This window comes from Streptomyces sp. NPDC025806 (assembly GCF_055558275.1).
Genome location: NZ_JBVHMU010000004.1, coordinates 224,672 through 280,650, shown reverse-complemented (window position 1 = coordinate 280,650; position 55,979 = coordinate 224,672). Strand labels below are relative to the sequence as shown.

General features: G+C 73.5%; 49 protein-coding genes and 1 riboswitch (2 of these 50 running past the window's edge). Of the genes, 27 read left to right on the top strand and 22 right to left on the bottom strand.

Annotated elements, in window-relative coordinates:
• The 4 genes from ACZ4E1_RS11255 to ACZ4E1_RS11240 all read right to left on the bottom strand — a co-directional run.
• Positions 1–1,964, bottom strand: partial view of a hypothetical protein gene (locus tag ACZ4E1_RS11255; protein WP_467538030.1) — the 5' portion only. It extends 76 nt beyond the left edge of the window; the window shows 1,964 of its 2,040 coding nt (coding positions 1–1,964); it begins with the start codon at positions 1,962–1,964; its stop codon lies off the left edge, out of view.
• Positions 1,965–2,069: 105 nt separating this feature from the next.
• Positions 2,070–2,855, bottom strand: coding sequence for a hypothetical protein (locus ACZ4E1_RS11250; RefSeq protein WP_467538029.1), 786 nt, complete (start codon positions 2,853–2,855; stop codon positions 2,070–2,072).
• 60 nt (positions 2,856–2,915) lie between these two features.
• Positions 2,916–4,265 carry a chloride channel protein gene (locus ACZ4E1_RS11245; protein WP_467538027.1) on the bottom strand — a complete coding sequence of 450 codons (1,350 nt, stop codon included), beginning with the start codon at positions 4,263–4,265 and terminating at the stop codon, positions 2,916–2,918.
• 107 nt (positions 4,266–4,372) lie between these two features.
• The gene (locus tag ACZ4E1_RS11240) at positions 4,373–5,218 is read right to left on the bottom strand and encodes a YhjD/YihY/BrkB family envelope integrity protein (RefSeq protein ID WP_467538025.1); all 846 of its coding nucleotides are present in this window, start codon (positions 5,216–5,218) and stop codon (positions 4,373–4,375) included.
• Positions 5,219–5,578: 360 nt separating this feature from the next.
• Between ACZ4E1_RS11240 and ACZ4E1_RS11235 the strand changes: the two genes are divergently transcribed.
• Positions 5,579–6,571 carry a S8 family serine peptidase gene (locus ACZ4E1_RS11235; RefSeq protein WP_467538022.1) on the top strand — a complete coding sequence of 331 codons (993 nt, stop codon included), beginning with the start codon at positions 5,579–5,581 and terminating at the stop codon, positions 6,569–6,571.
• 20 nt (positions 6,572–6,591) lie between these two features.
• Here the strand turns inward: ACZ4E1_RS11235 and ACZ4E1_RS11230 are convergent, their stop codons facing one another.
• Both ACZ4E1_RS11230 and ACZ4E1_RS11225 read right to left on the bottom strand, forming a co-directional pair.
• The gene (locus ACZ4E1_RS11230) at positions 6,592–8,238 is read right to left on the bottom strand and encodes an acyl-CoA dehydrogenase family protein (RefSeq protein WP_467538021.1); all 1,647 of its coding nucleotides are present in this window, start codon (positions 8,236–8,238) and stop codon (positions 6,592–6,594) included.
• 38 nt (positions 8,239–8,276) lie between these two features.
• Positions 8,277–8,885, bottom strand: a complete 609-nt coding sequence (locus ACZ4E1_RS11225) for a TetR/AcrR family transcriptional regulator (RefSeq protein ID WP_467538019.1) — start codon at positions 8,883–8,885, stop codon at positions 8,277–8,279.
• 192 nt (positions 8,886–9,077) lie between these two features.
• Here ACZ4E1_RS11225 and ACZ4E1_RS11220 point away from each other — a divergent pair, with 192 nt between their 5' ends.
• On the top strand, positions 9,078–9,332 hold the full coding sequence (locus ACZ4E1_RS11220; RefSeq protein WP_467538017.1) for a hypothetical protein: 255 nt from the start codon (positions 9,078–9,080) through the stop codon (positions 9,330–9,332).
• Positions 9,329–10,558: a glycosyltransferase gene (locus ACZ4E1_RS11215; RefSeq protein ID WP_467538015.1), complete on the top strand. Its 1,230-nt coding sequence runs from the start codon at positions 9,329–9,331 to the stop codon at positions 10,556–10,558. Before ACZ4E1_RS11220 ends, ACZ4E1_RS11215 begins: the two co-directional genes overlap by 4 nt.
• 21 nt (positions 10,559–10,579) lie before the next feature.
• On the opposite strand, the gene ACZ4E1_RS11210 is transcribed toward ACZ4E1_RS11215, so the two are convergent.
• The gene (locus ACZ4E1_RS11210; protein WP_467538013.1) at positions 10,580–11,797 is read right to left on the bottom strand and encodes a cation:proton antiporter; all 1,218 of its coding nucleotides are present in this window, start codon (positions 11,795–11,797) and stop codon (positions 10,580–10,582) included.
• A gap of 167 nt (positions 11,798–11,964) precedes the next feature.
• Here ACZ4E1_RS11210 and ACZ4E1_RS11205 point away from each other — a divergent pair, with 167 nt between their 5' ends.
• Both ACZ4E1_RS11205 and ACZ4E1_RS11200 read left to right on the top strand, forming a co-directional pair.
• Positions 11,965–12,753 (top strand): hypothetical protein, encoded by a 789-nt coding sequence (locus ACZ4E1_RS11205; protein ID WP_467538011.1) that lies wholly within the window; start codon positions 11,965–11,967, stop codon positions 12,751–12,753.
• 42 nt (positions 12,754–12,795) lie between these two features.
• The gene (locus ACZ4E1_RS11200; RefSeq protein WP_467538009.1) at positions 12,796–15,288 is read left to right on the top strand and encodes a polysaccharide lyase family 8 super-sandwich domain-containing protein; all 2,493 of its coding nucleotides are present in this window, start codon (positions 12,796–12,798) and stop codon (positions 15,286–15,288) included.
• Here the strand turns inward: ACZ4E1_RS11200 and ACZ4E1_RS11195 are convergent.
• A complete protein-coding gene (locus ACZ4E1_RS11195; protein WP_467538007.1) occupies positions 15,285–17,273 on the bottom strand; it encodes a WD40 repeat domain-containing protein in 1,989 nt (662 codons plus the stop codon). The genes ACZ4E1_RS11200 and ACZ4E1_RS11195 overlap by 4 nt on opposite strands.
• A 207-nt stretch (positions 17,274–17,480) precedes the next feature.
• Entirely contained in the window at positions 17,481–21,224 is a 3,744-nt protein-coding gene (cobN, locus tag ACZ4E1_RS11190) for a cobaltochelatase subunit CobN (protein ID WP_467538005.1), read from the bottom strand.
• A 54-nt stretch (positions 21,225–21,278) separates the two neighbouring features.
• Positions 21,279–21,348: riboswitch (cobalamin riboswitch) on the bottom strand.
• Positions 21,349–21,481: 133 nt separating this feature from the next.
• On the opposite strand from cobN, the gene ACZ4E1_RS11185 reads away from it, so the two are divergent.
• Genes ACZ4E1_RS11185 through ACZ4E1_RS11175 form a run of 3 tightly spaced genes read left to right on the top strand, consistent with a single transcriptional unit; the run spans position 21,482 to position 24,991 of the window.
• Positions 21,482–22,819, top strand: a complete 1,338-nt coding sequence (locus ACZ4E1_RS11185; protein ID WP_467538003.1) for a cobalamin biosynthesis protein CobG — start codon at positions 21,482–21,484, stop codon at positions 22,817–22,819.
• Positions 22,812–23,456, top strand: a complete 645-nt coding sequence (locus ACZ4E1_RS11180) for a precorrin-8X methylmutase (protein ID WP_467538001.1) — start codon at positions 22,812–22,814, stop codon at positions 23,454–23,456. Before ACZ4E1_RS11185 ends, ACZ4E1_RS11180 begins: the two co-directional genes overlap by 8 nt.
• Positions 23,453–24,991, top strand: a complete 1,539-nt coding sequence (locus ACZ4E1_RS11175; RefSeq protein WP_467537999.1) for a precorrin-2 C(20)-methyltransferase — start codon at positions 23,453–23,455, stop codon at positions 24,989–24,991. Before ACZ4E1_RS11180 ends, ACZ4E1_RS11175 begins: the two co-directional genes overlap by 4 nt.
• On the opposite strand, the gene ACZ4E1_RS11170 is transcribed toward ACZ4E1_RS11175, so the two are convergent.
• Positions 24,958–25,710 carry a cobalt-precorrin-6A reductase gene (locus ACZ4E1_RS11170; RefSeq protein ID WP_467537997.1) on the bottom strand — a complete coding sequence of 251 codons (753 nt, stop codon included), beginning with the start codon at positions 25,708–25,710 and terminating at the stop codon, positions 24,958–24,960. The genes ACZ4E1_RS11175 and ACZ4E1_RS11170 overlap by 34 nt on opposite strands.
• An 11-nt stretch (positions 25,711–25,721) precedes the next feature.
• On the opposite strand from ACZ4E1_RS11170, the gene ACZ4E1_RS11165 reads away from it, so the two are divergent.
• Positions 25,722–26,873 (top strand): cobalt-precorrin-5B (C(1))-methyltransferase, encoded by a 1,152-nt coding sequence (locus ACZ4E1_RS11165; protein ID WP_467537996.1) that lies wholly within the window; start codon positions 25,722–25,724, stop codon positions 26,871–26,873.
• On the opposite strand, the gene ACZ4E1_RS11160 is transcribed toward ACZ4E1_RS11165, so the two are convergent.
• Positions 26,864–27,595, bottom strand: coding sequence for a MerR family transcriptional regulator (locus ACZ4E1_RS11160; protein ID WP_467537994.1), 732 nt, complete (start codon positions 27,593–27,595; stop codon positions 26,864–26,866). The two genes, ACZ4E1_RS11165 and ACZ4E1_RS11160, sit on opposite strands and share 10 nt — an antisense overlap.
• 28 nt (positions 27,596–27,623) lie before the next feature.
• On the opposite strand from ACZ4E1_RS11160, the gene ACZ4E1_RS11155 reads away from it, so the two are divergent.
• Positions 27,624–28,082 carry a DUF6194 family protein gene (locus ACZ4E1_RS11155; protein ID WP_467537992.1) on the top strand — a complete coding sequence of 153 codons (459 nt, stop codon included), beginning with the start codon at positions 27,624–27,626 and terminating at the stop codon, positions 28,080–28,082.
• Between the two features lie 3 nt (positions 28,083–28,085).
• Here the strand turns inward: ACZ4E1_RS11155 and ACZ4E1_RS11150 are convergent, their stop codons facing one another.
• On the bottom strand, positions 28,086–28,553 hold the full coding sequence (locus tag ACZ4E1_RS11150; protein WP_467537990.1) for a flavodoxin family protein: 468 nt from the start codon (positions 28,551–28,553) through the stop codon (positions 28,086–28,088).
• A 190-nt stretch (positions 28,554–28,743) separates the two neighbouring features.
• Between ACZ4E1_RS11150 and ACZ4E1_RS11145 the strand changes: the two genes are divergently transcribed.
• The 4 genes from ACZ4E1_RS11145 to ACZ4E1_RS11130 all read left to right on the top strand — a co-directional run bounded on the left by ACZ4E1_RS11145 (position 28,744) and on the right by ACZ4E1_RS11130 (position 30,525).
• Complete coding sequence (locus ACZ4E1_RS11145; protein WP_467537989.1) at positions 28,744–29,400, top strand: ArsR/SmtB family transcription factor; 657 nt, start codon at positions 28,744–28,746, stop codon at positions 29,398–29,400.
• Positions 29,397–29,600, top strand: coding sequence for a hypothetical protein (locus ACZ4E1_RS11140; RefSeq protein ID WP_467537987.1), 204 nt, complete (start codon positions 29,397–29,399; stop codon positions 29,598–29,600). The genes ACZ4E1_RS11145 and ACZ4E1_RS11140 overlap by 4 nt, the downstream gene beginning before the upstream one ends.
• Positions 29,601–29,696: 96 nt before the next feature.
• Positions 29,697–30,185: a hypothetical protein gene (locus tag ACZ4E1_RS11135; RefSeq protein ID WP_467537985.1), complete on the top strand. Its 489-nt coding sequence runs from the start codon at positions 29,697–29,699 to the stop codon at positions 30,183–30,185.
• A 67-nt stretch (positions 30,186–30,252) separates the two neighbouring features.
• A complete protein-coding gene (locus ACZ4E1_RS11130) occupies positions 30,253–30,525 on the top strand; it encodes a hypothetical protein (RefSeq protein ID WP_467537983.1) in 273 nt (90 codons plus the stop codon).
• Positions 30,526–30,544: 19 nt separating this feature from the next.
• On the opposite strand, the gene cobM is transcribed toward ACZ4E1_RS11130, so the two are convergent.
• Both cobM and cbiE read right to left on the bottom strand, forming a co-directional pair.
• Positions 30,545–31,294, bottom strand: a complete 750-nt coding sequence (gene cobM / locus ACZ4E1_RS11125; protein ID WP_467537981.1) for a precorrin-4 C(11)-methyltransferase — start codon at positions 31,292–31,294, stop codon at positions 30,545–30,547.
• Positions 31,291–32,535, bottom strand: coding sequence for a precorrin-6y C5,15-methyltransferase (decarboxylating) subunit CbiE (gene cbiE / locus ACZ4E1_RS11120; protein WP_467537979.1), 1,245 nt, complete (start codon positions 32,533–32,535; stop codon positions 31,291–31,293). The genes cobM and cbiE overlap by 4 nt, the downstream gene beginning before the upstream one ends.
• Positions 32,536–32,671: 136 nt before the next feature.
• Here cbiE and ACZ4E1_RS11115 point away from each other — a divergent pair, with 136 nt between their 5' ends.
• Positions 32,672–33,082, top strand: coding sequence for a bleomycin resistance protein (locus tag ACZ4E1_RS11115; protein WP_467537978.1), 411 nt, complete (start codon positions 32,672–32,674; stop codon positions 33,080–33,082).
• 172 nt (positions 33,083–33,254) lie between these two features.
• Complete coding sequence (locus ACZ4E1_RS11110) at positions 33,255–35,099, top strand: DUF6049 family protein (protein ID WP_467537976.1); 1,845 nt, start codon at positions 33,255–33,257, stop codon at positions 35,097–35,099.
• A 3-nt stretch (positions 35,100–35,102) separates the two neighbouring features.
• Here ACZ4E1_RS11110 and ACZ4E1_RS11105 read toward each other — a convergent pair whose 3' ends face one another.
• Together ACZ4E1_RS11105 and ACZ4E1_RS11100 are read right to left on the bottom strand one after the other, a co-directional pair.
• Positions 35,103–35,630, bottom strand: a complete 528-nt coding sequence (locus ACZ4E1_RS11105; protein WP_467537974.1) for a hypothetical protein — start codon at positions 35,628–35,630, stop codon at positions 35,103–35,105.
• A gap of 110 nt (positions 35,631–35,740) precedes the next feature.
• Positions 35,741–36,667, bottom strand: a complete 927-nt coding sequence (locus ACZ4E1_RS11100) for a LysR family transcriptional regulator (RefSeq protein ID WP_467538547.1) — start codon at positions 36,665–36,667, stop codon at positions 35,741–35,743.
• A gap of 81 nt (positions 36,668–36,748) precedes the next feature.
• On the opposite strand from ACZ4E1_RS11100, the gene ACZ4E1_RS11095 reads away from it, so the two are divergent.
• The 4 genes from ACZ4E1_RS11095 (at position 36,749) to ACZ4E1_RS11080 (ending at position 40,789) form a co-directional block, all read left to right on the top strand.
• Positions 36,749–37,984, top strand: a complete 1,236-nt coding sequence (locus tag ACZ4E1_RS11095) for an MFS transporter (RefSeq protein WP_467537972.1) — start codon at positions 36,749–36,751, stop codon at positions 37,982–37,984.
• 89 nt (positions 37,985–38,073) lie between these two features.
• Positions 38,074–38,859 (top strand): DUF4389 domain-containing protein, encoded by a 786-nt coding sequence (locus tag ACZ4E1_RS11090; RefSeq protein ID WP_467537970.1) that lies wholly within the window; start codon positions 38,074–38,076, stop codon positions 38,857–38,859.
• A 101-nt stretch (positions 38,860–38,960) separates the two neighbouring features.
• Complete coding sequence (locus ACZ4E1_RS11085) at positions 38,961–39,959, top strand: ParA family protein (RefSeq protein ID WP_467537968.1); 999 nt, start codon at positions 38,961–38,963, stop codon at positions 39,957–39,959.
• Entirely contained in the window at positions 39,959–40,789 is an 831-nt protein-coding gene (locus tag ACZ4E1_RS11080; RefSeq protein ID WP_467537966.1) for a ParB/RepB/Spo0J family partition protein, read from the top strand. Before ACZ4E1_RS11085 ends, ACZ4E1_RS11080 begins: the two co-directional genes overlap by 1 nt.
• 20 nt (positions 40,790–40,809) lie before the next feature.
• Here the strand turns inward: ACZ4E1_RS11080 and ACZ4E1_RS11075 are convergent, their stop codons facing one another.
• A complete protein-coding gene (locus ACZ4E1_RS11075; protein WP_467537964.1) occupies positions 40,810–41,445 on the bottom strand; it encodes an NAD(P)-dependent oxidoreductase in 636 nt (211 codons plus the stop codon).
• 124 nt (positions 41,446–41,569) lie between these two features.
• On the opposite strand from ACZ4E1_RS11075, the gene ACZ4E1_RS11070 reads away from it, so the two are divergent.
• Positions 41,570–41,986 carry a hypothetical protein gene (locus ACZ4E1_RS11070; protein ID WP_467537962.1) on the top strand — a complete coding sequence of 139 codons (417 nt, stop codon included), beginning with the start codon at positions 41,570–41,572 and terminating at the stop codon, positions 41,984–41,986.
• Positions 41,987–42,074: 88 nt separating this feature from the next.
• Here ACZ4E1_RS11070 and ACZ4E1_RS11065 read toward each other — a convergent pair whose 3' ends face one another.
• Complete coding sequence (locus ACZ4E1_RS11065; protein ID WP_467537959.1) at positions 42,075–42,515, bottom strand: SH3 domain-containing protein; 441 nt, start codon at positions 42,513–42,515, stop codon at positions 42,075–42,077.
• 188 nt (positions 42,516–42,703) lie between these two features.
• Between ACZ4E1_RS11065 and ACZ4E1_RS11060 the strand changes: the two genes are divergently transcribed.
• From ACZ4E1_RS11060 to ACZ4E1_RS11050, 3 genes are read left to right on the top strand one after another with little or no spacing between them, the layout of a single operon-like run.
• Positions 42,704–43,666: a hypothetical protein gene (locus ACZ4E1_RS11060; RefSeq protein WP_467537957.1), complete on the top strand. Its 963-nt coding sequence runs from the start codon at positions 42,704–42,706 to the stop codon at positions 43,664–43,666.
• A gap of 53 nt (positions 43,667–43,719) precedes the next feature.
• A complete protein-coding gene (locus tag ACZ4E1_RS11055; protein WP_467537955.1) occupies positions 43,720–44,223 on the top strand; it encodes a DUF7144 family membrane protein in 504 nt (167 codons plus the stop codon).
• A gap of 60 nt (positions 44,224–44,283) precedes the next feature.
• On the top strand, positions 44,284–46,248 hold the full coding sequence (locus ACZ4E1_RS11050; protein ID WP_467537952.1) for an FUSC family protein: 1,965 nt from the start codon (positions 44,284–44,286) through the stop codon (positions 46,246–46,248).
• Between the two features lie 129 nt (positions 46,249–46,377).
• Here the strand turns inward: ACZ4E1_RS11050 and ACZ4E1_RS11045 are convergent, their stop codons facing one another.
• On the bottom strand, positions 46,378–48,471 hold the full coding sequence (locus ACZ4E1_RS11045) for a PhoX family protein (RefSeq protein WP_467537950.1): 2,094 nt from the start codon (positions 48,469–48,471) through the stop codon (positions 46,378–46,380).
• A gap of 245 nt (positions 48,472–48,716) precedes the next feature.
• On the opposite strand from ACZ4E1_RS11045, the gene ACZ4E1_RS11040 reads away from it, so the two are divergent.
• The gene (locus ACZ4E1_RS11040) at positions 48,717–50,201 is read left to right on the top strand and encodes an aldehyde dehydrogenase family protein (RefSeq protein WP_467537948.1); all 1,485 of its coding nucleotides are present in this window, start codon (positions 48,717–48,719) and stop codon (positions 50,199–50,201) included.
• A 75-nt stretch (positions 50,202–50,276) separates the two neighbouring features.
• Here the strand turns inward: ACZ4E1_RS11040 and ACZ4E1_RS11035 are convergent, their stop codons facing one another.
• From ACZ4E1_RS11035 to phnA, 3 genes are all read right to left on the bottom strand, one after another.
• Positions 50,277–51,416, bottom strand: a complete 1,140-nt coding sequence (locus ACZ4E1_RS11035) for a TIGR03364 family FAD-dependent oxidoreductase (protein ID WP_467537947.1) — start codon at positions 51,414–51,416, stop codon at positions 50,277–50,279.
• Positions 51,417–51,455: 39 nt separating this feature from the next.
• Complete coding sequence (locus tag ACZ4E1_RS11030) at positions 51,456–52,808, bottom strand: MFS transporter (protein WP_467537946.1); 1,353 nt, start codon at positions 52,806–52,808, stop codon at positions 51,456–51,458.
• 163 nt (positions 52,809–52,971) lie between these two features.
• Entirely contained in the window at positions 52,972–54,255 is a 1,284-nt protein-coding gene (phnA, locus tag ACZ4E1_RS11025; RefSeq protein WP_467537944.1) for a phosphonoacetate hydrolase, read from the bottom strand.
• Between the two features lie 198 nt (positions 54,256–54,453).
• On the opposite strand from phnA, the gene ACZ4E1_RS11020 reads away from it, so the two are divergent.
• Together ACZ4E1_RS11020 and ACZ4E1_RS11015 are read left to right on the top strand one after the other, a co-directional pair.
• Positions 54,454–55,449 (top strand): LysR family transcriptional regulator, encoded by a 996-nt coding sequence (locus ACZ4E1_RS11020; RefSeq protein ID WP_467537942.1) that lies wholly within the window; start codon positions 54,454–54,456, stop codon positions 55,447–55,449.
• A 67-nt stretch (positions 55,450–55,516) separates the two neighbouring features.
• Positions 55,517–55,979, top strand: the beginning of a protein-coding gene (locus tag ACZ4E1_RS11015) for a VWA domain-containing protein (protein WP_467537941.1). The gene runs 1,160 nt beyond the window's last position; the window shows 463 of its 1,623 coding nt (coding positions 1–463); its start codon is at positions 55,517–55,519; its stop codon lies off the right edge, out of view.

Below are 55,979 nucleotides of genomic sequence, written 5' to 3'. Positions count from 1 at the left end.
AGGGGGACGGGGTTGTCCAGGCAGCCGGTGCAGGAGCGGTCCACGCCGAGGAGTCGGGCCTTCCATGCCTCCATGGGGTGGTAGGGCTTGGCCGCGGGGATCCATTCGCCCGGGAGGAAGACGCCGCGGCCGGCGCGGGCTCGCTTGTCCTCGGTGACCAGGCCACGTTCGACGAGGGTGGCGGCCGCCTTCTGGTGGCGGGCGGGCTTCCAGGCGTTCCAGGTACAGATGTTGCGGTCCGTGGGGGCGGCCAGGGTCAGGAGCTGGAGGTAGAGGGCCGCCGCGTCCTCGTCCACTTCCAGGGCACCGGCCACCTCGGTCAGCAGGGCGGGGGCGGAGCAGGCCGGATTCGACTCGTACGCGCCGGGCGGGAGCGGGGCGTGCTCGATGCGGTCCATGAGGCGGGCGCAGACCTCGTCGCGCAGCCACTCCACGTACGGGAGCTCTTCGGCGTAACGGTGGTGCACGCGGGCCGAGTTCAGGACCTGGGTGCGCTCGTCGGCGCCCAGGAACGCCGGGCGGAAGTACAGCGAGGGCTGCATGCGGTCGCCTCTGCGCTCGGCGACGCCGTCCACGACCACGGTCAGGCCGTCGTCGAAGCTCTCCTCGCTGAGCGGCTCCGGGCCCTCGGTGTAGGCGTGCGGGCCGAAGCGGTCGCGGACGTCGGCCGCCCGGCGGCCCTGCGTGGCGCTGAGGATCCCGGCGTCGAGGAGCAGCCGGGGGTGGTTCAGGCGCTCGCGCAGGGCGCGGACGAGGCCGGGGGCTCCCGAGCGGACCGGGTCGCCGGCGGGCAGTTCGGCGTAGACGTGGAAGAGGTGCGGGACGACCGTGCACAGGGTGTCCCGGAAGTCGAACAGCTCCCCCTCCTCCCCCGTGGTCGGGAACGGCTGGTACTCGCTGTTGCGGATGTAGGTGTCCAGGTCGGTGCCGAGGCCGCGGATGTCGGCGTGGTCGGTGAACGCCGCGCAGAAGCGGGACGCGGACAGCCGGGGGGTGTGCAGGTCGAGGACCTTCTCGAAGGTGCGCCCGGGGACGACGGTCCGCCGGCCGTAGCGCTCCCGCCACGCATGCGCGAGCCGCTCCGCCACCGCGTGCGTGCCCTGCGGCTCCCACAGCTCGGCGGGGTCGTCGGGCAGGACGTCCGCGGCCAGGTCGAGCCGGCCCGGCGGGCCGGCCCGGTGGGGCTCGCGGGCGCCGTCCTCGATCTCGTTCACCTTGAGCCGCAGGGAGGTGCGCCGGGCGGCGTCGAAGTCGGTGAGCCGGCCGCCTTCGAGCATCCCCGCCAGCGCGAACGTGGCCGCCGCGCGGCTGATACCGGTGCCGTTCCGCAGCAGGGTGACGGCGTCGAGGTCCCACGGCACCGGGCCGCGCTCCCGGACGAGCCGCACCAGCCGGCGGACCTGCTCGGCGCTGCCCCAGCCGCCGGCCGGTACGTCGCTCACCTCGGTGATCGTCCCCAGCTCGGGCGGCGGCGCCTGACCCGTCCGCAGGTCGACGAAGGTCCGCAGCCGGTCGGCCCGCCAACCGGCCACGACGGCCGCGCCCCGGTCGTCGCGAACGGCCGGGGGCGCGCCCTTCTCCAGCCGCACCACGCCCGTGCGCAGGCGGGCCGCCGGGTCGGCGAAGGGGCTGTCGGCCCAGATCTCGAGGAGCGCCAGCAGCCGGAGGCGCCGGTCGTCCCGCATGGGCTCCGCGGCGGCGCGCAGTGCGACGGCGCCGATCCGGCCGATGAAGCGGATCCAGGACCCCTCGCCCGCGATCCCGGGTCCCTCGCCGGACGCGGCCGGCTGCCAGGTGCCGGCCAGATATCGCCCGGCCCGCTCGATGGGTGCCAGTCGCTCCCCGCCGGTGCCGCACCAGTACCCGCTGCCGCGTACGAGGCCGTCGAGCGCGACCCCCAGCTGGAAGTCGTCCAGTGCCCTGAAATCGTCCCGTGCACTCAGCAGTTCGTCGTCCGCCGTCATGTCGTCCCCCCGTCTCACCGCGCCACGCCGCCCCGTCGGCCCTTGCATCGATCATGGCGTACGGGTCTGACAGCGCGGGGAGTCGGTCCGGGGTCGGGCCCCGGATCAGTAGCGGTGGCCCGGCCAGTCCGGGTGGGTCCAGCGGGGTTCGTCGTGGAGGGCCAGGAGGTTGATGCGGCGGCGTAGTTCGTCGGGGGCGTGTGCCGATGCGAGGCGGGGGGACGCCTCGGTCAGGAGCCAGGTGGCCAGGGTCGTGCGGAGGGCGTCGCGGTCGGTGTCGTACCAGTTGCCCTGCCAGGGGAGGTCGTCGCCGAGGAGGTCGTACTCCCATTCCGTGGCCGCGAGGATCAGGTGCGCGTCGCTGACGGGGCCCGTGGTGCGGGCCCAGGTGGCCAGGTAGGGGTCCAGGGTGCCGGAGGCCTCGGCGCAGACGGACAGGACGTCGTGGGCGGGGGCGGGCGGGGCCGGGTCGGTGAGGGTGTGGGTCCACCAGGCGTCGAGGAAGTCCCGTACTGCCGCTGCCTGTTGGGCGGGCCACTGCTGCCAGCGACCTCGGGCCATGGAGCCGCCGGCTTCGGCGAGTCCGTAGACGGTCTCGCGGTCGATGCGGCCCGCGGCCAACTCCCTTGCGAACTGGGGGAGTATGCGGCGCAGTACCGCGCCGTGGTCGGTCCAGTCGATGGCCTGCCAGGTGCGGTGCAGGAGGTCCGGGTCCAGCTCGATGTCGGGGACCTTGAGGAGGGCCTGCTCCTCCTCGCTGCCCCAGTGGCAGGTGCAGTTCGCCTCTTCGGGGATCGCGGTCATGCCGCGGAAGGTGACGGCGAGGGTGTGCAGGGCCTCGTCGAGACGGCGGCGGGTGAGGGTGAGAGGGGTGGTCGGGTCCGTGTCCATGTGAGGGCGGCCTTCCGGGGACTCCGGCGGGGGCGCTGGCCCGGGCCGAAGAGAGACACCCTAGTCGGTCCGGGGGGTGCGGGGGCGAGCCGTTTTCTGGTTCAGGAAGGTGACCGTCAGGTGGGCGGTGACGGCCGTGATGACGATCAGGGGCATCTGGTCGTGGGCGTCCTTGCCGAGGAGGAGGACGCTCAGGACGGTGCTGCACAGGGGCAGGCCCATGACGGCGGTGCCCGCGGCGGTCATGCCGAGGGCGAGCGCCGGGGTCGGGCCGAGGCCGGGGAGCGCGGCGCAGGCCACGGCCGCCGCCGCGCCGATGAGCAGGGCGGGGAAGATCGGGCCGCCGCGCAGGCCGCCGAGGCTGATGGCCCAGGCGAGGCCCTTGCAGGCGACGAGGGCGAACAGGGCGCCCACCGACCAGGCGCCGGGGTGCGCGGCGAGTTCGCCGAGCATGGCCTGCCCGGAGAGCGCGGCCTCCTCGGGCGAACGCCCGGTGATCAGGGCGTACGCGGAGAGGCAGACGCCGACCGCCAGAGCGCAGGCCACCGTACGGGTCGCCGTGTGGGAGCGGGCGGTCCAGTGGCCGGTGCCGTGGCCGAGGCGGCGGGCCAGGGTGATGGCGGCGGCGATGAGGACGGCGAGGGGGATGCCCCAGAGGAAGTCGGCGGCGTCGGGGTTGGCGTTCGGCGGGACGCTGGGCAGGGACAGGCCGCCGATGGTCAGGCCGGTCCACTGGCCGAACCCGGTGAAGACGAGCGCGCCGGACGCGCTCGCGGCGAGGCAGGGCAGCAGGAGGACGACGAGTTGGGCACCGCCGAGCCCGGCGGCCTCCAGGAGCAGGATCGCGGCGACGATGGGGCCGCCGAGGATCGTGGAGATCGCGGCGGTGGAACCGGCGGTCGCGACGACGCCGAGCGCCTGCGGGTTCTGGGCGCCCTTGATCCGGCGTACGGCGAGCAGGGCGAGGGCGCTGCCCACGGCCATCAGCGGTGCCTCGGGGCCGAGGACGCCGCCGAGGGGCAGGACGGTGAGGGCGGCGAGGACGACGCCGGGGAGTTCGCGGGGGCCGATGGGGTCGCCCGCGCCGAGTCCGTCGGCGGGGAGGTGGCCGCCGCCGCCCGGGAAGCGGGTGACGATCGGGGCGAGGATCAGGCCGGCGAGCGCGAGTGCGGGCAGCGGCCACCACCAGGGGGCTTCCGCGTAGCCGACGGCGTCGGGGAGCGCGGTCCAGATCTCGTGCTGGAGCCAGTGCTGAAGGCTCACGAAGAAGAACGCGGCGAGGGCGATCGGGACGCCGAGGAGGACGGAGAGGAGGAGCAGGCGAAGGTAGGCAGGGGTCAGCAGGAGCCGGGCGGGGGACGCGGGCGGGCCGTCGCCGCGGGGCGCGGCGGTGTCCTCGGCTGCCGTCATGCGGGCCCCCTCGTCGTTCGCCCCCGGCCGCCCACCGGGCCGGACCTCTTGCCGTCATCCAAGTCCGGGCCGGTGGCGCGTGCACGTGGCGGTGGGCCGAACGAGGGTCACGTACGGGGCGCCGGTCGGTTCACCCAGCGGTCCAGGGGCGGGGCCTGGGCCAGTACCGCGCCGATCGTCAGCGCGAACGTGACGGCCGCGCACAGCACGATCAGCCAGGACAGCATCGCCAGGACCAGGCCGAAGGCGCCGTACTCGCCGAGGGCGCGGTTCAGGGCGACGGGCAGGTAGACGCGGGCGCCGAGGCTGAGCGCGGTCGTGGCGGCGCCGGCCAGGACCGCGCCGGGGAGCAGCGGCAGCCAGGGCAGGCGGCCGGCCAGCAGGAGGTGCTGGGTCCACAGCCAGACGCCGGTGCTGAGAAGGAAGAACAGGGGGACGCCGAGGAGGCCGCCGGCGCCGAAGCCCTCGCGGATCGGGCCCTGGAGGAAGACGAACAGGACGAGGGCGAGCAGCCACACCACCCAGCGCCAGGCGGTGATGCGGGTCGAGGCCTTCGGCAGGCCCCAGGCGCGTTCGCAGACCCGGACCATGGCGCGGCTGAAGCTCGTCGCGGAGGCGAGGGCGACGACGAGACCGATCGCTCCGCTGGTGTCGCGGATCTCGTCGTCCGCGTCGGAGTTGACGACCCGGGCGAGTTCGTCGGCGGTGGCTCCGGAGAGGCCGAACATCGTGCGGACGGAGTCCTGGAGCTGGGTGCCGACGCTGTGCGGGGCGAAGGCGGCGATCGCGAACAGGAGGACGGAGGCGAGGAAGGCCTGGGCCGCCAGTCGGGTCGCCGAGTCGAGGAGTCGGCCCGTGACCAGGCGGGCGATCACCTCGGTGATGACGGGGGCGCGGCGCTCGGCTCTGGCCTGGAGTGTCTTGAGGCGAGTGATCAGGTGCGGGGCGCCCATGTCTCGGAGTATCGCGGGGCGGGACCGGGTTCGCCCGGGGGAGCGCGTCTGCGGGGTGATCGTCTCATCGCCGGGTGCGGGCCGGTGGGGCTTCTCGCGCAGTTCCCCGCGCCCCTGAAATGCAGACCCTTCGGGTCGCATTTCCCCGATGAGGCGCAGCCTCATTAGGGGCGCGGGGCTGTGTCTCTTTGCGGCTCCGCCGCGTGGGCGCGACCAGCCACGACGCATCCGCACCCGGCGACGAAACGGTCACCCGTCCCGACCAACCCGTGTCGCCCCCGGAGCGGCCCCGCCGTCCCCTGGAAGCAGCCCGAAGAAGAGCCCGAAACAAAGCGCACCCCCGATCGAGAAGAGGCCCCGATGACCCGTGCTGCCGTCCGGAGGATCTGCGTCGGGATCGTCGTAGGGGCCATGGTCGGCGGGCTCGCCACCGGCTGCGGGGACGACGACGAGAAGAAGGCGGATCCGCTGCGCGGGCAGCAGTGGGCGCTGGACACGCTGCGGCTGCCGGACGCGTGGAAGGACGCGGAGGGCGACGACACGGTGATCGCCGTGGTCGACAGCGGCGTCGATCTGGACCACCCGGATCTGAAGGGCCGCCTCGTCGACGGATACGACTTCGTGGACGGTGACAAGAAGCCGCAGGACGGCTTCGGGCACGGCACCCACGTCGCGGGCATCGCGGCGGCCCACACCGACAACGGCATCGGCGTCGCGGGCGGCGCCCCCGCCGCGAAGATCATGCCCGTGCGCGTGCTCGGCGACGACGGCACCGGCAGCAACGGGAACATCACCCGGGGCATCGTCTGGGCCGCCGACCACGGCGCCGACGTCATCAACCTCTCCCTCGGCGAAGGCCCGTTGATGTCGAACCTCCTCCAGGGCGGCATCCTGAACGCCGCGATCCAGCACGCCCACGACAAGGGCGCGGTCGTCGTGGCCGCCGCCGGGAACGACGGCGCCGCGACCCAGCCGTACAAGGTGCAGACCCCGGTGCTGGTGGTCGGGGCGAGCGATCGGAACGGGCAGCCGGCCGAGTTCTCCAACTTCGGTGCGCAGAACGCCGTCTCGGCGCCCGGCGTCGGCATCATGTCGACGCTGCCGACGTACGGGGTGGAACTGACGACGAAGAAGAACGGGGACGTGAACGACTCCGGGTACGGGGCGCTGGACGGTACGTCCATGGCCGCCCCGTACGTGGCGGCCGTCGCCGCGCTGCTGCACCGCGAGGGCAAGAACCCGGACGACATCATGCGGATCGTCCGGGACACGGCGAAGAACCCGGACCATGTGCAGAAGCTCGGGCTCGGGGTGGTGGACGCGAAGGCCGCCGTCGACAGCGCCGACGACTGACCCGCCCACTTTCCGCCAGGTCAGAGACCTGCGGGAAGACGGTCGAGGAGCGCCGCGAAGTCCGAACCCGGCGGCAGCGTGCCGAAGGCCTGCCCGCGGTCGCCGGCCAGCCGGGTCGCGCAGAACGTGTCGGCGACGGCGGCCGGCGCGTGCCGGACCAGGAGCGAGCCCTGCAGGACGAGCGCGGCGCGTTCGATGACGCGGCGGGCGCGCAGCGGGGCGTCCTCGGTGAGCGTCAGCTCGCCCTGGAGCTCGCGCCAGGCGGTGTCGAGCCGCGCGTCGGCGCCGGACGCCGCCTCGATCTCCGTACGGAACGCTTCGAGGGAGGCGGGTTCGCGGGCGAGGGCGCGGAGCATGTCGAGCGCGTTGACGTTGCCGGAGCCTTCCCAGATGCCGTTGAGGGGGGCGTCGCGGTAGAGGCGCGGCATGCCTGACAGTTCGTCATATCCGTTGCCGCCGAGGCATTCGAGGGCTTCGGCGACAGCGGCGGGCTGGCGCTTGCAGACCCAGTACTTGGCGATGGCGGTGGCGAGGCGCAGGAAGGCGCGCTCGGAGTCGTCGCCCTGCTGGGCGCGGTCGGCGGCGCCCGCGAGGCGCAGGGCGACGGTGGTGGCGGCCTCGGACTCGACGGACAGGTCGGCCAGCACGTTGCGCATGAGCGGCTGGTCGATGAGCTTGGCGCCGAAGACGGAGCGGTGGCGGGCGTGGTGGGCTGCCTCGGCGAGGGCGGCGCGGGTGCCGGAGGCGGAGCCGAGGACGCAGTCGAGGCGGGTGCTCGTCACCATGTCGATGATGGTGCGCACGCCCTTGCCCTCGGCGCCGACCAGCCAGGCGACGGTGTCGTCGAACTCGGGCTCGCTGGAGGCGTTGGAGCGGTTGCCGAGCTTGTTCTTGAGGCGCTGGATGCGGAAGGTGTTGCGGCTGCCGTCGGGCAGGACGCGCGGCACGAGGAAGCAGGACAGGCCGCCGGGGGCCTGGGCCAGGACCAGGAACAGGTCGTTCATGGGGGCGCTGGTGAACCACTTGTGGCCGCGCAGCCGCCAGGTGCCGTCGGGCTGCGGGGCGGCGGCCGTGGTGTTGGCGCGCACGTCGGTGCCGCCCTGCTTCTCGGTCATCCCCATGCCGGCGAGCAGCCCGGCCTTCTCGGTGGGGGTGCGCAGGCCGGGCTCGTATACGCGGCTGGTCAGCAGGGGTTCGTACGTCTTGGCGAGGTCGGGGGCGTGGCGCAGGGCGGGGACGACGGCGTACGTCATGGAGACCGGGCAGCCGTGTCCCGCCTCGGTGCTGCTCCAGACCATGAACCCGGCGGCGCGGGCCACGTGGGCGCCGGGGCGTTCGTCGGCCCAGGCGCTGCCGCCGAGGCCCTCGGAGATCGCCACGTCCATGAGGGAGTGGTAGGCGGGGTGGAAGTCGACCTCGTCGACGCGGTTGCCGTAGCGGTCGTGGGTGCGCAGGACCGGCTCGTACGTGTTGGCCTCCTCGGCCCAGCGGCGGACCTCCTCGCTGCCCGCGCGGCGGCCGATGCGGTGCAGGTCGTCGAGGGACCAGGCGGCGCCCTCGCGGCGCACGCCCTCCAGGAGGACCGGGTCGTCGGCGACGTCGTGGCCGGTCAACGGCGGGGCCTGGTTGGTCACTTCGTGGGTCACGGCGGTGGGCTTGCTCTGCACGGTGCGTGCCTCCTGTGACGGGACGAGACGGGGTGGGGTCAGGGCGTCGGCGCGCCCGCGCAGCGCAGCGCGGCGGCGGTGAGGTCGGCGAGGAGCTGCTCGGTGCCGTCCGGGTCGGGGTCGGCGAGCGGGTCGACGAGGGCCTCGCCGATGGCGCCGGTGAGCACGGCGGCGGTGATCTCCGCGTTCTGCTCGGGGAGCCGGCCGACCGCGATGCCCTCCCGGACGACCTCGGCGTACAGGGCGCGGTAGCGGCGGCGGAAGTCGAGGCGTTCGGCGCCGACGGCCGGTTCGGCGGGGGCGGCGAGCAGGGCGTAGGCCAGGCCCCGGTTCTCCAGGGCGCGGCGGGCGAAGACGTCGACGCCGCGGGCGAGGCGCGCGACGGGGTCGCCGGGCTCGTGCAGCACCTGCCCGAGGACCTCGACCTCTCGTCCGGCGGCCCGCCGGAACACCTCGACGGCGAGCGCGGCCTTGGACGGGAAGTGCTGGTACACGGACCCGGCGGCGATCCCGGCCGCGGCGGCGACCGCGGTCACGGAGGCCTGCGCCCAGCCGACCTCGGCGACGACGGCGGTGGCGCGGGCCACGAGGTGCTCACGGGCGGCTTCGAGCCGGCCGAGCTCGGCGGGTGTCTTCCGGTAGGCCATACAAGCAGTGAACCATCATTCAGTTCTTTGCACCATGGCCCGCCGGCAAGTCCTTCGAGGGCCCCTACGCGCTGCGTCTGACCGTCCCGTAACGACGGAAGCAACGACAGACATAAGGTGCATACCTGACCTTGGGCGTCCTAGGGTTGCGGCTACGTGACGCGTGAGCCGCACGAGAAGGTCCGTCCGTGAATGAGCACCAGCCGCAGGCCCCCGCCCCTCCGGTTCGAGCCGGCCCGCCCCGCCCCGGGCCGCCGCAAGGTCCTCGCGTTCCTCCTCGGCACGCTGATCTGGCTCGCTGCCGGTGTCCTCGCGGTCGTCCTGCTCGGGCAGTCGTTCATCCTGCGGCACCTGCTGCTCGCCGTCCTGGTCTCGTGGTGCGTCTTCGGGATCGCCCTGGCCTTCGGCAGCGCCTCCCGGCGCCGAGAGGAGGGGAAGGCCTCGTGAGCTTCCTCGACGTCCTGCTCGTGTTCCTCGCGTTCTACCCGGTCGTGACCGGCGCCGCGTGGATGGTCGGCGGGGTCGCCTTCCGGCTCCTCGACGAGCGGCCCGACGCGATCGAGCCGCAGGGCGGCTGGCCCGGCGTCACCGTCCTCGTCCCCGCCTACAACGAGGAAGCGGTCATCGCCCGCTGCGTCGAGGCCCTGCGCCGCGTCGACTACCCCGACCTGGAGATCCTCGTCCTCAACGACGGCTCCAAGGACGCCACCGTCGCCGCCGCCCGCGCCGCCGCCGGGGACGACCCGCGCGTCACCGTCGTCGACGACGGGGTGAACCTCGGCAAGGCCGACCGCCTCAACGACGGGATGCGCCGCGCCCGCCACGACCTCGTCCTCGTCCTCGTCACCGACGCCGACACCCACCTGCACCCCTACGCCGTGCGGCACCTCGTCGCCCGGATCGAGCGCTCCCCGCGCTACGCCGCCGTCGCCGGCAGCCCCCGCGTCACCAACCGGGGCAGCGTCCTCGCCACCATGCAGATGCTGGAGACGGCCTCGCTGATCGGTCTGATGCGCCGCACCCACGCGCTCGCCGGGCGGGTCGGCACCGTGGCGGGCGTCCTCGGCCTCTTCCGGCGCGACGCCGTCCTCGCCGTCGGCGGCTACGACCCCCGGATGGCCACCGAGGACATCGAGCTGACCTGGCGGCTCCTGGAGGCCGGGCACCTCACCGGCTTGGCCCCGCACGCCCTCGTCGGCATGCAGGTCCCGCAGACCCTCAGCGGCATCTGGGCGCAGCGCACCCGCTGGGCCCGCGGCCAGGGCGAGGTGCTGCGCACGCACGGCCGCACCGTCGCCCGCGCCCGGCACCGCGGCATGTGGCCCATCGCCGTCGAGGCCCTCCTGTCGTACGTCTGGGTGCTCACCATGCTGGCCGCGATCGTGTGGGGCGTCGTGCACTGGATCGGGCACCCGGGCGACACCGAGTTCCGCTGGATGATCGCGTGGGGCGTCGGGATCGCCGTCGTCGCGATGCTCCAGATCGCGATCGCGGTCGCCGTCGAACTCCGCCTCGACCCACGGCTCCTCTACGCCTGTCTGCTGCTGCCCCTGTATCCGCTCGCCCACTGGACCATCAACGCGCTCGCCGCGATCACCACCCAGACACAGGGCCTGCTGCGCGGCCCGCGCAAGCAGCGGGTCGTCTGGGACCTGCCCCGCAGCCCCGGCTGAGACGGGCCGCACGCCCCCGGCTCACCAGGTCTCCGTCTCCCCCGCCCCGCGCGCCGGCTCCGGCGTCGTGCCCCGGGCCCGGGCCCGCAGCCGCATCGCGAGCAGCGGGAAGACCAGGACGGAGATCATCGCCGCGCCGACCAGGGCCGCCGCGTCGCTCTGCGCCAGCACCCCGTCGTCGACGCCGATCGCGGTGATCGCCACGACGAGCGGCAGGCAGGTCGCCGAGTACAGGGTCAGGGCTCGGCGGCTGAGCGGGCTCAGGTCGCGCGGGGCCAGGACGTACGCGGGCAGACCGCGGACCACGACGAACAGCACCAGGAACACCGGCAGCAGGATCAGCGGGCGGCCCCCGTCGAGCAGCGAGGCCAGGTCGAACTCGATGCCGGTCACGATGAAGAACAGCGGCACCAGGAACCCGAAGCCCATCGCCTCGACCTTCTCCAGGATCTCCTCGCTGCTCTCCGGCGCCGCCCCCACCAGCACCAGCCGGGTCAGCAGGCCCGCCGCGAACGCGCCGAGCAGCACGTCCAGGCCGAAGGCCTGCGACAGCGCGAGCATCGCCACGAGCAGCAGCATCACGAACCGCACCGCGAACTGGCCGCTCGTGTGCAGCGTCGTGCGGATCACCTGGCTGAACCAGGGCGGGCGCGGGCGCAGCGCCCAGAACACGGCGGCCGCGGTGATCGCCGCGAACACCGCGAGGACGACGGTGGCCGTGCCGGGGCTGCGCCCGCTCAGCAGCACCGCCATCGCGATGATCGGACCGAACTCGCCGACCGCGCCGAACGCCAGCATCACCGTGCCGAACCGGCCCTCCAGATCGCCGCTGTCCCGCAGGATCGGCAGCACCGTACCGAGCGCCGTACTGGTCAGGGCGGTGCCGATGATGACCGTACGGGCGAGGTCGAGCCCGGTGAGGGCCAACGCGATCGCGAGCCCCAGGGCCAGCGACACGACCCACGCGGCGACCGACCGGCGCAGGGTGTCGCCCTTGATCGCGGCGAACTCGATCTCGTAGCCGGCCAGGAAGATCAGCATCGACAGGCCGAGGTCGGACAGCACGTCGACGACCTCGCCGCCGTGCGCCCAGCCCAGCACGTCCGGCCCGATCAGGATGCCGAGCACGATCTCGAAGATGACGACGGGGATCCGCGCCCAGCGGCCCACCCCGTGCGCGAGCAGCGGCGCCGCGACCGCCGCCGCCATGATGAGGATCAGCGTCCCTGCCTGCCCCACACCCGCCCCCGTTCCCTGCCGACTCCGGTGCGTTTCCGGTACACACCGGTGCTTCGACCATCGGCGCGAGGGGCCCCGCGCGCACCCGAGAGCCGACCGTGCGGGTGAGGGACCGCCCCGGCGCCGCCTCCCGGGCCCGGCCCGGCACAGGTGTTTCAGTGGGCCGCATGCCAGAGCAGGAACAGCAACAGCAGGAACAGGTCCGCTCCCTGGACCGCAAGGGCGGCCCCGGGCACACCGTGCTCCTCGCGCTCGCGCTCGCCGTCCCCGCGGTCAAGGTCGCGTACACGGTCGGCGGCCCGGAGAGGGCCCGGGACGTGTTCGTCGGCATGGAGTTCGGGAACTGGCCGGACGTGCTCATCGGCATGATCCTCACCGAACCGCTGCTCGGGGCCGTGCTCGGGATCGTCGCCTCCCGGATCGTGTTCGCGCTGTTCGCCGCGCGGGGTGCCGTGCCGAAGGGCGGCGGCCTGCTCGGCACCGCCCGCCGCCTCGCCCTCACCGTCGCGAACCCGCTCGCCGTCGGGATCCTCGCCGGGTGCTTCTACGGGCCCTGGTGGGGGCTCGGCACCGGGCTCGTCGCGTTCGCGCTCCGCGAGGGGGTGGTCGTCGAGTACCGGGCCGGCCGGCGCGGGCGCCACCACCACGACCCCTCGTACGAACCGGGCCCCTGGCTGCGGCGGATCAGCGGTGCCGAGCTGTGGGTGGCCGCCGTGCTCACCGTGCTGGTGCTCCCGCTCCTGGCCGTCGGCACCGCGCTCGACGGGCGGGCCTGGACCTCCGTACTGCGCTGCCAGGTGCAGGAGGGGCGGCACGTCGACGCGCAGCGGGTCATCGAACTCGGGCGGAAGGGCAACGGGGTGGTGGGCTGGAGCCTCGACACGGAGGAAGTGGTGAACGGGGCGGGGTGCGAGAGCACGGGGTCCCTGCGGGTGCGGGACGCCTGGTGGGAGTGAGACCCCTTGTGAGGCAGGTGAGGGTCTGCCATCGTCCGGCGGATGGGACTCAGTCGTAGGCACGTGCTGGGGATGCTGGGGGCGGCCGGAGTGCTCGGGGTGGTGCCCGTCGGGTGGGCCGGGGCCGCTCGGGCCGCGGACGGGGCGGCGCGGGTGCTCGCCAACACCGTCGCCGTGTTCGCCGGCACCGCGGACTCCAACTCCCGTACGGAGACGGCCGCCAAGCGCGCCGCGATCGAACGCACCGCCCGCGCGAACCTCGCCGCGCTCGACGCCGCGACCGGTGACGCGGAACTCTTCCCCGGCCTCCCCCTCGGCACCAGCGACCCGAACCTCACGACCACCTACCAGCGCCTGTACGAGATCGCGCTCGCGACCCGGACGCCGGGCATCCCGCCCGACCTGTACGGGAGTTCGGCCGTCCAGGACCGGGTGCTCGACGGGCTGGCCTGGCTGCACGAGCACTTCTACGGCGACCAGTCGAAGGGCTACTACGGCAACTGGTTCTCCTGGGAGATCGGGATCTCCCAGCACGTCACCCGCACCCTCGTGCTGCTCGCCGACCGCGCCCCCGCCGAGCTCGTCACGACGTACCTCGCCTCCATGGACGCGTACCTGCGCAACGGCAAGGACGGCGACGTCGACCTCGACTCCCGGTTCCACACCGGCGCCAACCTCGCCGACCTCACCACCAACCGGATCCTCCAGGGCGCCCTCGTCGCCGACGAGGCCCGCATCCGCAAGGCGCTCACCGACCAGCTGACCGTGTTCGCGACGATCGACCCGTACGACCTGCGGCACGGCGTGACGGACGGCTACTACGCCGACGGCTCGTTCCTCCAGCACTCCTCCGTCGCGTACACCGGCTCGTACGGGAAGGGCCTGCTCAGCCGGGTCGTGCAGACGCTGAAGGTCCTCGACGGGAGCGGCTTCGCGCACGGCGACGCACTGGTGCCGGTGGTGCACGGGTGGGTCCGGGACGGGTTCGCGCCGCTGATCTTCGAGGGCTGGATGATGGAGGCCGTGAAGGGGCGCGCGGTGTCGCGCACCGGCACCGGGTACGACGACGTGGCCGTGATCGTGGAGGCCGTCGTCGACCTCGCCTCACTGTCGGACGGCGAACCGGCCCGCGCCCTGAAGAGCTATGTGAAGCACATCCGGGCCGGCTCCCGCAGCGCGCTCGACCCCACGTCCTTCGTCTCCCCGCTCAGCATCGTCCGCTACGCCGACCTCCTCGCCGACGCCTCCGTCCCCGCCGCCGACCTCAACCCGCCCGCCCGGACGGTGGCCTTCAACGCCATGGACCGCACCGTGCACCGCCGCCCCGGCCACGCGTTCACGCTCTCCCGCAGCTCGGACCGGATCAGCAAGTACGAGTACATGAGCGGCGAGAACCTGATGCCGTGGTTCCAGGGCGACGGCGCACACCACCTGTACCTGTCCGGGCAGGACCAGCGGCAGGCGTACGGCGTCGACCACCTCGCCACCGTCTCCCCGTACGGCCTCGCGGGCGTCACCGCGCCCGTCGAACCCCGCGCCACCGTGCCGGAGGCGTACGGCGGCAAGCTCTTCTACGACAACCCGGACCACCCGCTGAACTTCACGGCGTCCAGCGCGTCGCAGAACCGCTACGTCTACTTCCCGACGGCCACCGGCGCGCACTCCGGCGGCGCGGTCCTCGGCGCGTACGGGGCGGTCGGCTGGGTGCTCACGGACGACGTGCCGTGGCGGGACAAGGCGGCCGGGATCCTCCCCGACGACTTCGTGGCGTACCGCTCCGCCCGCGCCACCCGCTCCTGGTTCCTGCTGGACGACGAGATCGTGCTGCTCGGGGCGGGGGTCGGGGACGCTCCGGGCGCGGGCCGCGCGGTGACGACGACGCTCGACGCGCGGATCGCGGCGGTCGGCGACGCGGTGTCCGTGACCGAGGGGGACTCCTGGGTGCGCTGGGCGGATGCCACACAGGGCACGGCGGTCGGCTACGTCCGGCTCGGCGGACCGGCCGCCGAACCCCGCCTGACGACCGTCACCCGCAGCCGCCGCACCGTCCGCCTCACGAACCCGGACACGGCCGTCACGAAACAGGTCTTCTCCCTGACGATCGAGCAGCCGCCCGGCGCCGGACCCACTGCCTTCGCGTGGGCGCTGCTCCCCAACGCCACGGCGGAGGCGGCCCGTTCGTACGACGCCGTCCGCGTCCTCGCCAACACCCCGCGCCTCCAGGCGGTCCGCCACGAGGGCCTCGGCCTGACCGCGCTGAACGGTTTCGGGGCGGGGACGCACCACGTGGCGGGGCTGAGCGTCGACGGGGCCGCGTCCGTGCTGGTGCGCGGGCGCGGGGACGAGGTGGCGGTCGCCGTCGCCGACCCGACGACCGCCCGCGACACCGTCACCGTGACCCTGCGCGGGCGGACCCTGCGCAAGGTCTCCGGCGACGACGCGGTGCGCGTCCGTGTCGTGCCGGGCGGAACCCGGCTCGACGTGGTCACGCGCCACCTGTACGGACGCAGTCTCACCGCCCGCCTGGAGGGCTAGTTCGTCGAGTACAGGTACTTCCAGGCGCTGTACTTCGTCGTGTTCACGTTGTCGCCCGAGCTGCCGTTGACGTACACGGCGCGGACCCGGAACTTGTAGCCGGCCGCGCCGACGGCGCCCATGTTGACCTTCGTGGTGCCCGCGGTGCCGAGATTGAAGTACTCGCTGCCGCCCGAGCGCCAGGCGCCGTCCGCGTAGACCTGGAGGTCGAGGCGGAACTTGCGGCCCGTGTAGTAGTTCATCGACGTCGTCACGTAGATCGTCGAACTCTTGTGGAACCAGTAGTACTTGTGCGAGCCGATGGTCCCGGTCTTGTAGTGGTTCGACGGCGCGACCGAGGAACGGGCCCGGGTGTAGACGGTGTTGGTGACCGTCTTGGGCTTGTAGCGGGCGTCGCCCGCGTAGACCGCGGAGAGCGTGACGTCACGCGTCAGGTCGAGGGTGACGGACAGGTTGCCGCTGGAATTGACCGTGCCCGACTTCACCAGCTTGTTCGGCCGGTCGCTGCCGTAGGGGTTGGCGTAGATCTCCACCTTGCGGTTCTTGTACGTGGTGCCGAGGTGCGCGGTGAACGTGACGTCGCTGCCGTACTCGTAGACGTTCTTGTTCTTGTTCAGCGTGAGCGTGGTGCTGTTGCGCGAGACCTCGACCGCGTCCGACTTGCTGACGGGGGCGTGGTCCGCGTCGCCCGCGTAGGACACCTTGTAGGTGACCTTGCCGCCGACGGACGGGGTGTCGGTGAACGAGTACGTGCCGTCGGCCTTGGTGGTGACGGTCTTGACGACCTTGCCGCTCGGAGTCTCCAGGTCCGACCTGGTGACCGTCAGCTGGACGGGGGCCGTGAACGGCACCACCGAGCTGATCTTCCCGGAGGCCGTCAGTGACGTGGCGCGGGTGGCCGTCGACGGGGCGTTCACCGTCAGGGTGGGGGCGGTGCGGTTCGGGTCCGTGTAGGTGTGGAGGCGGAAGGCGCCCTCGTAGTTGTCGGAGACCGCGAACAGGGTGGAACCGTCGGGCGTCCAGGCCACCGCCCCGGGGACCAGGGTGTCGTCACCGCTGGAGACGGTGGAGGTGCGCCCGAGCGCGTAGCTGCGGATGGCGGTGGTCCCGCCCGGGCGGTAGACGTGGACCGTGGAGTCGTACAAGGGGGAGCTGCCCTCGGCCACGTTCCCGGAGGGCGAGACCGCCACGGCGGAGCCGAAGCCGCCGGAGGGGTAGGTGCGCACGGGGCTGAGGTCCGTGGCCGAGTAGGCCGAGGGCGCGGACCCGCTGCCGCCCGCCACGAACAGCTCGGTGCCGTCCGGGGAGAAGGCGAGCTGGCGGTGGAAGGAGCTGTCCAGGCCCTTGACGACCCGCTGGGTGGCGGTGGTGCCGGACAGGTCGTACACGGCGGCGACCCCGCCGGAGGTGTTCGGGTCCCCCGCGGCCAGTTCCTTGCCGTCCGGCGACACGGCGATGACCGGTGCCCCGTAGAAGGTGTAGGAGCCGACCTGGCCGAGGGCGGGCTCGGGGGTGGGCTGCGTGGTGTCGAGGGAGCCGAGCGCCCCGTCACCGGACGGGCCGTAGCTGAACCACAGGACGTCGCCCGCCACCGCGAGGTCCCGCGGCGCGTCGGCGCTGCCCAGCGCGTAGGAGCCCACCGTGGTGCCGGCGGCCGTGTCGATCTCGGCGATGGTGTCCGTGTCCGTCACGGCCGCGTACAGCCGCGAGGAGTCCGCCGACAGGGCGAGGCCGCGCACCCCGGCCAGGCCGGTGATGCGCCGCAGCTGGGCGCCGGCGTAGTCGGTGACGACGATGGCGTCGCTCTGCGGGTCGGAAAGATAGATCCGCTTGTGCACGCCGTCGACGGCCATGTCGCCGACGGACTTGACGCCTAGGGTCTTCGCCGAGTCGGCGACGGCGGTGCCGGATCCGGCGACGCCGAGCGCGGCCGAACCTGCGAGGACCGCGACGGCGGTCGCGGTGGAGAGAGCGCGTCTGCGCAAGGGTGTCGAACCCCCCTGGGTGGACCGGCGGCGAAGCGCCGCCGGTGATGCTGTGGGAGCACGCGGACGTCCGGGCGCCGGAGGTACCCCCCACCGGAGAAGCCACTGGTCAACGCGGGCTCGAAGACGGCTGCATCGTAAGTCACCCAGGGGGTCGGCGGACAGGGGGTTCCGTCCGCCTTCTTCCGCCCCGTCCCGCACACCGTCCTACGCGTCGTCCTCCAGGTCGCCCTCGGTCTCCAGGTAGACCTGGCGGAGGGCTTCCAGGACCTGGGGGTCGGGCTTCTCCCACATGCCGCGGGACTCGGCCTCCAGGAGGCGCTCGGCGATGCCGTGCAGGGCCCAGGGGTTGGCCTCGGAGAGGAACTGGCGGTTCGTCTCGTCGAGGACGTAGGTCTCCGTGAGCTTGTCGTACATCCAGTCGGCGATGACGCCGGTCGTGGCGTCGTAGCCGAAGAGGTAGTCGACGGTCGCCGCGAGTTCGAAGGCGCCCTTGTAGCCGTGGCGGCGCATCGCCTCGATCCACTTGGGGTTCACGACGCGGGCGCGGAAGACGCGGGACGTCTCCTCGACCAGGGTGCGGGTGCGGACCGTCTCCGGGCGGGTGGAGTCGCCGATGTACGCCTCGGGGGCGGTGCCGCGCAGGGCGCGGACGGTGGCGACCATGCCGCCGTGGTACTGGAAGTAGTCGTCGGAGTCGGCGATGTCGTGCTCACGGGTGTCCGTGTTCTTGGCGGCGACCGCGATCCGCTTGTAGGCCGTCTCCATCTCGCCGCGGGCCGCACGCCCTTCCAGGCCGCGGCCGTACGCGTAGCCGCCCCACACCGTGTAGACCTCGGCGAGGTCCGCGTCCGTGCGCCAGTCCTTGGAGTCGATCAGCTGGAGCAGACCGGCACCGTACGTGCCGGGGCGGGACCCGAAGATACGGGTGGTGGCGCGGCGTTCGTCGCCGTGCTCGGCGAGGTCGGCCCGCACGTGGGCCCGCACGTGGTTGTGCTCGTCCGGCTCGTCGAGCGACGCGGCCAGCCGGACCGCGTCGTCCAGCAGGCCGATGACGTGCGGGAACGCGTCGCGGAAGAAGCCGGAGATGCGCAGCGTCACATCGATGCGGGGGCGGTTCAGCTCCTCGTACGGGATCGCCTCCAGACCGTTCACGCGGCGGGAGGCGTCGTCCCAGACGGGGCGGACACCGAGCAGGGCAAGGGCCTCGGCCACGTCGTCACCGGCGGTGCGCATGGCACTCGTGCCCCACAGGGACAGGCCGACGGAGGTGGGGTACGCGCCGTCGTTGTCCTGCCGGTACCGCTCGACGAGGGAGTCGGCGAGGGCCTGCCCGGTCTCCCACGCGAGGCGGGAGGGGACGGCCTTCGGGTCCACGGAGTAGAAGTTGCGGCCGGTCGGCAGGACGTTGACGAGGCCGCGCAGAGGGGAGCCGGAGGGGCCGGCGGGCACGAAGCGGCCCTCCAACGCCCGGACGGAGTGGTCCAGTTCGGCGGTGGTGGCGGCGAGACGGGGCACGACCTCGCGAGCGGCAAAGTCGAGGATGGCGGCGACCCCTTCAAGCCCCTCCGGCGATCGAGGAGCGGACCATTCAAGCCCCTCCGGCGATTGAGGAGCGGGGTCCGGGGCGGAGCCCCGTGACGGTGCGCCGATCGCGGCCACGGCATCCGACACCGCGCCCGGCTCCCACCCGGCGGCCTCCATCGCCTCGACCAGGGCGCGGGCCTGCTCCTCGACGGAGTCCGCCGCGGTACGGGTCGCCGCCGACTCGTCCAGCCCCAACGCCTCCCGCAGCCCCGGCAGGGCCTCCGTGCCGCCCCAGATCTGGCGGGCCCGCAGAATCGCGAGGACGAGATTGACGCGGGCCTCGCCCTGCGGCGCGGCGCCCAGGACGTGCAGGCCGTCGCGGATCTGCGCGTCCTTGACCTCGCACAGCCAGCCGTCGACGTGGAGCAGGAAGTCGTCGAAACCGTCGTCGTCGGGGCGGTCGTCCAGGCCGAGGTCGTGGTCGAGCTTGGCGGCCTGGATGAGGGTCCAGATCTGGGCGCGGATGGCCGGGAGCTTCGCCGGGTCCATCGAGGCGATCTGGGCGTACTCGTCGAGGAGTTGTTCCAGGCGGGCGATGTCGCCGTAGGAGTCGGCGCGGGCCATCGGCGGCACGAGGTGGTCGATGAGCGTGGCGTGGACGCGGCGCTTGGCCTGGGTGCCCTCGCCCGGGTCGTTGACCAGGAACGGGTAGATCAGGGGGAGGTCGCCGAGCGCGGCGTCGGGGGCGCAGGCGGCGGACAGGCCCGCGTTCTTGCCGGGCAGCCACTCCAGGTTGCCGTGCTTGCCGAGGTGGATCATCGCGTCGGCGCCGAAACCGTGGTCGTCCGAGGACGCGGCGATCCAACGGTAGGCCGCCAGGTAGTGGTGGGACGGCGGGAGATCGGGGTCGTGGTAGATCGCGATCGGGTTCTCGCCGAAGCCGCGCGGCGGCTGGATGAGGATCAGCAGGTTCCCGCGGCGCAGGGCGGCGAGCACGATGTCGCCCTCCGGGTTGCGGGAGCGGTCGAGGAACATCTCGCCGGGCGGCGGGCCCCAGTGCCGCTCGACGGACGCGCGCAGCTCCTGCGGCAGGTCCGCGTACCAGCGCTTGTAGTCGGCGGCCGGGATGCGCACCGGGTTCTTGGCGAGCTGCTCCTCGGTCAGCCAGTCCTGGTCGTGACCGCCCGCGTCGATGAGCGCGCGGATCAGCTCGTCGCCGTCGCCGGAGACGAAGCCCGGGATGTCGGTGGTGTCGCCGAAGTCGTAGCCCTCGTCGACGAGTCGGCGCAGGAGGGCGACGGCGGAGGCGGGGGTGTCGAGGCCGACCGCGTTGCCGATGCGGGAGTGCTTGGTCGGGTACGCGGACAGCACGAGCGCGAGCTTCTTGTCGCCGGCCGGGATGTGGCGCAGGCGGGCGTGGCGCACGGCGATCCCGGCGACGCGGGCGGCGCGCTCGGGGTCGGCGACGTAGGCGGGCAGCCCGTCCTCGTCGATCTCCTTGAACGAGAACGGCACGGTGATGAGCCGCCCGTCGAACTCGGGCACGGCGATCTGGCTCGCGGCATCCAGCGGGGTGACGCCCTCGTCGTTCTCCTCCCAGTCGGCGCGGGAGGAGGTCAGGCACAGCGCCTGGAGGATCGGCACGTCGAGGCCGGTCAGGGCGCCCGCGTCCCAGGACTCGTCGTCGCCGCCCGCGCTCGCCTCGGCGGGGCGGGTGCCACCGGCCGCGAGGACGGTCGTGACGACGGCGTCGGCGGCGCCGAGCGCGTCGATCAGCTCGGGCTCGGGGGCGCGCAGGGAGGCGACGTAGAGCGGCAGCGGGCGGGCGCCGGCCTGCTCGATCGCGTCGCACAGGCCGTGCACGAACGCGGTGTTGCCGCTCATGTGGTGGGCGCGGTAGTAGAGCACGGCGACGGTCGGGCCGTCGGTCTGCGCGGCGGGGCGGTCGAGCGGGCCCCAGGTGGGCGCGGGGGCCGGGGGCTCGAAGCCGTGGCCGGTGAGCAGCACCGTGTCGGACAGGAAGCGGGCCAGGTGCGCGAGGTTCGCCGGGCCGCCGTGCGCCAGGTACTTGTGGGCCTCGGCGGCGATGCCGACGGGCACCGTGGAGGCGGCCATGAGCTGGGCGTCCGGGGCCTGTTCGCCGGTGAGCACGACCAGCGGGACCCCGGCTGCGGTCAGCCGGTCGATGCCGTCCTGCCAGGCGCGGACGCCGCCGAGGAGGCGGACGACGACGAGGTCGGCGCCGTCGAGCAGCCCGTCGAGGCCGGTCCCGACGTCGATCCGGGACGGGTTCGCGAAGCGGTACGTGACCGGGGCGTCGGCGAGGGTGTTCGCGGCGCGGGCGCTGAGCAGGTCGGTGTCGGACGTCGACAGGAGCAGGATGCGCTGCGCTGGCGTAGCCGTCTGCGAGGGCTGCTGAGACATGCGTCGTCTGGCCTTCCTCGGGGTGTCCGCGCCCCGGGTGGTTACGGACGGCGGGAGTTCCTGGCTCGCCCCCGGTGGGGGCTCACAGTGGCGGGACCGCGCCGGAATCGCACCGGGCTTCCTCCCCTGTCGCCGTCGCTGGCGATGTGACGGCCCGGACGGGACCGCCGCCGCTCATCGTACGGGGCGGGCGGGAAGCCCGATACGGGACGCTGCTCACAGCGGGAGTGCTGGTGAGGCTGGGTATGCTCCCCGGCATGCCCTCCGCCCCCATACCCCCCGGCCCCGGTACGTCCGGTACGTCCCGGGGTGACGCCTGCCCCGGCGCGCTGCGGCTGCACGCGGCGGACGACGGTTTCCTGGCGCGGGTGCGGGTGCCGGGCGGGGTGCTCGGGGTGGCGCAGGCGCGGGCGATCGCGGAGGCCGCCGGGCGGTTCGGGGACGGGATGCTGCACCTCACCTCGCGCGGGAACGTGCAGATGCGTGGGTTGCGGGACGGGTGCGGCGGGGAGTTGGCGGAGGTGCTCGGCGGCGCCGGGCTGCTGCCGTCGCCGGCCCACGAGCGGGTCCGCAACGTCGTGGCTTCGCCGATGTCCGGGCTCGACGGGGTCGGGTTCGTCGACGTGCGGGAGTGGCTGACGGCGCTGGACTCGGCGCTGCTCGCCAGCTCGGTGACCCCTGGCCTGTCGGGCCGTTTTCTCTTCGCGCTGGACGACGGGCGCGGGGATGTCGCCGGGCTCGGCCCCGATGTGCTGCTGCGTGGTCGTCCCGACGGCTCGGCCCAACTGGTCGTCGGAGACGCCGAGTTCGTCGTGGGATACGAGGACGCTGCGCGGGCTGCGGTGATCGCGGCCGAGTCTTTCCTCGCGTCAGCCTCGGAAGTGACGGGACGTCGTGTATGGCGCGTCTCCGAACTGGGCGCGCCCCTGGCGGAGTTGATATCCCGCAACCTGAAGTCCGCGGGCCTGCGCATGAGTGCTCCCAGGGGCTCCGCCCCGGCCCCCGCTCCTCAATCGCCGGAGGGGCTTGATTGTGCCGACCCACCGCTTTCGAGCGCGCGCGAAGAGGGCACCGGGTGGCACCCCTGGGGCGCACGGAGTGCGCCTTCAGGGGCGCGGGGAACTGCGCGACCAGCCACAACGCACCCGGCACCCGGCGACGGACCGACCACCCCCAACGGCGCTGCCCCTCTCATCGTGACGGCCCCCTTCGGATCGTTCACCCCGAACCAATGGGCGACCCTCACCGATCTCGCCGAAGGCCTCCCGCAGAGGGAACTCCGCATGACCCCCTGGCGCACCGTCGTCGTCCCCGGCGCCGGCCCCGCGGAGCGCCCCACGCTGGCGGCGGCCGGCCTCATCACGGACCCCGAGTCACCCGAGGCGAGGCTCGGCGCCTGCATCGGCACCCCCGGCTGCGCCAAGTCCCGCACCGATGTGCGCCGGGACGCCGAGCCCCGCCACCCCACCCTCCCCACCTACTGGTCCGGCTGCGAGCGCCGCTGCGGTCACCCGGCCGGCCCGTACCTGGACGTAACCGCGCTGCCCGACGGCACGTACCGAACGACCGAGGAAAGAGCCGAACCCCGTGTATGACTACGAGAAGGACGGCGCGGCGATCTACCGCGAGTCCTTTGCCACCATCCGCGCGGAGGCCGCGGCCGGCCTCGCCGCGCTGCCCGCCGACGTCGCGCAGGTCGCGGTCCGCATGATCCACGCCTGCGGCCAGGTGGATCTCGTACAGGACATCGGCCACTCGGCCGGCGTCGTGGCGAAGGCCCGCGCCGCGCTGCGGGCCGGCGCGCCGATCCTCTGCGACGCGCACATGGTCGCGAGCGGTGTCACCCGTAAGCGGCTGCCCGCCGACAACGAGGTGCTGTGCACCCTGCGCGACCCGCGCGTCCCGGCGCTCGCCGCCGACCTGGGCACGACGCGCAGCGCCGCCGCGCTCGAACTGTGGCGGGACCGCCTTGACGGCGCGGTCGTGGCGATCGGCAACGCGCCGACCGCCCTGTTCCACCTCCTGGAGATGCTCGCGAAGGACGACGCCCCGCGCCCGGCGGCCGTGCTCGGCATCCCGGTCGGTTTCGTCGGCGCCGCCGAGTCGAAGGACGCGCTCGCGGTGAACGAGCTGGGCCTGGAGTACCTGATCGTGCGCGGCCGGCGCGGCGGCAGCGCCATGACGGCCGCCGCCCTGAACGCCCTCGCGACGGAGGAGGAGATCCAGGCATGAGCGACATCGACTCCCCTGCGGTCAAGGGCAAGTTGTACGGGGTCGGGCTCGGGCCCGGCGACCCGGAGCTGATGACGGTGGCGGCGGTCCGCGCGATCGCCGGGGCCGACGTCATCGCGTACCACTGCGCCCGGCACGGCCGTTCCATCGCCCGCTCGATCGCCGCGGAGCACCTCCGCGAGGACCAGATCGAGGAGCGGCTGATGTACCCGCTCACGGTCGAGACGACGGACCACCCGGGCGGTTACCGGGGTGCGCTGGACGACTTCTACGAGGAGGCCGCGGCGACGCTCGCCGCGCACCTGGACGCGGGCCGCACGGTCGCGGTCCTCGCCGAGGGCGACCCGTTCTTCTACGGCTCGTACCAGCACATGCACAAGCGGCTCGCGGACCGCTACGACACCACGGTCATTCCCGGTGTGACGTCCATCAGCGCGGCGGCCGCCCGGCTCGGCGAGCCGCTGTGCGAGGACAAGGAGACGCTCACCGTCATCCCGGGCACGCTCCCGGAGGACGAGCTGAACGCCCGTCTCGCGGCGGCCGATTCGGCGGTCGTGATGAAGCTGGGCCGGACCTTCGGCAAGGTGCGGGCGGCGGTGGAGAACGCGGGCCGGCTCGACGACGCGCGGTACGTGGAGCGGGCGTTCATGGCGGGCGAGCGCACGGGCCGCCTCGCGGACATCGACCCGGAGTCGGTGCCGTACTTCTCGGTGGCGGTGCTGCCGTCGCGGATCGAGGCCGAACCGGTCGAGGACCCGGCGCCGGAGCGCGGCGAGGTCGTCGTCGTCGGCACCGGACCGGCGGGCGCGCCGTGGCTGACGCCCGAGTCGCGCGGCGCCCTCGCGAACGCCGACGACCTGGTCGGGTACACGACGTACCTGGCGCGGGTGCCGCACCGGCCGGGGCAGACGCGGCACGGTTCGGACAACAAGGTGGAGTCGGAGCGCGCCGAGTTCGCGCTCGACCTGGCCCGGCGCGGGCGCCGCGTCGCGGTCGTGTCGGGCGGTGACCCGGGGGTCTTCGCCATGGCGACGGCGGTCCTGGAGGTCGCGGCGCAGGACGCGTACACCGACGTACCGGTGCGGGTGCTGCCCGGTGTGACGGCCGCGAACGCCGCCGCCGCGAAGGCGGGCGCCCCGCTCGGCCACGACTACGCGACGATCTCCCTCTCGGACCGGCTCAAGCCGTGGGAGGTCATCGCGGAGCGGCTGCGCACGGCGGCGGCGGCCGATCTGGTCCTGGCGCTGTACAACCCCGGTTCGCGCAGCCGCACCTGGCAGGTCGGCAAGGCCCGCGAGCTGCTGCTCGAACTGCGGCTGCCGGACACCCCGGTGGTCCTCGCCCGCGATGTGGGCGGCCCGGAGGAGTCGGTGCGCGTGGTGCGGCTCGCGGACCTGGACCCGGCCGTGGTCGACATGCGCACGCTGCTCATCGTCGGCTCGTCGCAGACGCAGGCGACGGTGCGCGGGGACGGCCGCACGATCGCGTGGACGCCGCGCCGCTACCCGGAGACGGCGCCTTCGGACCGCGCCTGAAGCCAGTCGGCGGCCTCGGCGACCGAGGCCGCCACCGGCACCCCGGCCGGGGTGGGCGGGCGGCGCACGACGACGACCGGGATGCCCGCCTCGCGGGCGGCGGCCAGTTTGGGGGCGGTGGCGGTGGCGCCGCTGTCCTTGGTGACGAGGACGTCGATGCGGTGCCGGGCCAGCAGGTCCCGCTCGCCTTCGAGGGTGAACGGGCCGCGGTCGAGGAGCACCTCCATGTGCGGCGGGAACGGCGGCTCGGGCGCGTCCACGGACCGTACGAGGAAGTGGGCGTCGTCGACCCCGGCGAACGCGGCGAGGCCCATCCGGCCCGTGGTGAGGAAGACCCGCCCGGCGCCGGTGACCGCCCGCGCCGCCTCCGCCAGGGAGCCGACCTCCCGCCAGTCGTCGCCCGCGCCCGGCACCCAGCCGGGCCGGCGCAGGGCGAGCAGGGGAACATGGGCGGTGGCGGCCGCCTCGGCCGCGTTGAAGCTGATCGTCTCGGCGAAGGGATGGGTGGCGTCGATGACCGCGTCCACGGCGTTGTCGCGGATCCACCGCGCCATGCCCGCCGGGCCGCCGAAGCCGCCGATCCGCACCTCGCCGGCGGGCAGCCGGGGCGCGGCGACCCGGCCCGCCAGCGAACTGGTGACCCGGAGCGCGCCGGTGCCGTGCAGGGCCCCGGCCAGTTCACGGGCCTCCGTCGTCCCACCGAGAACGAGTACGTGCATCGAGGAGCTCCATGTCTGAATCGGCAGGCCCGGGTGAGCCGAAGGGCGGGCGCGGGGCCCAACTCAAGCACACCGGTCTGCGGCCCGGCTGGACGACCGGGGCCTGTGCGACGGCTGCGACGACCGCCGCGTACACGGCGCTGCTGACCGGCGAGTTCCCCGACCCGGTGACGATCACGCTGCCCAAGGGCCAGACCCCGGCGTTCGCGCTCGCGGTCGAGGAGCGGGGCACGGACGGCAGCGCGACGGCGGGGGTCGTGAAGGACGCGGGCGACGACCCGGACGTCACGCACGGGGCGCTGGTGCGGTCGACGGTGCGGCAGCTTCCGGCCGGTTCCGGGGTGGTCTTCCGGGCGGGCCCCGGCGTCGGCACGGTGACCCGCCCCGGGCTGCCCCTCGCGGTCGGCGAACCGGCGATCAACCCGGTCCCGCGCGAGATGATGCGCACGCACGTCGCCGAGGTCGCGGCCCGGCACGGTGGTTCCGGAGACGTCGAGATCACGATCTCCATCGACAACGGCGCGGAGATCGCCCGCTCCACGTGGAACCCGCGCCTGGGCATCCTCGGCGGCCTCTCCGTCCTCGGCACCACCGGCATCGTCGTCCCGTACTCGTGCTCGGCGTGGATCGACTCGATCCGGCGGGGCGTGGACGTGGCCCGCGCGGCGGGCCGCACCCATGTGGCGGGCTGCACGGGCTCCACCTCCGAGAAGACGGTGGTCCGCGAGTACGCCCTCCCCGAGGACGCGCTCCTGGACATGGGTGACTTCGCGGGCGCCGTCCTGAAGTACGTCCGCCGCCACCCCGTGGACCGCCTCACGATCTGCGGCGGCTTCGCCAAGCTCTCCAAACTGGCGGCGGGCCACTTGGACCTCCACTCGGCCCGCTCCCAGGTCGACAAGCCGTTCCTCGCGTCGCTGGCGTCCCGGGGCGGCGCGTCCCCGGAGCTGGCGGCACAGATCGCGGAGGCCAACACGGGCCTCGCGGCACTCCAGTTGTGCGACGCGGCGGGCGTCCCGCTCGGCGACCTCGTCGCGGCGGAGGCCCGCGACCAGGCGCTGTCCGTGCTGCGCGGGGCGCCGGTGACGGTGGACGTGATCTGCATCGACCGGGCGGGGAACGTGGTGGGGCGCAGCGCCTTGCGGGGGCCGGGTCAGTCCTGAGCGTCGGCGTCCTCGATCAGCGCCGCGAGGTCCGCGCCCGCGCGGAGCAGGGCGATCGACCGTACGGCGATGGACTTCAGCCGTTCGGTCAGGGCGCGGCGGGCCTCGGCTCGGCCCTCCACGCCGTCCAGGGCGGCGACGATGTCCCGTACCGCCGGAATGCCGTGCCCGGCGCCACGCAGCGCGACGACGACGCGGGCCGCGCCGATCGCGGCGGGACCGTAGCGCCGGGCCCGCTGTGAGGTGACCCGCTCGGGCGTGACGAGCCCCTGCTCCTCCCAGAACCGCAGGGCGGAGGGCCGCACCCCGAGCGCCTGAGCCAGTTCGGCGATGGTCATGGAATCGACCGCCTCGGCCTCGCCGTCGAAACCGGCTCTGTGGACTTCGGCCTCCACCAGCTCCAGCGCCCGCTCGGCGGCCAGCACCTCGTCCCGCTCCCGCGCGAGCCCCGCGTGCAGCGCGTCGACCGTCGCGGCCGCCTCCTCCAGCGGCGCGGTCCGCAGCCGCGCGAGCAGCCGCCGCGCCTCGACGGGCCCGACGGCCCGGGCCAGGCCCCGGTAGGCACGCAGGGCCCGCACGTGCGTTTCTGTGTAAGCGCGGTAGCCGTTGTCCGCACGGGCCGCGGGCGGAATCACGCCGAGCCGCTCCAGGTCCCGGACCTGCTGCACGGAGTACCCGGTGGCACGGGCGACGTCGACGGTCCGCAGGCGCGCGAACCCCACGTAAACACTTGAAGTGGAAGCTTGAGTCATGACGACCACCAGCATGGACCGGATCATCGCCGAGGTGCGCGCTTTCGACGGCGCGCACGTCCAACTCCCCGCGCCCGGGGACGGCACCCCGGAGCTCGCGTGGGGCGACGCGTTCTTCTTCTACGCCCCGAACGGCCCGCCCCCGGCGCACACCCAGCCGTACGCCACGATCGTCACGAAGAACTACCCGGGCGACACGGCCTCCGCCCTCGACACCCCGGACCGCTGGCGCCTGAACATCCAGGCCGCCCGCACGTCCGCCGTCCCCGACCCGCCGGCCACCGCGGACCCCAGCACCGTCGACGTCGTCCAGCCCCACCCGGTGTACGGCGCCCAGGGCTGGATCTGCGTCGTGAACCCGGCCGAACGCACAACGTCCACGGCCCTCGCCCTGCTCCGGGACGCGCATGAGGCGGCCCGGGGACGGTACGAGCGGCGCCGGACGCCCGACGCCTGACGGTCAGCGCCGCTCCCGCAGCCGCGCCCCGAACTCCCGTACCGCGGCCCGGTCTTGCTGGTCGGGCCGCTGCTTGTTGATGCCGCCGACGAGGCGGAACGGGGCCCAGTTGTCGTACGCCCGGCAGCTGAACGTGCCGGCCGGGGCGAACCCCTTCGCCGCGAGCACCCGGGTCAGCGGGCGGGTGAACGGGGCCCAGGGCGGCTCGGGCAGCCCGCTCGTGGCGAACACGAAGGCGCTGCCGCGCGGGGCGGGGGCGGTGGGCAGCGCGCGGGCGAACCAGGTCAGCCGGGGGTGCATCCGCCCGTGGAACACCCCGGACCCGAACCCCACGAGATCGGCGTCCGCCAGCTCCCCGGGATCGACGTCCTCCGGCGCGACCACCTTCGCGTCCAGCACGCCGCCCAGCGCCTCGGCGCCCCGCAGCGTATTGCCGTGCGACACGGAGACGCACACGATGACGGCCTTCATCCCCAGCTCCCTCCTCCGAACCCGACGCCCGTACGGACGCCCTCCCAGCTGAGAACCGGACAGCGCCGCGGAACGTGACAGCCGAGCCCGAGGAGACCTCTCCAAAGAAACCTCTGCAAAGAAATACATGCAAAGAAATACATGCAAAGAACCTGTTGCAAAGACTCCTTTGCAACTCTACGGTGGAACCATGCCCGAGCAGCCCACCCCTCCCCCGCAGCCCTCGAACCCTTCCGAGCCGGTCCCCGGCCACAAGGTCCGCCTCCTCGACGCCCGTTCCCTGCGCGGCCTGGCCCATCCACTGCGCATGAACCTGCTCCAGTCACTGCGGTCCGACGGGCCGGCCACGGCCTCCCAACTCGCCGAGCGTCTGGGCGAGTCGAGCGGTGCGACCAGCTATCACCTGCGCCAGCTCGCCGCGCACGGCTTCGTCGAGGACGACCCGGAGCGCGGCAAGGGACGCGAGCGCTGGTGGCGGGCCGCGATCCAGGGCATCCGCGTCGACGAGACCCTGATGTCCGATTCGGACCCCTCGGTCCGGGGCGCCGCCGACGTCTACCTGCACACCATTGCCGACCGCCACACCAGCGAGTTGTCGACGTTCATCGCCACCCGGCACTCCCTCCCGGAGGAGTGGATCGCCGCCTCGGACATGAGCGACTACACCCTCCGCCTGACCCCCGACAAGAGCCGCGAGCTCGGCGAGCGACTCAACCAGGTCATCGAGGAGTTCTGGCGAGCGAGCCAGGGCCAAGACGATCCCCGCGCCGAGCAAGTCCGCCTGCACACGCACCTGTTCCCCACCGACACCGCCCCCGAGCCGCCCGGAGAGGACCCCACGCGATGACACCCGAACAGGTCCACCACGCGTACGCCCACGAGACCCGCGCCACCGAACTCCACGCACGCGCAGCCCGCCCCCACACCTCTACGCCCCCCACCCTGCGCACCCGCCTGGGCCTGGCTCTGGTCGCCCTGGGCACCCGCCTGGCCGCCCTGGATCCGGCCCCGGCGCCGACCCGCCGCCACATCACCCCCTGCGCCTGACCCCGCCCCGCCCGAAGGGGCCTCCGCGCGGCCCAAGGAGCGCACGGCCGGGCAAAGGGCTGGCACCGGTCAGACTTCTGAAGTAGTTTTGAAGTCATGACCGCCATGCCCGCCGAAGCGAACCTCTCCGAGCTCCTCCAGAAGCCGAAGGACACGATCGCGCGCATGCAGGGCAGCGCCCACCGAGGTATTCGCCTGCATCGCCGCGACGCGGAAGACCTCTACCTGACCACCGCCGCCCGCGCCGAAGAAGCCGTGCAGGTGCTCGACTCCACCACCCGTCTCTTCGTCGCCATGATGAAGAGCGATCCTCAGGCCGCGAAGATCCTCACGCACGTCTTCCCGGACGCGTTCCCGTGGGTTCGCTATCTGCCGGAAGCAGCCGTCCGCGAGTTCCTCGTCGAGTTCGTGGAAACCGCACGTGCGGCCGTCGATCTGGACCACGTGAACCTGCTCGCCCCCGTCATAGCCGCATGGAAGTCGACGGCTCTGATCCACGCGGATCCCGAGCTGCGCCAGACACTGGCCGAGCCGGCCACCGAGGATCTCGGACCGGTCCCGCCGCCGGAGGTTCCCGCGGAGTGAGCCCGAAAAAGGGGGACCCGGTGGCACCGCCGCCGGGAACAGGGGAGTACGCGGCACCACGCGAGCCGTGGACGGCTGGCGAGAGGTGTGCAACAAGGTCCCTGGCAATGCCGCCCGGGCCTGGCACGTGATGCGCACCGCTCCCTGTCCGGCGGAATCGACGGAGCGCCAGCACCAGTTGAAGTTCGATCTCGCTCACGTCGACTTCAAGGGCAAGCGGCTCCCCCAGTGGCAGATCGAAGTCACCGGGGGCGGCCGGATCTGGTACCTGGTCGACAGGGACGCCCGCAAGGTCTGGCTGGTGCACGCCGGACTCGGTCATCCCAAGGTCACGGAATGAGACGGGAACCGACTCAGGCTCAGCACACGTGCCGGTCGCGCTCCGTCGAGTACAGGTGGCTGTCGCGGAAAGGGGAGGCGGCCAGGGTGCGGCCTACCAGGATGACGGCCGTGCGCAGGACGCCCGCGTTCTTCACCTGGGTCGCGATGTCGCCGAGGGTGCCGCGCAGGACCAGTTCGTCGGGGCGGCTCGCGTAGGCGACGACCGCCGCGGGGCAGTCCGCGCCGTAGTGCGGGAGGAGTTCGTCGACGATGCGGTCGACGTAGCGGGCGCCCAGGTGGAGGACCAGGAGGGCGCCGCTCCTGCCCAAGGTGGCCAGGTCCTCGCCGGGGGGCATGGGGGTGGCCTGTTGGGCGATGCGGGTCAGGATGACGGTCTGGCCGACCGTGGGGACCGTCAGTTCGCGCTTGAGGGCGGCTGCCGCCGCCGCGAAGGCCGGGACGCCGGGGACGATCTCGTACGGGATGCCGTGGGCTTCGAGGCGGCGGATCTGTTCGGCCACCGCGCTGAAGACCGACGGGTCGCCCGAGTGCAGGCGGGCCACGTCCAGGCCCGCCTCGTGCGCCGTCACGAACTCCCGCTCGATCGCGTCGAGGTCCAGCTGCGCCGTGTCGACGAGCCGCGCGTCCGGCGGGCACTCCGCGAGGAGTTCGCGGGGGACGAGCGAGCCCGCGTACAGGCAGACCCCGCAGGCGGCGAGCGTGCGGGCGCCGCGCAGGGTGATCAGGTCGGCGGCGCCGGGGCCCGCCCCGATGAAGTAGACGGTCATCGTTCCTCAACTCGGTTCTCGTTACGGACCACGGACCACTGCGTCACCGGCATCGACTGACGCCACCCCGTGAAGCCGCCGACCGGCACCGCGTGCGCGACCGACAGTTTCGTCAGGTCGCCGCCGTGCCGGCGGTACCAGTGCGTCAGCAGGGCCTCGGATTCCAGGGTGACCGTGTTGGCCACCAGACGGCCGCCGGGGGCCAGCGCGTCCCAGCAGGCGTCCAGGAGACCGGGGACCGTGAGGCCGCCGCCGATGAACACCGCGTCGGGGGACGGGAGTTCGGCCAGGGCGCCGGGCGCCGCGCCGTGGACCACCGTCAGGCCGGGCACACCGAGCCGCGCCGCGTTGCGCTCGATGCGCGCCACCCGCTCCGGGTGCCGTTCCACCGAGTACGCGCGGCACGACGGGTGCGTGCGCAGCCATTCGACGGCGATGGAGCCCGAACCGCCGCCGATGTCCCACAGCGTCTCGCCGGGCGCGGGCGCGAGCGCGGCGAGCGTCGCGGCGCGGACATGACGCTTGGTGAGCTGGCCGTCGTGCTCGTACGCCGCGTCGGGCAGGCCGGGGACGGCGCCGAGGCGGAGGGCGCCGGGGGCGCGGACGCAGGTGATCGCGATGACGTTCAGGGGGTCGCCGGGGGCGCGGTCCCACTCCTGTGCGACGCCTTCGTACGCCGACTCCGCCTCGCCGCCGAGCTGTTCCAGGACCGTCATGCGGCTGGGCCCGAACCCGCGGTCGGTGAGCAGGGCCGCCACCTCGGCGGGGGTGTCGGCCCCTGCCGACAGGACGAGGACGTGGCGGCCGTCGTGCAGCGCCGCGGCGAGCCGGTCCGCGGGACGGCCGACCAGCGTGACGACCTCGGTGTCCTCGACGGGCCGGCCGAGCCGCGCGCACGCGTACGCGACGGACGAGGGGTGCGGCAGGATCCGCAGCGCGGCCGCGCCGACCGTCTCGGTGAGGGTGCGGCCGATGCCGTAGAACATGGGGTCGCCGCTGGCCAGGACGGCGATCCGGCGTCCGGCGCGCTCCGCGAGCAGCCCCGGCACGGCGGGCCGCAGCGGCGTCGGCCACGGGACGCGTTCGGCGGTGCAGGAGTCGGGCAGCAGGGCGAGCTGGCGGGCGCCGCCGAGGACGCTCTCCGCGTCGAGCAGGGCCGCGCGCGAGGTCTCGGACAGTCCGGGCCAGCCGTCGGCCCCGATCCCGACGACCGTCACCGGGGGGTGTATCGGCGCAGTCATTGCCTGGTACCTCGTACGGGGTGCGTCATGCTCGGGAGGGACACGTCACCGGCGCGGGCGTCAAGCGCGACCGCGCCGGGAGCCGCACTCTATCGGGCGACATCGGCCGTCCCGCCGAGCGCCCCTGGGAGCCCCGATGCCCCGTACCCCGCTGACCGGCCGCGTCGCACCGGTCATGCCCGGACGTGACCTGACGGCGACCGCCTCGTTCTACGCCGGCCTCGGGTTCGCCGTCGCCGGGCACTACCCCGACGACGGCTATCTGATCCTCGTACGGGACACCGTCGAACTGCACTTCTTCCACGCCCCGGAGACCGACCCGCTGGCCGGTGCGCACGCCGCGTACCTGCGGCTGGACGGCGGGGCACCGGCGGTGGACGGGCTGTACGAGGAGTGGCGGAAGGCGGGCCCGCCGGCGGACCCGTACGCGACGCCGCGGCTCGTCGAACCGGACGACACGGTGTACGGGATGCGGGAGTTCGCCCTGGTGGACCCGGACGGGAACCTGCTGCGGATCGGCGCGGACCTGGAGCCGCCGGCGCACTGAGCGCGCGCCCGGCGCCGACGCGCCGCTCGCGCGCGGTACCGGCGGCGGTCCGCCGCACGGTGTTGGCTCAAGGCGTCAAGGCGTCAGGCGCAAAGGCGTCAAGGTCTCAAGGCGTCAAGGCGTGAAGGCCTCAAGGCTTCGAGGAACGGCCTCAGGGAAGGCAGGGGACGGGATGGCGGCAGCGGGATACGGGGCGGCGGCACGGGCCTTGATCGTGTCCGCCGTGGTGCTGGGGGCCGCGGCCCTGCCGGGGCCGCAGGCCCGTGCGGCGGACCACTCCGAGGACGATCCGCTGCGGGCGGCCGTCGTGTGGCCGGTGACCGCTCCCCCGCACCTGACGGCGGCCTCCCTCGGCGCGGGCCCCACCGCGCAGGCGGTGTTCGACGACGACGCGCTCGCGGACCTGTTCGCGGAAGGCGGGCGGCTGCGCGAGGTCGTCGACGCGGGCAAGGGCCACGCCGTCAACTGGGTCGTCGACCCGGACCTGGTGATCGCCGCGCAGGAGATGGCCGACGGCTACCGGGTCGCGGGCCCGGACGGCTCCAGCAACCCGCAGGACAGTGTCCGCGGCACCGGACAGGGCGCCGCCCGCGCCTGGCTCGCCGCCCTCAAGAGCGCCGTCGACGGGCACGACGTGTGGCTGCTGCCGTACGCGGACCCCGACCTGGCCTCGCTCGCCCACCACCCCGGGCCCGACCGCGACGACCTCACCGAGGCCGTGACCGGACTGGCCGGCGGCGCCCGCACCGACGTCGACAAGCTGCTCGGCATCAGCACGCGCGCCGGGCTCGGCTGGCCCGCGGACGGCGTGCTCGACCGCCGGATCACCGCACTCGGCACCGATCTCGGCGTGACCCGCATGCTCACCTCCGGGCAGGATCTCGACCCGGACGGGGCCGACCCGGTGACCCTCGGCAAGGGCGACGACGCGCTGACGGCGCTGCCCTACGACGCCGCCGTCACCAAGGCGCTCACCGCGATCAAGGACCCGGAGCGGCCGTCCCCGACCGCCTCCCCGAGCCCGTCGGCGTCCCCCTCCGGGAGCGGGTCGCCGAGCCCGGACGCGTCCGGCGCCTCCCCGAGCCCGTCGAAGAGCGCGTCGTCCAGGAGCGAGGCCCCCAAGCCCGACGAGGGCGCCGTGACCGACCTCGCCGAGCAGGTGCGGACCGGCTCGCACCACGTCGTCGTACCGCCCCGCGAACTGTCCGGGCGCGGGGCGCGGACGCTCGCCGCGGCGCTCGACGCGGGCGGCGAGGACGGCTGGCTGGAACTGGAGACGCTCCGCTCGGCGGGGAACGAGGCGGTGGACGGGACGGCCGGGCCGAGCGCGGAGTATCCGGCCGCGCTGCGGGCGAAGCAGTTGTCGGCGCGGCAGCTCGCCGCGGCGGCGGGCGACCTGGACGGGCTCGCGACCCTCTCCAAGGTGCTCGCCGACCCGCGGGCCACCACGGAGTCCGTGCACGGGGCGATGGCGCGGGCGCTGTCCACGGCCTGGCGGGGCCGGCCGGCCGCGGAGCAGGAGGCGTTCCAGGAGCGGACGACGGACTTCCTGACGGCGTCGGTGGGCTCGCTGCGTCTGGTGCCGAAGACGACGGTCACGGTCACCTCGGGCGACGCGCAGATCCCGGTGTCCGTCGACAACGCCCTCCAGCAGCCGGTCGCCGGGCTCGAACTGCGGGTCACGTCCAGCGACTCGGAGCGGCTGCGGGTCAACGACCCGGCGGTGGCGGTGCAGGCCGCGGGCTCCGCGAACCACACGACGCACATCGGGGTGACGGCCCGCGCCAACGGCAAGGCGGAGCTGACCGCACAGCTCTACACCCGCAGCGACGGCAAGCCGTGGGGCGACCCGATCACGTTCGAGGTGGACGTGACGTCGGTGTCGACCGGCGCGATCGTGGTCGTCGCGGCGGGCGTCGGCCTGATCGTCCTCGCGGCCGGATTCCGGATGTGGCAGGTCCGCAAGCGCCGTGCGGCGCAGAAGCCTCCGCAGGAGGAGACGGCGGGCGAGGAGTAGGGCTCAGGCGGTGGCCGTGGTCGTGGCGGTGGCGGTGGCGGTGCGGCGCAGGGTGCGCAGGATCAGCCACTGATCGCCCCAGGCCATGGCGGTCGCGAGGACGGCCATCAGGACGCCGACCACGACGCCGCCGGTCGCGGTGCCGAGGGAGAAGCCGAGCGCGCCGAGCCCGAGCCTGATCACGAGGCGCAGGGCGAGCAGAGCGAGGGCCAGGAGCCGGGTGCGCTTGTTCTTCCAGAGGGCCTTCATCAGGCGCATCCGGGTGCGCAGGACGGTGAGGGAGAGCGCGAGGTTGAGGACGAGGACGACCGGGATCACCGCGTAGAGCGCGGGGTGGACGCGGGCGATGTCGAAGACCCCGGCCAGACAGCCCATGATCGGGAAGTACCAGGCGGGCAGCCCCTCGAAGTCGCCGTCCACGCCGCCCTTCCGGGTCTCCGTGTGCGTGTGCGTGTGCGTCTGTGTGTCCGTATACGTGTCCGTGGTCATGGCCTGTCCCCCGGTGCCGCTGATGGTGGTGTTCTCCGACACCACCGATCCTGGCCGGGCGGCGGGGGTGTCCGGCAGAGCGAAGCGTCCCCGGCTCACCCGTACAAATGTCACGGCCGGAACGTCACGGCCGGAGCGTCACTGCGGGAACGTCACGCCCAGTCGGGGAGCCAGTGCGCGGCCGGGTCCGGGGGCCGGTAGCCGGCGGTCAGGGCGGTGCGCAGGGCGGCGAGGCCGGGGTGCGGGTTGTCGTCACGCCACATCAGGGCGAGCGGGTAGAGCGGGGTGGGGCGGCGTACGGGGATCGTGCGGAGGTCGAGGCCGGCGGGGCGCACGAGCGGGGTGCGGGTGCCCATGAGCGTGGCGAGGTCGGGCGCGTCGGCGACGGTGCGCAGGAGGTGCCCGCCGCCGAGGTTGGTGCCGCCGGTGTCGATGGTCAGCCCGTACTCGGCCGCCAACTGCGCGTAGTACGCGGCCCATTCGGAGCCCGGGGCGAGGCCGGGCATCCAGAGGCGGTGCCCGGCGAGGTCGCCGGGGGTGACCTCGGCGGCGTCGGCGAGCGGGTGAGCGGGGCCGGTGACGAGGACGACCGGTTCGTCGACGACGCGGGCGGCGGTCATCCCGGGCGGCAGCCGCCGGTCGGGCACCCGGGACACCCAGAACGCGGCGTCGAGCCCGCCGTCGCGCACGCCTTCCAGGGCGGCGCGGCCGTCGCCGAGCGCGACGACGTCGAGGGGGACGCCGGGGTGGTCGCGGTGGAAGTCGTGGAGCAGACCGTTGGTGATGAGGTTGGTGCCGAGGACGTCGACGCGCAGGGGGCGGCTGCCGGGGCGTACGGAGGCGGCGGCGCGGTCGGCGGCCTCGGTGAGGGCGCGGGCGTGCGGCAGGAAGGTCTGCCCGTCCAGGGTGAGCCGGGCGCCGCGCGGGGTGCGGGTGAACAGGCGGACGCCGAGCCGCCGTTCCAGTGCGGCGATGCGCTTGGAGGCGGCCTGCTGGGTGATGCCGAGCTCCTGCGCGGCGATCTGGATCTGCCCCTCGTCGGCGACGGCGACGAAGGTGCGTACGGCTTCGAGGTCCACCCTTTCCATACAACCACGGGTTGTACGGATCGGCCCGGCGGTTGTTTGCCGGGCGGGGCGCGCGGGGCGTTGGATCGCCGGGTGGCGACAGGGACAGAGCGGGCCCGGGCGGGGCTCGGGCGGGATTTCGGGTGGCTGTGGGCCGCGTTCGCGGTGAGCACGGCGGGCAGCTGGCTGGCCCTGGACGCGTTCTCGCTGATCGCGGTGCTGACGCTGCACTCCAGCCCGGCGCAGGTGTCGTTCCTGGCGGCGGCCGGGATCGCGGTCGGGGCGCTGCTCGCGGTGCCGCTGGGCCCGTGGGTGGAGTTCCGCCGCAAGCGCCCCGTGATGATCGCGGCGGACCTGGCGCGCTGCGCTGCGCTGCTGACGCTGCCGCTCGCGTACGTGCTCGGCACGCTGACGTTCGCGCAGCTGGTCCTGGTCTCGGTGGTCGTGGCGACCGCCGACATCGTCTTCCGGGCGGCGAGCGGGGCGCACCTGAAGGCACTCGTCCCGGCGGAGGGACTGCTGCTCGCCAACGCCCGCTTCGAGTCGACGAGCTGGACGGCGACGGCGCTCGGGCCGCCGCTGGGCGGAGCGGCGATCGGCGCGTTCGGGCCGCTGACCGCGATCGTGGGCGACGCGGTCAGCTACGCCCTGTCGGCGCTCGGCGTCCGCGCGATCCGCCACCCGGAGCCGGAGCCGGCGCGGGGCGGGAAGGCGCTGAGCCGGGCGGAGATCGCGGAGGGCTGGACGTATCTGTGGCGGCGGCCCGAGTTGCGGGCCCTGTTCCTGAACACGACCCTGGTGAACGCTCTGATCATGGTCGGCGCCCCGCTGATGGCGGTGCTGATGCTGCGCGAACTCGGCTTCCCCGTGTGGGAGTACAGCCTCGCCTTCTCGGTGCCCTGCCTGGGCGGCCTGCTCGGCTCCCGTCTGACGCCGCGGCTCGTGCGGCGGTACGGGGCCGGTCGGGTGCTCCGGGTCAGCGGCACGGCCCGCGCCTGCTGGCCGCTGGGCCTCGCGTGCGTCGGGACCGGGACCGGCGGTCTGCTCACCGTGATGGTCGTCGAGCTGGGGCTCATCTTCTGTTGCGGCGTCTTCAACCCGGTGCTCGCCGGGGAGCGGCTGCGGCGCACGGAGCCGGACCGGGTGGCCCGGGTGCTGTCCGCCTGGACGGTCACGGGCAAGGCGGTGACGGCGGCGCTGACCCTGGCCTGGGGCGCGCTCGCGGCGCTGACCGGGACGCGGACGGCACTGGCCGCGGCCGGAGCCCTCCTGCTGGCCACGCCCTTCCTGCTCCGCCCCCTCAACTCCCGTACCTCACAAGGGAGTTGATGCCCGGACAGGCTCGGGCTCCGGGTGGGTCGCCACCTGAACGGGTGCGAGCGGATGCCGTGACCTGCGGCGCTGTGCACAGTGGCGGCATGTCCACGTCTCCCGGCTTCGGCACGGTCCCGCTCGTCCCCGGCGCCGAACCGCTCCCCGAGCTCGAGGTGCCGCCGCCCGGCCGGCAGAACCGGCTCACCGTGCTGCTGCGGCTGCTCCTGCTGCTGCCGCACGCGGTGGTGCTCGTCGTGCTGTCGGTCGTCTCCGTGCCCGTCGTGGTGGCCGCCTGGTGCGGGGCGCTGCTCATCGGCCGGGCACCGGACCGCCTGGAGCGGTGGCTCGCGGGCTTCCTCGGCTACGAGACACGGCTGTCGGCCTCCGCGATGCTGCTCACGGACCGGCTGCCGCCGTTCGCCCTGGAGCGGCCCTTCGGCTACCCGGTGCAGGTGCGGCTGCACTCCTCGGCGCTGAACCGGTTCGCCGTGCTGTTCCGGCTGCTGCTCGTGCTGCCCGCGGCGCTCGTGTGCGCGCTGGTGACGGCCGGGTGGTGGGCCGTGTCGTTCGTGACGTGGCTGGTGGTGCTGGCGCTCGGGCGGATGCCGTTGCCGTTGTTCGGGGCGAGTGCGGCGGTGCTGCGCTATCGGATGCGGGTCGCGGCGTACGTGCTGCTGCTGACCTCGGCGTACCCCAAGCGGCTGTTCGGGGACCAGGGGTCGGTGGACTCGGCGATCGGTGTGGTCCGGGGCCCTTCGGGGACTCGGCCGCTCTTCCTGGGCGCCTCGGCGAAGATGCTGCTCGGGGCGTTCCTGGTGCTCGGCGTCCTGGGCTGGGCCGGCGGTTCGGCCCGCCCGATGACACCCCCGTCCCTGGAGGCCTCACCGTAACTCCGCCCCTCTCGTCGCCGGGTGCGCCCCGGCGGGGCTTCTCGCGCAGTTCCCCGCGCCCCTGAAATGCAGACCCTTCGGGTCGCATTTCCCCGACTCAGGTGCGGGGCGCCTGTTGTCGGGGAAGGCGCGGCGAAGCCGCATGCCTTCAGGGGCGCGGGGAACTGCGCGACCAGCCACGACGTACCCGCGGCCGCCAACACACCCGTTCCCGCCCCCACGCACGGCGTGTACCCGCGCCCAAAAGAACCCGCACTGCCAAAGTAACCACGAGCAAAACCCCCCAAACCAGCCCCATACGGGAGTACCTCGTGGCGCACGTACACGTGATCCTCAATCAGAAGGGCGGCGTCGGTAAGTCCACCCTCGCCGTGAACCTCGCCGCCGTCACCGCAGACGTCCTCGGCGCCGGCACCGCCAAGAGCGCCGGAGGCGACGGGCAGCCGCCCGTCGTCGCCGTGTCCATCGACCCGCAGGGCTCCGCCGTGTGGTGGTCCGAGCGCGTCGGCGAGGACCTGCCCTTCGACTTCGTGCAGGCCCACGACGACCTGGCCGGCCTCGCCGCCCTGTCCCGCATCCCCTCCGCCCAGCACGTCTTCGTCGACACCCCGGGCTGGCTGGACCTCGCCGAGGACGACGGCGCCGACCCGCTCGGCAAGGGCGCCGCCGCCGACGCCCTGCGCGCCGTGCTGTCCAACGCCACCGACGTCATCGTGCCGGTCGAGCCGGAGCCGCTGAGCTTCCAGCCGACGCAGCGCACGATCGAGCGGGTCGTGAAGCCGCGCGGGCTGCCGTTCCGCGTGGTCATCAACAACTGGGACCCGCGCGACGGCAAGGCCGACCTGACGCAGACCCGCGCGTTCGTCGAGGCCCAGGGCTGGCCCCTGGCCCGTACCGTCGTGCGCCACTACAAGCTGCACACGCGGGCCAGCGCCGACGGCCTGGTCGTCACCCAGTACGGCGCCAACCGCGTCGCGCTCCAGGCCCGCGAGGACTTCTTCCGGCTCGCCCTGGAGGTGGGGCTCGCCGCGATCCCGAAGCCCGCGCGCAAGCCCCGTACGACGACCAAGGCCCGCACCAAGAAGAAGGTGAACGTCTGATGGGGCGCCGCACGGATCTGTCCTCGCTGCTGGCCACGGGCCCGGACACCGCCGCGACCAGCACCCCGGGCCCGCGCAGAAGGCCTGACACCACCCCGCTCACGGTGCCGGTCAGCGACCTCGCCGAGAACCCCGACAACCCCCGCCACGAGCTGCGCGACCTGGACGGACTCGCCGAGACGGTGCGCGAGCGCGGGGTGCTGCAAGCGCTCGGCGTGGTCCCCGCGGCCGTGTTCCTGGCGGCCCACCCGCACCACAAGGAGGCCGTCGGCCCGGCCCCGTACGTCGTGCTGCACGGGCACCGCAGGCTCGCGGCGGCCCGGATGGCGGGCCTGGACGAGGTGCCGGTGCTGGTCCGGGACGACGCCAGCCGGTCCGACGAGGACGCGCTCATCGAGAACGTGCAGCGCGACGACCTCACGGAACTGGAGCAGGCGCAGGCCATCCAGGGCCTGATCACCGCGTACGGGTACTCGCAGCGCCAGGTCGCGGCCCGGATCGGCAAGACCCAGGGCTTCGTCTCGCAGCGCCTGTCGCTGATGAAGCTGCGCGAGGACCTCCAGGAGGCGCTCGCGGACGGCCGGGTCTCGGTCGAGGACGCCCGGCGGATCGCCCGGCTCCCCCGCGAGGACCAGGCGCTGCCGGGACACCACGGCGCGCTGCCCACCCCGTCGGTGCCGGCCGCCCGGGGCGAGCGGCGCGGCGGCCGTGATTACGGCGTAATCAAGATCGACAGCCGGGGCACCCCCGAGGACGTCGTCGAGGCGCTGCGCCGGCATCTGGCCCCGGCCGCCCTCGACCGCGTCGTGGAGCTCCTCGGCCGCAACTGATCCGGACGGGAGGCCCCGGGTCAGTAGGCGACGGACATCCGGCCCCGGGAGTGCGCGTCGCGTTCGAGTTCGTCGACGAAGGCGATCGCGTAGTCCTCGGCGCTGATCCGGCTGTTGCCGTGCTCGTCGGTCATCAGGCGGTCGCCGCCGATGCGGAACTCGCCGGTGCGCTCACCGGGGCCGATGTCCGCGGCCGGGGACACACAGGTCCAGTCGAGGTCGTCGACGGTGCGCAGATAGGTCAGGAGGTCGCGGTGGGCCAGGGCCTCGCCGCGGTAGTCGTCGGGGAAGCCGGGCTGGTCGAGGAGCATCCGGCCCGGCTCGACGAACAGGTTGCCCGAGCCGCCCACCACGACCAGCCGCGTCACGCCCGACCTGCGCACTCCCGCCACCAGTGACTCGTTCAGGGCGAGGAAGGGCAGCGTCGGGTCGGAGCCGTCGCGGGGTGGCGCGAGGGCGCTGGCGACGGCGTCGTGGCCGTCGGCGAGCTCACCCACCCGGACGGGGTCGGAGCAGTCCGCGGCGGCCGCGGTGACGCCGGGCAGCGGGGAGCCACCGGACCGGCTGACCGCCGTGACCCGGTGGCCGCGGGCGAGGGCCTCGGCGGCGATGCGGCTGCCGACCATGCCGGTGGCGCCGAACAGCACGATGTTCATGGGCCCAGCGAAACACGGCCCCGACGGCCCCGCATGTTGCACTACGCCCCTCGCGAGCGGTCAATGGAATACGGGGAACCCGGGGCCCAAAGGGGTCCCGGGGGACGTGAGAAAGGAGCCCGACATGGCTCAGCACGCGGCACCCGTATCCCGGCGGCGCCCCCGCGGCGCGGCACTCGCCCCGACCGACCCGGCCGTGGTCCTGCCGGTCGTCGCGGGAACCGCCTACGGCTTCTGGGCGGCGAACATCCAGCGCTACGGCGAGGCGGTCACCGGCGGCAACATCGCGCTCGGTTTCGTCACCGGCATCCTCGTGGCGGCGCTCTGCTTCGGCGTCCACCAGTGGTCGGCGGCGCAGGCGGGCCGGCACTTCTTCGCCCGCGCGGGCGCCTGGGGCGTGCTGGCCGGTGTCTCGGTCGGGTTCCTGCACAGCCTGGCCGACGGCGGGATCCTCTGGTCGTGCTTCCTCGGCGGGTTCGTCGCCGCGGGCGTCTTCATCGCGGTCTACTACCGCTACTACTCGGCGAGCGAGTACGTCTGACGGCGCCGGGACGACCGGCAGCACGGGAGGCGCCCCGGAGGCCTTGGACCTCCGGGGCGCCTTCCGCTGTGCGGGGTCGGTCGGCGGCTCAGTACGTGACGCCGAACTCGATGCTGGTCTCCGAGTGGAACCAGAAGGTCGGGCTGTCGCGGTAGTCGGTGCTGTGGCTGTCACGCTGCGGGTGGTCCGGCGGACACGGGGTCTCGCAGCTCGGCACGGCACGGCCGTCGGTGTCGATGTAGGTGGCGCTGACCCAGCCGCGGGCGCCGATCAGCCAGAACCAGGCCGGATCGCCGTGCACCCGAGTGCCGTTGGTCGCGCACTCGACGCGGTCCTGGTCGCCCGGATCGAGACGGGTGACGACCGGGTCCGAAGTGCTCGGTCCCGAGCGGACGTTGAGTTCGCTCTGGGAGACGACGGTCCCCCAGACGACGCCGCTGCCCGCACTGGCCGGGGCCGCCGCCGTCACGGCGAGCACGCCGCCCGCGACGAGCGTGGCCGCGGCGATGGCCGGAGTTGTTCGGCGCATGATCGTCCTCCTAGCTCCCCACACCCAGGAAACACCCGTTCGGCCCAGTGCTCCACCGGAGCCACTTGAACCCCGTACATCACAGGCGTACACACCCACCCCACCCGTCCACCGGAAGTGACCCCGCACTGGTCCGTCTGTACGAGCCCCGGTCGCGCCCCGCGCGGCCGGGGTCTTGCCTGGGGAGGGTGACCCGCCCCGCCCCCTCCGCCCGCGCCGTCCGCCGCGTGCTCGCGCCTGCCCTCCTCGTCCTCGCCTGCCTCCTCGTCCCCCTCGGCACGCTCTCCACCTGGGCGAAGTACGCGATCGGCGACAGCGACCGGTACGTGGAGGCCATGGCGCCGCTCGCCACCGACCCCGACGTGCAGAACGCGGTCGCCGACGCCGTCACCACCGGGATCATGCGCTCCCTCGACGTGGGCCCGCTCGTCGGCGCCGTCGACCAGTACCTGCACGACGCCGTCGTCTCCTTCACCGGCACCGCCACCTTCCAGCGGGCCTGGGACACGGCGAACCGGGCCGCCCACGACGCCGTGCAGGACGCCCTGGACGACGGCAGCACCGGCGCCGTCACCCTCGACCTCGCGCCCGTCACCGCACAGGTCAGACAGCAGCTCATCGACGACGGTGTGCCGTTCGCCGAACAGATCCCGGTGACCCACACCGAGATCACCGTCCTGTCCGCCGGTGAACTCTCCGATCTGCGGGAGGTGTTCCACGTGCTCCAGGTGGCCGGCATCTGGCTGCCAGTGGCGGCCGTCGTGTGCGCCGTCGCGGGCCTGCTGCTCGCGCTGCGCCGCGGCCGGGCGCTCACCGCGACCGGCGTCGGCGTCGCGCTCGGCGCCGCCGCGCTGCTGCTCGCCCTCACCATCGCCCGCTCCCTCACCCTCGACGACCTCGAAACCGACGCCGACAAGGCGGCCGCCGGCGCCGTGTACGACGCCCTGACCTCGTCCATGCGGACCGCGTCCTGGGTCCTGGTCGGCACCGGCCTCGCCGTCGCCCTCGGATCCTGGGCCTTCGGCCGCTACGGGCCGCCCGGGCGGCGCGCGCGGGCCGGCTCCGCAGCGGGCGCGAAGGCGGGCCCGGCGTCACCCGAACAGCCCCGCGCGGAGTGCCGTGAGGTCCGGCCCGGACGAGCATTCCCCTGACGACACGAGGCGGCTCGCCGTGCAGGGCGGACCGCCGTCGCGAGGAGGCCTCGATGAGCCAGAGCACACCGCCCCCCGGCCCCGGATCCGCCCCGGACCCCGACCCGGCCGCCTGGTCCGCCGCGCAGCGCCGCCGCGAACCCGACCCCACGCGCGGCGAGGGGACCGGCAACCCCGACTGGGCGGCCGGCGGCGCCGTCTTCGCCGGTGTCCTGATGATGACCAGCGGCATCCTCGGTGTCCTCAACGGCATCGCGGGCATCGCCCAGGACGACGTGTACGGCCGCGTCGGCGACTACGTCTACGAGTTCAGCCTCACCACCTGGGGCTGGATCCACCTCGTGATCGGCGTCCTCGTGGCCGTCACCGGCTGGGGCGTCCTCAAGGGAGCGGACTGGGCGCGCGGCGTCGGCATCGGCCTCGCCGTGCTCTACGTCATCGAGTACTTCCTGTTCCTGCCCTACGCGCCGGTCTGGTCGGTGATCGCCATCGGCATCGGCGTGTTCGTCATCTGGGCGCTGGCCCAGGAGCCGTCGCGCAACCGTACGGCGCCGTGACGTCGCCCCGATCTCTCGCACCCACCTGGCGGGCGGCCCGGCCCGCCACATAATGGGCGCATGCCGCCCCCAGACTGGCTGGTCAGGACCTTTCAGCCGCAGCGCGCCCCCATCCCCTGGGCCGCCGCGGCCCGTGCCGCGATCGCCCTGGCCGCCCCGCTGGCGGTGGGCCTGGCCACGGACCACTTCACCTACGGCGCGGTCGTCGCCCTCGGCGCCCTCTCCGGCGTCGTCGGCGACACGGCCGACGCGTACCGGATGCGCATCCTGAACATCGCCGTGCCGCAGCTCTTCGGCGCCCTCGGCGTCGTCCTCGGCACCCAGGTGTACGGGCAGGGCTGGCTCGCCGTCGCCGTCGTCACCACCGTCGCCCTGGTCTCCGGGATGATCTCCACGATCGGCGCGGTCGCCTCGGTCTCCGGCCTGCTGCTCCTGCTGAACTGCGTGGTCGGCGCGGGCCTCCCGATGCCCGGCGACTGGTGGCTCGCCCCGCTCCTGATCCTCACCGGCGGCCTCCTCGTCCTGCTGCTCGCCCTGCTGGCCTGGCCGCTGCGCGGCGGCGTGCCCGAACGGGCCGCGGTCGCCGCCACCTACCGGAGCGTCGCGAACCTCCTCGAAGCCGCCGGCACCGACGACCTCAGCTACGCCGAGACCCGCATCGCGGTCACCCAGTCCCTCAACCAGGCCTACGACCTCGTCCTCGCCCGGCGCGCCCTCGCTCACGGCCGCAACCCCGAACAGGTCCGCCTGGTAAGCCAGTTGAACGCCCTGTCCCCGGTCCTGGAGGCGGCCCCCGCCGCCCACCAGTGCGGGGTGCCGCTGTCGCCGCGGATCCCGGCCGCCGTCCGCGAGGTCGCCGAGGCCGTCGCCGCCGGACGGACCGCCGAGAACGCGGCCCGCGACCTGCCCGAACCCGAGGGGCCCGCCGCCCGCGCCGTCGACCAGGCCGTGCGGCACGCCGCCGAGGTCGCCTCCCGGCGCGGCGAGGCCGACTTCACCAACGTCGACGACCGCCTCGGCCGGCCCGCCGCGCTGCGGGTGCGGGCCCGGCGGGCGGTGCGCGGGGTGCTGCTGTCCGGGGCGTCCTGGCGCTACGGGCTGCGCCTCGCGCTCTGCATCGGCATCGCGCAGGCCCTCGTGTCGCTGATCGCGGTGCCGCGCTCGTACTGGGTGGCGCTGACCATCACGTTCGTCCTCAAGCCGGACTTCGGGTCCGTGTTCTCGCGGGCCCTGCTGCGCGCCCTCGGCACGGCCGCCGGGCTCGTCGTCGCGGCGGCCGTGCTCTCCGAGGTGCCGCTGGGCTGGTGGTCCGTGCCGGTGATGATGCTGCTCGCCCCGCTGATCCCGGCGCTCACCCCGCGCGGCTACGGCTACCAGACCGCCGCCATCACCCCGGTGATCCTGCTCCTGTCCGACATCCTCAACCACCAGGGCACGGCCCTCCTGTGGCCCCGGCTCCTGGACAGCCTGATGGGCTGCGCGATCGCGCTGGTCGTCGGGTACCTGCTGTGGCCGGAGAGCTGGCACACCCGGATCGGGGACCGGCTCGCGGACGCGGTGCGGGACACGGCGGCGTACGTGGACAGCGCGTTCGGCGCGCCGGGGGAGCGGGACACGGCGGCGCGGGCGCGGATGCGGAGGCGGTTGTACCGGGATCTTTCGCTGATCCGGGCCGAGTTCCAGCGGGCGCTGACCGAGCCGCCGCCCATGGGGAGGCGGGCGGCGGCGTGGTGGCCGCTCGTCGTCGCGGTCGAGCGGATCGTGGATGCGACGACCGCTGCGCGGGTGCGCGTGGGGCATGGTTCCCCTCCGCCTTCTTCGGCGGAGGTGAGCCGGGTCTCCGCGCAGTTGCGGGAGCTCTCCGAGGGGCTGCGGGAGTCTGTGGTCCTCGAAGAGGTGCGGGCCGACTTCGGTGACCCCGGGTCGCCCGAGGGTGTGCTGGAACCCGTCCGCCAGGAGGTGGCCGCCGCCCGGGCGATCGGCATCTCGACGGGTCCGACCGGTTCGCTGCCGAGTGCCGCGTAGTGGGGCTTCTCGCGCAGTTCCCCGCGCCCCTGATGAGGCTGCGCCTCATCGGGGAAATGCCGCCCGAAGGGCGTGCATTTCAGGGGCGCGGGGAACTGCGCGATCAGCCCCCACCGGCCGGTGGTCGCGTCAGATACCGATGTCGCCCCCATCGGTGCGCCACACCGAGACGACAGAAGGCCGCACGATCCGGCCCGGGCCGTCAGGCCACGCGCTGGCCGGCCGCTCGACGGACGCCCCGTCGATCTCCCCCGGGTGCTGGACGGACACGAGCACCCGGCGATCCTGCACGAGCGGACCGCAGGTCTCCGCCCCGGTCGGCATCGTGAGGAACTGCTTCAGCTCGCCCCGCCGCTCACCGCGCGTCGCGACACCGAACAGCCCGTCGTGCGAGCCCAGCTGGTTGCCGTCCGTGGAGATCCACAGGTTGCCGTGCGGGTCGAACGTGACGTTGTCCGGGCAGGAGATCGGGCTGACCCGCTCCTTGGGGAACCCGGCGAAGTACGTCGCCGGGTCCTCCGGGTCACCGGCGACCAGGAACAGGGACCAGCCGAACGAGGTCGACTCGGCGCGGTTGCGGGCCTCGGTCAGTTCGAGGATCTGGCCGTGCTTGTTGAGGTTGCGCGGGTTGGCCTCGTCCGGGCCCGCCTTGCCGGCCTTGCCGCGGTCGGAGTTGTTCGTGAGGGCGACGTACACCTTGCCGGTGCGCGGGGACGGCTCGATGTCCTCGGGCCGGTCCATCTTCGTGGCGCCGACCTTGTCCCCGGCGAACCGCGTGAAGAGGTAGACCTCCTCGGCGGTCATGCCCTCGACGTGGGAGACCGCGCGACCGCCCGCGTAGGCGGTGGCCAGCGGGATCCACGTACCGGAGCCGTCGAACTCGCCGTCGGAGGGCAGCGCGCCCGTGCCGTCGATCTGGCCCGCCGGGGAGTCGCCGGTGAGCCGGGCGACGTACAGGGTGCCTTCGTCGAGGAGGGTCAGGTTGTGGGCGTGGGCGGCCCGCGAGGTGCCCTTCGCCATGCGCTTGCTGCCGACGAACTTGTAGAAGTAGTCGAACTTCTCGTCGTCGCCCATGTAGACGACGGGGCGGCCGTCGTCGGTCAGGCGCGGCTGCGCGGCCTCGTGCTTGAAGCGGCCGAGCGCGGTGCGCTTGCGCGGGGTCGACTCCGGGTCGTACGGGTCGAGTTCGACGACCCAGCCGAAGCGGTTGGCCTCGTTGGGCTCCTTGGCCAGGTCGAAGCGGTCGTCGAACCGCTCCCACTTGCGCTCGGAGGCCTCGCCGATCACGCCGTACCGCTTGAGGCGGGCGGCCGTCGCCGGGTCGGTGACCTTGGCGGCGTTGGCGAAGTACTGGTTGAAGTTCTCCTCGCCGTGCAGCGTCGTGCCCCACGGGGTCGTGCCGCCCGAGCAGTTGTTGAGCGTGCCGAGGACCGTGGTGCCCTTCGGGTCGGCCTTCGTGCGGACCAGGTCGCTGCCCGCGACGGGGCCGGTGAGGCGGAAGGGGCTGGTGGCGGTCAGGCGCCGGTTGAGGGGGTGGCGGGAGACGGCGTTCAGGCCGCCGTTCTTCCGGTTCTCCTCGACCACGACGACGGACAGGCCGTGCGCGGCCCACGCGATCTCGACCTGCTCACGGGTCGGGTTCGCCGGGTCGTAGCCGCGGAACATCAGGATCTCGTCGGTGTACTCGTGGTTGGCGACGAGGACCTGCCGGCCCTGCTCGCCGCGCAGCGGCAGCAGGCTCAGGAAGTCGTTGTTGTAGCCGAACTGGCCGGCCTGCGCCTTGGCGCTCTGGTGCTCCGGGTCGAAGGCCGGGGCGCCGCGCAGGATCGGTTCGCCCCAGCGGACGACGATGTTCTGCCCGTACCCGCCGGGCACCGTGACGGCGTCGGCGGTGTTCGGCGCGACGGGCGCGAACCGCAGCCCGCGCGCACCCTCCGTGGCTGTCCCGTGCCCGCCGTGTCCGGCGGCGGCCGTGGCGTCCCCGGCGCCCGGACCGGCCAGGACCGTCGTACCGGCGGCGGCCGCGACGGTCACCACGGCGGCGGCGCGCAGCATCGAACGGCGGCTCAGCGCACCGGCGACGACATCGCCGACGTACGCGTTGTCGCTGGTGTTCGGCACCTCGTGGAAACAGGCGTCACCACAGCGGAACCGACAGGTCAGCGCCGAACGGCCCCCCGCGTGACGTCCGTCGACCGAGACCAGCGGCAGCATTTTCCGCACGCTTTCCCTCCCCTTTGCGAAGTCATGTCGGCCGAGACGGTATGGGGGCACGGGTGCCGGACGGGGGACGCGGGATGAACGCGCGGTGAACCTGTCGGCGGCTCCGAAAGGTACGGGCGAGGCCCGCTCCGGAGGCCCGCATAGCGCGCCCCTATACCCGGTATTGGCAGATCACCCGTTGTTCACCCGCTGTTCCCGGGGCGAGGGTGGCGGGGACGATCCCACCGGCTGCGAAGGAGCAGGGAATGGCTGTGGCACCGGGAGACACACGGTTCGAGGTGGCGGGACATCTGACGGAGAACCACATCGGCGGGCGGTGGGTCGCGGCGCAGTCGGGACAGCGCCGCCCCGATGTGAACCCGGCCGATCTCTCCGACGTCCTCGGGGAGTTCGCGGAATCGGGCGGCGCCGACGTCGACCTCGCGGTCGAGGAGGCGCGGCGGGCGCTCGACGGCTGGCGCGGCATCGGACCGATCGAGCGGGCCGCCGTCCTGACGAAGGCGCTGCACCTCCTGGACGAGCGCACCCAGGAATTCGCGTACGCCATCACACGCGAGCAGGGCAAGCTCCTCAAGGAGGCGCTCGGGGAAGTCGAACGAGCCAAGGCGGTCCTGGAGTTCACGACCGGGCAGGCCCGGCGGCTGGGAGGGGTCACCGTTCCGGCCGAGGAGGCCCGTACCTTCGCCTACACCTTCCGCAAGCCCATCGGCGTGATCGGACTGATCTCGCCGTGGAACTTCCCGCTGGCCATCCCGATGTGGAAGGTGGCCCCCGCGCTCCTGTCCGGCTGCACCGCGATCCTGAAGCCGTCCCCGCTGACCCCGCTCACCTCGGCGCTCCTCGTCGACGTCTTCCAGCGGGCGGGCCTGCCGGACGGGGTGCTGAACCTGGTGCAGGGCGACGCGGCGGCCGGCGAGGCGCTCGTCGCCAACCCGGCCGTGGCCGGCATCAGCTTCACCGGCTCGCTGCCGATCGGCACCGCCATCCACACCGGCGGCGCTCACCGGCTGCTGCGCACCCAGCTCGAACTGGGCGGCAAGAACGCGGTGATCGTGTGCGACGACGCCGACCTCGACAAGGCCGTGGACGCGGTCGTGCACGGGGCGTTCGGGCAGGCGGGCCAGCGCTGTTCGGCGACCAGCCGGGCCGTCGTCGACGTCCGGGTGCGCGAGGAGTTCCTGGAGCGGCTCGTCGCCCGCGTCGGCGGCCTGCGGGTCGGACCCGGCTTCGATCCGGCGTCCGAACTGTGCCCGGTCGTGGACACCGCGCGCCGGGACGCGGCCCTCGCCGCGATCGCGGGCGCGCAGCGCGACGGCGGCAAGGTGGTGTGCGGCGGCGGACGCGAGGAGCGCCCCGGCCTGCCGGACGGCTGCTACGTCCGGCCGACCGTGATCCGGGACGTGCCGTGGGACGCGGAACTGGCGCAGGAGGAGGTGTTCGGGCCGGTCCTCGCGGTCGTGGACGCCGAGGACTTCGACGACGCCCTGCGCATCGCGAACTCGGTGAAGTACGGCATGTCCGGGACGATCTTCACCGCCTCGCAGACCCGCGCCTTCGAGGCCCTCGACCGCTTCGAGGCGGGCATGCTGCACGTCAACCGGCCCGGCGTCGGCGCGTACGCGCACCTGCCGCACGTCGGCGACAAGGCCAGCCAGTACGGCCCGCCGGAGTGCTCGCCGGAGGTCTTCGACTTCTACACGGCCTGGCACTCGGCCTGCATCTCGTACTAGCGCGCTATTCGGTGACGAACGCCGAAGGGCCGGTGCCTCCTCGCGGAGGGACCGGCCCTTCGGCCTTCACGGACTTCAGCGCGTGGCCAGGTTCTCCTCGGCGAGGCCGAACGAGAGGGTCATGCCCGCGCCGCCCACCCCGTTGACGACCGTCACCCCGGGCTCCGGGTCGACGACCAGGTCGGTGCGGCCGTCCCGCAGCGACGGGTAGAAGCCGACCCAGCGCTCGGTGACCTCCGCCTCCGGCGGCAGCCCCGCGAAGGTGTCGAGGTACTCCAGGACCGCGTCGTCGACGGCGCCGTCCGCGAACGGGCCGAGCGTGGGCCCGTACGCGTGCGAGTCGCCGAGGGTGAGACGCCCGTCGGCGGTCTGCGAGACGAGGACGTGGATGCCGTGCTCACGGTGGAACGCGCGCTCCGCGCCCATCCGTTCGGCGAGCGCGGCCTGCGACGGGCAGCCGTCGAAGGCCGCGTAGTGCAGCAGGGTGAGGCCGCCGCAGAGCATCGGGCCGAGCGCACGCCCGCCGGCCGGCGGGGCGGTGCGCATCATCTGGAGCTTGCAGCGGGTCAGGCCGCTCTCGGCGAACACCTCCGGGTAGAGCGAGGCGAAGTCGTTGCCGGAACAGACGAAGACCTGCCCGCAGTCCCAGTCGCCCGCCGTCGTGGAGACGGTCGGCGCCGCGATGCCGCGCACATGGGTGCCGAAGCGGAACTCGACGCCGTACTCGGCGGCCAGGTACTCGGCGACGGCCGGGATCGCCCGGCGCGGGTCGACGTTGACCTCCGTCGGGCTCCACATCGCCCCGAGCAGCCCGTCCCGGCGCGCGAAACCGGACCGCTCGACGGCCTCGTCCGCCGTGATCATCCGCGTACCCCGCTCCCGGGCGGCGTCGCTGAGCTGGAGGAACTCCTCCAGGACCGCGACCTCGTCGGCGTGGTGGGCCAGATGCAGGGAGCCGGTCTCGGGCGCCCACAGACCGGTCTTGGCGGCCACCTCCAGCCACACCTCGCGGCTGCGCAGCGCCCGCTCGTAGACCTTGCCGCGCTGCTGGCCGACCGACCAGATCATCCCGAAGTTGCGGATCGAGGCGCCGACCGCGAAGTCGTCCCGCTCGAAGACGACGACCTTGCGGCCGAGCCGGGCGGCGGCGAGCGCGTGCGCGAGCCCGACGATGCCGGCGCCGACGACGGCGGTGTCCGCGTGCTGACGGTTCATGTCTGCCTGCCTTTCAACATGCCGGTGGAAAGGGGGAGTTCACCGGGCCGCCGCGGTGCGCGGGCGGCGGTTCCAGTGCGGGAGCATGACGAGCCCGGCCAGCAGGGCCGCGACCGAGAACAGCAGGAACAGCGAGGAGCCGGACAGGAAGCCCGGCAGCAGGCCGCCGAGGATCGCGCCGATCGAGCCGCAGCCGTTGACCAGTCCGGCGGCGGTGCCCGCGCCGTCCTCGGTGCCGAAGTCGACCGCGGCGACACAGGAGATCATCGAGTCGGCCGCGTACACCGCGAGACCGATCACGGCGAGCACCGCCATCATCACGCCGACGCTGTCCGTCGCGGTGAGCGGCATGAACAGGCCGAGCACGACGGTCAGCAGGGCGAGCGACAGGACGGCGGCGGGCACCCGCCGGGACTGGAAGCCCCGGTCCGACACCCAGCCCACGGCGATCGGCGCGACGACCCCGGCCGCGCCGAACGCCACCGGGATGATCGTGGCGCCCACCTTGTCGACGTGCGGCAGCCGGTCGCTGACCAGCACCGGGCCCCACAGCAGGATCGCGTACCGGGCCGGCTTGAGCAGGAAGTACGCGGCGCCGAGGGTGAGCACCATCGGGTCGCGCAGGGTCGAGCGGTACAGGGCGAGCCCACCGCGCCGGGTCGGCTCGGCGCCGGGCTCCTTCTCCTCCTCCTTGCTCCCCGGTTCGGGCGCGTCGCGCTGGAAGAGGACGAAGAGCACGAGGACGACGGCCAGGGACGCGGCCCCGCAGAAGAACGCGGCCTGCCAGCTGTCGAACACGGAGTAGGCCAGCCAGCCCAGGAACGGCGGCGCGGCGAGACCGCCGAACGCGTAGTTCGTGGACCAGATGCCGAGCACCCGGCCGCGCTCGGCGACGGGGAAGAAGGCGCCCATGTTCTTGCACAGCGGCGCCCAGCCGGCCGACTGGGCGAGGCCCTGGATCACCATGGCGCCGCCGAACACGAGCAGCGCGCTGGAGGCGCCCATCAGGCACGCGGCGCCGATCGCGCCGATCATGCCGGTGATGACGACGCGACGCGGGCCGAACCGGTCGGACCAGGCGCCCCACACGAACTGCCCGACGGCGTAGGCCGCGAGGTAGATCGCGTCGATGACGCCGAGGACGCGTTCGGAGAGGGAGTGGGCGAGCAGCGGGTCGTCCAGGATGCCGAGCTTCGCGACGGAGAAGGCCTGCCGCACGAAGTAGAAGCCCGCGTACGCGATCCAGGTGACGGCGAAGATCTGCCAGCGCAGCCGGGGACTCACCAGGTGGGGGTGGACGGTGCGCTGGGCCTCGCGGGTGGTGACGGGGGTGACGGGGGTGGCGGCCTCGGTGGACGGGTCGGGAACGGATGGCGGGTCGGTGTCGGCCATGGGGAGTCCAATCCTCGACGGAGCGGAAGGGGCTGAACTGATCCGGGTACGGCACGGCCCCGGCGCACACCTCGGCGGCGCCGGGGCCGGTACTGCTGAATGGCCTTGAGCGGTGGGGGGTTGGGGTTCTTCGGGGGTTCTACGGAGGTTCTACGGGGTGGGGTCAGGCGGGGAGCGGCTCCTCGGCCGCCGCGTGGCAGCCGATCCAGTACGCGTCGAAGTTCCGCAGCCGGTGCCCGGCCGGGAGCTCGACGGGCCGGTTGACCAGGACGGGGACGCGCTGTTCGGTGAGGCCGCCGTGGGAGCGCAGCGGCTCCTTGAACCCGGAGATGTCGTGCCGGGCGGCGGTCGTGCCGAGCACCGTGTTGCGCTCGGCGATGACGACGAGGTCCCCGATCCGGTCACCGGGCAGCTCGAACCGCTCGCACGCCTCCTCACGGGTCAGGACGGTGTCGACGCCGCCGACCCCGGCGAGCTTCGCGCGCAGCGTCTCGCGGTCGGCGCCGTCCGGCAGGTGCACGGTCGCGTACGAGCCGAGGGCGCCGTGGTGCACGGTGTACGGGTCGGTGATCGGCAGGACGACGCGGCTGGCGCCCGCCCCGGTCTCGGCGTCGAACCAGTCGGACAGGAACACGACCCGGGCCTCGCCCTCCGCGTCCGACTTCGCGTTCATCCCGTGGTCGGCGGTGACGACGAGGACCGCGCCGAGCGCGTCGATCCGCTCGAAGTAGCGGTCCAGCATCGCGTAGAAGCGGTTGGCGACGGGGGAGCCGGGCGCGTGCTTGTGCTGGATGTAGTCGGTGAGCGACAGGTACATGAGGTCCGGCCGGTCGCGTTCGAGGACGTCGCACCCGGCGGCCATCACCAGTTCGCTCAGCTCCGCGCTGTACACGGAGGGCAGTGCGAAGCCGGTGGACTCCAGGACCTTCTCGATGCCGTTCTCCGCGAGGGTGACCTGGTCGGCCTTCTCGGCGGAGAAGCAGATGCCGCCCTCGGCGAGACCGCTGCCGAGCAGCCGGCGCAGCTTGTCCTTGGCGGTGATGACGGCGACCTTGGCGCCGGTCTGCGAGAAGGCGGCGAAGAGCGTGGGCGCGCGCAGCAGTTCCGGCGCGTTCATCATCACTTCCTCGCCGGCCTCGGCGTCGTAGAAGTAGTTGCCGCAGATGCCGTGCACGGCGGGCGGGACACCGGTCGCGATGGACAGGTTGTTGGGGTTGGTGAAGGACGGCATCGTGCACGCGCCGCGCAGATCGCCGCCGCGCGCCAGCATGCCCTCCGTGAACGGCATCAGGCCGTCCGCGATCGCGCGCTCGTGGTAGGCGTCCTCACTGCCGTCGATGCAGACGACCACGACGGGCCGGCCCGGGCGTGGGTACGCGCGCCCGTTGACGGTGAGCCGCGCGCCGTCGGCGGAGGTCTGCCACGTCGTGCCGGCGACAGGATTCATGTACGTCCACCCCTGTGGGTCGTAGGTGTCGGGCGTCGGTGCGGGAGCCGTGGGGCGCCCTCGATTCCATGGGTACCACCGGCGTTCCGGGGCGCAGAACCACGAAGTTCGCTATGGCGGCCATAGCCCCGCGGTCACAGCACGAGGCCTGCCGGAAGCCTGTCCGACCGGTCAGTAGTGCTCTACGCTCGCGCGACTATGGAGCTCAACCTGCACCGCCTCTGGATCTTCCTCAAAGTGGTCGAGCACCAGGGGTTCTCGGCCGCCGCGCACGAGCTGTACATGAGTCAGCCCTCGGTCTCCAACCAGGTCAGGCGGCTCGAACAGTCGCTCAAGGTGACGCTGGTGGACCGCTCCGGCGCGCGGACTCGGCCGACGGCGGAGGGCGAGGTGCTCGCCGCGTACGCCAAGCGCGTCTTCCTGCTCGCCGACGAGGCGGTGGCGGCGGTGCAGCAGGTGTCGTCCCTGGAACACGGCCGGCTGCTCGTGGGCGGTTCGACGACCGTCGGCACGTATCTGCTGCCCACCCTGCTCGCCCGCTTCCGGGCGCGGTACCCGGGGGTCGAGTGCGATGTCTTCGTGGGCAACAACCGGGCCGTCGCGGAGCGGCTGCTCGCCGGGGACATCGGCATCGCGGTCGTCGCGGGCGGGCCCGGGGAGACGGCCCAGCTACTGGTCGAACCGGTGCTCCAGGAGCGGCTGGTCCTCGTCGCCCGCACCGGCCACCGGCTGGCCGACCGCCCCGGGCCGCTCGATCCGGCGCTGCTCGCGGGCGAGTGCTTCCTCATGCGCGAGCCCGGCTCCCACACCCGTACGGAACAGGAGCGGGTCCTCGACGCGTGGGGCCTGGCGGAGCAGGTGCCGAGGTCGGACGTGTGGGGTCCCGAGGCGGTGAAGCAGTGCGTCGGCGCGGGCCTTGGCGTCGCCCTCATCTCCGAGCACGCGGTGGTCGACGACGTGGAGCGCTCGGGCGCGCTCACGATCCTCCCGGTCGAACCGGAACCGAGCCCGCGGCCCGTCTCCCTGGTCCGCCGGCGCGACCGGCTGCTCTCCCCCGCGGAGCGCGCCTTCGTCCAACTGCTCCGTTCGCCGGACGGCATCTGGCCCCGTGAACTGGGCGACGGCCTGCGGGAATTCCCGGACCACCCGGACGCGGGCGAACGCACTGCGGAGCGGTCGCCGAGCGGCGGCTAACCTTACGTGTCCGCCCTGGCCAGGGGTTCGGGCGTTTGGGGACCAACTCATGCGGAAGGTTGCGCACATGGGCATTCTGGATCGTCTGCGGAACGCGTTCGGACGGAACCGCAAGAAGGACGACCCCGCCACGGAGCCTGCCGCCGAGCCGAAGATCCCCGCCCCGGCGGAACCGGAGGCGTCCTCGGACACCCCGGCCCCGAAGGTCCCGACCCAGCCGAGCCACTACGCCCCGGCGGACCCGGAGCCCGAGCCGGCGCCGGAGCCGCAGCCCGAGTCCGGGACCCCGAAGATCCCCGCCCCGTCGAACTCCGAAGCGGACGCCCTGGTGGCCGCGGCCTTCGACAACGTCACGATCCCCGCGCCCTCCGAAGAGCCCGAGCCGGCGGCGGCCGAAGCGAACGAGCCCCTGGCCGAGGCCCCCGAGCCGGTCGCGGCCCCGGCCGAGGAAGCCGAGCCCGTCACGGACGAGTCGGACCCCGCTCCGGCCGAGGAGGCCGAGCCGGTCGCCGACGAGCCGACCTCCGCTC

Bases quoted from the DNA above. Each gene is read 5' to 3' on its own strand.
- ACZ4E1_RS11225 (WP_467538019.1), bottom strand. From the start codon at position 8,885: ATGGCCTACCGGAAGACACCCGCCGAGCTCGGCCGGCTCGAAGCCGCC.
- ACZ4E1_RS11115 (WP_467537978.1), top strand. From the start codon at position 32,672: ATGCCCCGTACCCCGCTGACCGGCCGCGTCGCACCGGTCATGCCCGGA.
- ACZ4E1_RS11020 (WP_467537942.1), top strand. From the start codon at position 54,454: ATGGAGCTCAACCTGCACCGCCTCTGGATCTTCCTCAAAGTGGTCGAG.
- ACZ4E1_RS11080 (WP_467537966.1), top strand. From the start codon at position 39,959: ATGGGGCGCCGCACGGATCTGTCCTCGCTGCTGGCCACGGGCCCGGAC.
- ACZ4E1_RS11055 (WP_467537955.1), top strand. From the start codon at position 43,720: ATGAGCCAGAGCACACCGCCCCCCGGCCCCGGATCCGCCCCGGACCCC.
- ACZ4E1_RS11075 (WP_467537964.1), bottom strand. From the start codon at position 41,445: ATGAACATCGTGCTGTTCGGCGCCACCGGCATGGTCGGCAGCCGCATC.
- ACZ4E1_RS11235 (WP_467538022.1), top strand. From the start codon at position 5,579: ATGACCCGTGCTGCCGTCCGGAGGATCTGCGTCGGGATCGTCGTAGGG.
- ACZ4E1_RS11170 (WP_467537997.1), bottom strand. From the start codon at position 25,710: ATGCACGTACTCGTTCTCGGTGGGACGACGGAGGCCCGTGAACTGGCC.
- ACZ4E1_RS11070 (WP_467537962.1), top strand. From the start codon at position 41,570: ATGGCTCAGCACGCGGCACCCGTATCCCGGCGGCGCCCCCGCGGCGCG.
- ACZ4E1_RS11050 (WP_467537952.1), top strand. From the start codon at position 44,284: ATGCCGCCCCCAGACTGGCTGGTCAGGACCTTTCAGCCGCAGCGCGCC.
- ACZ4E1_RS11200 (WP_467538009.1), top strand. From the start codon at position 12,796: ATGGGACTCAGTCGTAGGCACGTGCTGGGGATGCTGGGGGCGGCCGGA.
- ACZ4E1_RS11150 (WP_467537990.1), bottom strand. From the start codon at position 28,553: ATGAAGGCCGTCATCGTGTGCGTCTCCGTGTCGCACGGCAATACGCTG.
- ACZ4E1_RS11155 (WP_467537992.1), top strand. From the start codon at position 27,624: ATGACGACCACCAGCATGGACCGGATCATCGCCGAGGTGCGCGCTTTC.
- ACZ4E1_RS11220 (WP_467538017.1), top strand. From the start codon at position 9,078: ATGAGCACCAGCCGCAGGCCCCCGCCCCTCCGGTTCGAGCCGGCCCGC.
- ACZ4E1_RS11065 (WP_467537959.1), bottom strand. From the start codon at position 42,515: ATGCGCCGAACAACTCCGGCCATCGCCGCGGCCACGCTCGTCGCGGGC.
- ACZ4E1_RS11030 (WP_467537946.1), bottom strand. From the start codon at position 52,808: ATGGCCGACACCGACCCGCCATCCGTTCCCGACCCGTCCACCGAGGCC.
- ACZ4E1_RS11135 (WP_467537985.1), top strand. From the start codon at position 29,697: ATGACCGCCATGCCCGCCGAAGCGAACCTCTCCGAGCTCCTCCAGAAG.
- ACZ4E1_RS11035 (WP_467537947.1), bottom strand. From the start codon at position 51,416: ATGAACCGTCAGCACGCGGACACCGCCGTCGTCGGCGCCGGCATCGTC.
- ACZ4E1_RS11245 (WP_467538027.1), bottom strand. From the start codon at position 4,265: ATGACGGCAGCCGAGGACACCGCCGCGCCCCGCGGCGACGGCCCGCCC.
- ACZ4E1_RS11185 (WP_467538003.1), top strand. From the start codon at position 21,482: ATGCCCTCCGCCCCCATACCCCCCGGCCCCGGTACGTCCGGTACGTCC.
- ACZ4E1_RS11240 (WP_467538025.1), bottom strand. From the start codon at position 5,218: ATGGGCGCCCCGCACCTGATCACTCGCCTCAAGACACTCCAGGCCAGA.
- ACZ4E1_RS11165 (WP_467537996.1), top strand. From the start codon at position 25,722: ATGTCTGAATCGGCAGGCCCGGGTGAGCCGAAGGGCGGGCGCGGGGCC.
- cobM (WP_467537981.1), bottom strand. From the start codon at position 31,294: ATGACCGTCTACTTCATCGGGGCGGGCCCCGGCGCCGCCGACCTGATC.
- phnA (WP_467537944.1), bottom strand. From the start codon at position 54,255: ATGAATCCTGTCGCCGGCACGACGTGGCAGACCTCCGCCGACGGCGCG.
- ACZ4E1_RS11090 (WP_467537970.1), top strand. From the start codon at position 38,074: ATGTCCACGTCTCCCGGCTTCGGCACGGTCCCGCTCGTCCCCGGCGCC.
- ACZ4E1_RS11205 (WP_467538011.1), top strand. From the start codon at position 11,965: ATGCCAGAGCAGGAACAGCAACAGCAGGAACAGGTCCGCTCCCTGGAC.
- ACZ4E1_RS11250 (WP_467538029.1), bottom strand. From the start codon at position 2,855: ATGGACACGGACCCGACCACCCCTCTCACCCTCACCCGCCGCCGTCTC.
- ACZ4E1_RS11110 (WP_467537976.1), top strand. From the start codon at position 33,255: ATGGCGGCAGCGGGATACGGGGCGGCGGCACGGGCCTTGATCGTGTCC.
- ACZ4E1_RS11140 (WP_467537987.1), top strand. From the start codon at position 29,397: ATGACACCCGAACAGGTCCACCACGCGTACGCCCACGAGACCCGCGCC.
- ACZ4E1_RS11040 (WP_467537948.1), top strand. From the start codon at position 48,717: ATGGCTGTGGCACCGGGAGACACACGGTTCGAGGTGGCGGGACATCTG.
- ACZ4E1_RS11175 (WP_467537999.1), top strand. From the start codon at position 23,453: ATGAGCGACATCGACTCCCCTGCGGTCAAGGGCAAGTTGTACGGGGTC.
- cobN (WP_467538005.1), bottom strand. From the start codon at position 21,224: ATGTCTCAGCAGCCCTCGCAGACGGCTACGCCAGCGCAGCGCATCCTG.
- ACZ4E1_RS11145 (WP_467537989.1), top strand. From the start codon at position 28,744: ATGCCCGAGCAGCCCACCCCTCCCCCGCAGCCCTCGAACCCTTCCGAG.
- cbiE (WP_467537979.1), bottom strand. From the start codon at position 32,535: ATGACTGCGCCGATACACCCCCCGGTGACGGTCGTCGGGATCGGGGCC.